This window comes from Collinsella sp. CLA-AA-H302 (assembly GCF_040093305.1).
Taxonomy (GTDB): Bacteria; Actinomycetota; Coriobacteriia; order Coriobacteriales; family Coriobacteriaceae; genus Collinsella.
In genome coordinates, this window is sequence record NZ_JBBNJW010000010.1 from 1 (window position 1) to 54549 (window position 54549).

Genomic DNA, 54549 nt, shown 5'->3' on the forward strand with positions numbered 1-54549 from the left:
GGGGCCAGCCCCCTCTCAGGGCTACGCCCTGATTCACCCCCGGCTACGGCCCGTAGCAGAAAGCCGGGAGACGAAGTCCCAAGTGGCCCAACCGGACCCGTTCCACGAGTACGCGAAACGAAGACCGGCAATCGAGCCGTCCCACAGGCCGCCGAGGAACCGAACCAGACGGATCGTGCCCTTGACTTTGCCGCCGGAGGTGTCGAAGTAGAAGTAGTCACCGACACCGGTCGTCGCCGAGCCGCCGAGCCCCTTTCCCAAGATGAGGCCGTTGACGAACTGGATGTCGAGCATGTAGCCATCTGCCGTCGGCATGCACGCCGCCGTCGGGGTCGCCCCGTCCGCCACGGCGTTCTTCTTCTCATTGCGTGTGTCGGGGTTCACGGCGATTCCGAAGCCCGTGCCGTCGGAGACGAAGAGCGTATCGCCCATGAACTCCCACGCGCCCAGCGCCAGCTCGACGCCGCCGACCTTGAACGGGTGCTTGCCGTCCTTCGCCACCTGGCCGTCGCCCACGAGGGAATCGGTGTTGCCCGTGCTCCACGGTGCGCTCTGCAGCCACGTGTTCACGGTCGTGTCGAACGCCTTGGCGACGTCCATGAGAAGCGCCACGTTGCCGTCTGCGAGCGTCTCCTTGCCGCCGACGACCGCGCCGTCGAACACGTCGTACGCCGCCGCAGCGCCTCGGTCGGGGCACGTGGTACCCGTATCCGTGCCGTACATCAGCGACGCACCCACAGGGATGCTCGCGGCCTGCGCTGCGGTCACGACGACGCGCGTGACGCCCGTCTCGGCGAGCGCCGGGTGAATCTGCACGTTGAAGTCGGTGCAGCCCGGGAAGTCCACCTGGGAGGACTTGCAGAGCGTCTTGGTGAGCTGGTGGAAGTTGACGTACCACTGGTCGTAGGCCGACATGCCCGAGTAGCCAGTGGTCGCCGTCTTGCACAGGTCGATGAGCGAGTCGTGCGAGGTCACTCGATTGGCGATCTTCGCGCCGGAGACGGAGCGCGGACGCCCGTCGGCGTCGATGCTCATCGGGTACGTCGGCGTCAGCATGTACGGGCGCAGCGTGCCGTCCGGCAGCAGCGCCTTGGGGTTCGGCTGCGAGCCCGTGAAGCTCGTGTCCGACCACGAGACGAGCAGGTTGCCGTTCGTCAGCACCTCGACCGCCTGCCAAACGACCGGCGCGATCTCGTAGACGTTGTTGCCGTGCCCGTTGTCCACGCGCGAGAAGCCGTAATCCACGCCGTCGATGGCCTCGACCCACGGCACGCCGTCGGCGTCGGCACCGGCGTTGGCGGACACGTGGAACCACGGGCCGCCCTCGGCGTCGAACGGGTCGACAGCCGCGCTCGTCGCCGTCGCGGGCACGAACTCGGTGGAGGCCACGCGCTTCGCGGCGGCGCTCATGGGCTGGATGTCGGTGGGGCTGCCCGCCGGGATGAGGAACGTGTACACCAGCCCCGTCTTGTGCTTGTCCACCATCGCGGCGACGCTCTCGTTCTTATAGCGCCCGGTCGAGGCGTCGCGCTCGAGCGTCTTCTGGTCGCCAAGGTTCTTCACCGCGCCGACCAGCGCCCACACCGCCTTATCCGATGCCAGCGGGTCCGCGTAATCGAACCCCTCGGTTGCCTGCTCGGTTGCCTGCGTATCGGCCATTTAGGCACCTACCTTTCGCATCTGGCAAATCTTGCCGTTTACCTTCTTGAGTCCCAAGGCCGTAACCGCAGCCGCCGAGTCGATAATCGACTGGTAGTTCAGGGCTGCCGCCTTGGCGTCCTTGAGCGCCGCCTGCGCGTCGTCGAGGGCCTTGGTCGAATCCTGCTCGCGCTTGGCCTCTGCGGTCTTGCGCCCCGCCTCCGCCTCCTTGCGCTTCGTCTCGGAGGTCTTGCGCTCCAACTCGGTCTGCTTACGCTCCGTCTCGGAGTCGGCGCGTCCCTTCTCAGCAGTTTCGACAGAAGCCTTGAGCTGCTTGAACTCGTTATTGACCTTGTTAACGCCAGCCGCCGCGTCCGTCGCGGGCTTCTTGAGCTCCGCGATCTGCTCGGCGGTGAGGTCGCTATATCTCAACGCGTCGCCCTTCGGCACGCCGACGACCAGCACGTTGTTCTCCATCGTCGCCGTTGCCTCCGAGCCCGAGGCGAGCGTCGTGGCTCGTGCCCCCTTGACCTCGGCGGCGACAGCCTTGTCGCGTGCGGCCTCCGCCGCCTTCTGCGCGGCCTTGGCCTCGTCTCGCGCCGTCTCTGCGTCCTTGATGGTGCGCTGGTCGCTCGGCTCGTAGATGTACTCGGCGGGCTTGGCTCGCCTCTTCACGTCCCAGAGCGCCTCGATGCGCGTGCGTCCGCCGTATGCCTCGTCCGTGATGTAGGCCCACGCGTACACGCGCCCAGCCGCCTGGAGCAGCTCGTCGGGAATCTTCGCCTTGCTGCCGGCCACCTCGACCGTGTAGCACGTCCCCGTGGTCGACTTGGCGAAATGCACCTGCTCGCAGCCGACAACCTCGACCTCGCGCCCGGTGTCCCACTGCCACAGCTCGCCGTCAAGCACCTGCAATGCCGCCATCACTCATCACCTTCCTCGTCGTTGTCGTCGTCCTCGTCGCCCTCCTGGGCACCCTTCACGTTCGCCGCCAGGGCGGGCGGCAGCGCCGCCATGCGCTCCTCCTGCTCCCGCTGCTTGCGCTCCAAAATCTTCGCCCTCTCGTCGGGCGTGATGTTCGGCAGCTTTCGCAGGATCGTCTCGTCGTCCAGATACTCGGCCTCCAGGCACACGGTCTCGACCTGCTCCTTGGTGTTGCTGATGCGGGTGTGCGTGAACACGGGCGTGTCCTCGATGCCCTGCAACGCAAGGATGTCCATGATACCCTCGCGGATGTGGCGCTCAAACTCGGCGGCCTCCTCGTCCATCGGCTGGTATGCCGCGTCGATATGGTCGTTGGTCGCCCCCGCCGCGATGGTGTGGACGTCCAGCGCGCCGAAGTCCTCGTAGATGTCGGCCTTGATCTGCGCCAGCGTCTCCTTGCGGCCCTCGACGGGCACCTCCTGCGTGTACGGCGTCACGGACTGCCCCTGCTCGGCGTCGACCTCGGCCACGTGCGTCAGCTTGAGCTTCGCCCGCCACAGGTCGAGGTCCCTGTCGTCCATGCCGCCGGCTCCGTTGATGAGCCAGTAGATCTGTGCGCAGTCGCGCGTGTCGTTCACCAGGCCGCTCTTGATGAGGTCGTAGGCGTCGATGCTCTCGCGCATGCCGACGAGCGTGCTCTGGTGCGCGTCGCTGCCCCAGACCGCCACGATTGGCAGGCGGGAGTAGTTCTCCGCATCGACGGCCAGCTTCATCCCGTCCGCCGGTATCTCCCGATACGTGACCTTGTAGGCGCGCTTGGCCTCGGCCACCTCGAAGTCGAAGCCGCTGCCGCCCGACACCATCTCCGTGTAGCCGTCCTGCTCGTAGAGGGTCGCGTGCCACGGGTGATCGGAGTCGAGCCGCCAGAACCTCACGCCGGCGTATAGCGCCCCCGAGTACTCGTCCCACACCGGGCAGAACTCGTCGGCGGTGAACACGTCGATGTGGTCGAGGTTCCAAAACGGGAATGACACACCGTGGATGAGCGCCTTGAGCCCCATCTCCATGACGTCGTCGTCGAAGCGGTCGCCAAGCCCCTCCTTGGTCGTGTCCTTGCCGCCCGCCGAGACGTCCACGAAGCTCACGCCCTTACCGAGCGAGTACGTGCAGCGCTGGACGTTTAGGCGCTTGAACAGGTTACTCGCCAGCCTTAGCTTCGAGGCCGTGAAGTCCTCGGCCTCGGCACCGGAGCACGAGTAGATCTTCTGCACGAAACGGTTGATCGTGACGTTGTGCTGGCGGTAGTAATCGTTCGCGGTGACGGCGTTGCGGTACATCTCGCTCGAAATGTGCCGCTCGATGGCATCTGCCGCGAACGCCGTCGCCGACGCCGCCGCCTTGAGGTCGCCATCGGTCACCAAAGGCCCCTTAGACAAGCCGCTACCTCCCTCCAAAGAATGGGTTTACCTGCTCTTTCGCAGGCTTGTACATGCGCAGTGTTGCCACGCCGTAACGGAGCGCGTCGCAGCTGTGGTCCTCGACCTTGACGGGCCTGTCGCCGTCCGCCTTGGCGTCCCAGCAGTAGCCGCCGAGCTCGCCTATCAGCCCCGCGCAGGCATCGGAGATGCGTACCGTGCCGTTGCCCAGGCACACCCCCGTCTCTCGTATGCCGTCGGCCACGTCGTTGCGCGCCTTCTTGGTCTTGAAGCGCGCCTGCCGCATCGCGGCGATGAAGCTCGTGGCGCTCGGGTCGATGATGAACGTGGACGGCCTGTCCAGCCCGCGCACGAAGTCGGCCATGTCGGCCACGTAGTCGGCGTCAGTCTTCTGGTGCCCCGTGTCGCGGCCAGAGTAGCGGTACTCGTCCACCACGTGCCACACCTCGCCGTCGTACGCCCACAGCAGCGCCGCGAAGGCATTCTGCGTGCCGTAGTCGCACGACACGACATATTTGACGGCGCGGCCGTCATAGCGGCTCTCGAGCGCCTTCTCCCAATCGGGGTAGACCAGCCCCTCGGCCAGCGTCCACTTTCCCAAGATGTAGCGGTCGTAGTACACGCCGCTGCCGTAGTCCTTGACGAGGGCTTCGATGACATCCGGTGCCAGCGCACCGTCCCAGATCGTATAGTCCTGCCTGTAGACGTCGCTGTCGCTATCGAGGAATGCCTTGAACCAGTGGTTCGGGCTGTCGGGGTTACAGGTACCGTCGAAGCAGCTGTGCTCGCAGCGCAGGCGGCTCTTGAGCATCTGGAACACGTCTTCGCTCCACGTGGCGACCTCGTCGCCGTAGACCCACTCGAACGTGGCGCCCTGAATCTTGGATACGCTCGTCTTCTTGTCCGCCCCGAGGCAGTAGACCTTTCGCCCGAATATCTGGGCCGTGTTGTCCCGCCCGATCTGGCTGACGACGTCCTCGCTGTAGAGCGAGCGCATCGGCTCGAGGATGTTGCGCTCGAGCGTCGAGCGGGTGTTCCCGATCATCACCGCCAGCCCCTCGCCCCTCATGGCGAGAAGCCTCTGCGGTATGGTCACGGCTATGTCGACGTAGCTCTTGCCCGAGCCCGTCGCCCCGCACTTCACGTTGTAACGGTGCGTGCAGTTGGCGAGGTACTCGCGCTGCATCCTCGTGAGCGGCATCGGCTACTCGTCCCCGCCGATTGAGGACGGCACGGACAGAACCAGCTCCTTGGCGGCCTTGAGCACCGCGGTGTCGGTGGTATCCATGATGCGCTGCGCCTTGGCGTACTCCTGCGGGTACTTGCGCTCCAAAAGCCACGCCGCCGCCTGCCAGCTGTCGCCGCTCGCGTCCATGATGCGGCCCACGAGCGTCGCCTTGCGCTCCACCTCGGCCTTTTTTAGAACGTGACACAGTTGACGCTGATTGTCTGTTCTGGGGTGGTTGATCCAGCGGCTGTATGTCTCGCGTGCGACCCCGAGATACGCGGCGATGTCCCTGTCGGTCATTCCGGCACGGCACAGGCGGACGGCATCCTCGATGCCCTCCTTGGTCAGTTTTTCACGCCCTTTTCCCGCCACAAAATCACATTTCCGCTGGTAGATAGTCATATGGAAACGCGAACGTTCCCACCTTTTTACGCACGTGGACAAGCGCGTGCGTTTGCCCACGAGCGTAAAAAGGGGGTAACGTGTAAAGAAAAGGCCCCGGTTTCCCGGGGCCTTTCGGCTACTCGACCTTGGTCGACTTGATTCTGATTACCTCGGCCAGCCTCTCAAACGTCTCCGTCCAGCTTCTGCCGTCTGTGCGCGGCCTGGCGGATACGGTTGCTCTCCGCCTCCTCCTCGAGCCGCCTCTTGCGTTCCTCCAGATAGCATCCCTTGCAGAGCCTCCACGCCTTAGCCTGCGCCGAGGTCGTGAATACGGGCCGCGCGTCGCATACGATGCACAGACCGTCCGTCCTCGGCGGGAAACGCCCGTAGCGCTGCCGCGCGTGCCTCACGGCGCTCGGCGTCACCCTCAGCTCCGCCGCGATCTCCGCCGCCGTCCGCTCCGGGTGCGCCTGCATGGCGCGAACCATCTCGTCCGACCAAAGCACATAGGAGGAGCGCCCCTTGCGGAGCGCCCACTCCCTCGCCAAAGGATGATGTGTTGACTTTGTAGATGGGCCTTTTGGCCCATCTCCTACAGGTGGCCTACACGCCATTCGCATACCCCCTCGCGCTCGGTTTGCTTCGGCTACCATACCAAGCGCCGGGGACTACCTCACGCACGGCGCTCGATTATCGCCCCGCACTTCGGGCAATGGACGGCTTCATACGCAAGCATGTCCCCGAAGCCGATATGCTCCCAGATCTGCCCATCCCATCCGCAGTCGGAGCAGTGGAAGTAGCCGTCGACCATCCGCTTGCCCGGGATAAACGGATCCTGCTTGTGCTCGACAAGGTCGAGGCGCGTCGGGCGGTCGATTAGGTCGGCAATTGCTCGGTATGTCTCCTGTGGATTGGCGAAGTCAACTTCGCCGGTCACTGTCTCCTGCAGGCGTTGCCACCACTCGCCAAGCGAGCCGCTGCTGTATGCCACCTGCCTGCGTAGCTCCTCGGCCACCTCATGGCGATCTTCGTCGCTAATCCTCATACAGAACCTCAAGCCCGTACGCTACGGCGGCATCATGTTCGATGCGGCATCCGCGTGCGTTCTCCCAGCCTTTGCAGAAGTAGGCCGCATGGCACAGGCTCATGTTCTCGAGCGACTTGGCGAGGTAGCACAGCGGGACCTGCACCACGCCGCGCCCCTCCATGGCCTCGTCGCTGTACCACTCGTCGGTGAACAGGGTGTTTACGAACTCGTAGCCCATCTCACGCAGCTTAGCGTGCGCCTTGTCCCTCGTCTCTGCGATCTCTTCGTCGGTCTTGCCAGCCATAGGCTGCGAAATCATCGCTCGCTTATTCATTTGTCATCATCCTCAAATTGGTAATCATTCGTCCATCTTCTCCAGCTTGCGGCCGCAGAACGGGCAGAAACTGATCGGGATGCTCCATGCGAACGGCGGGTCGACAGCAATGACGTACTCGCCGTCGTTTGGCTCGTTAATCCACATCTCGACGCCCTCTTCGTCATCACCGAAGTTGAAATGCGGCTTTCCGCAGTAGGGGCAGTCGTTAGGCATCGCCCTCACCCCTCAGCTTGCGGATACGCTCCTTTATGTCCTTGAGCGCCAGCGAGTCACCATGACATGGGCCGTCGCCGTCCAAGATGCATTTGAAACACACTCCGGACTGGTTGTGGTACGAACAAAGGCCGTCCGCCTCGATGCACCTGTCCAAGTCATCCTCCAATTTCTCCCATGTGTCGGGCTCGGGCGTGGTGAGGTACACGAGTGCTGGGTCGAGTGCAAATCCACGGTCGGTAATCGCACGCCATTTGTTCGACCATCCGTCACTCAAATCAAAGTCCGTGGTGAATGTCCAGCGCACGATGCTATATACGTTCCCGTCACGGTTGAACAGCGCCACGGTATCCAGCGGAATCTCGCGCCCTTCCGTATCTTTTGGTAGCTCGATGTTTGCCATTAGTCCTCACCTCTCAATTTGCGGATGCGGTCGGCGATGTCGCGCATGGCAATTCGAACGCAGCCGTCCTCGCCACCGGGGCACGATGTACAGCCATCTTCGTCTTTGTCTCTGTGGAAGTAGGCGCAAGCCTCGTCATACCGCGCGTCACCTGCCTCGCTCAAGTCATCAAGCAGCCTCTTCCAGCTGTCGGGCTGTGTGATGTGCATGTTCTTCGGCTTGAAGCTGTTGTAGTACAGGTTGCCTTCGTACTCGGCTTTAATCGTCCATTCGGTTTTCTGGCTCTCTACCAACGTTCTGGAGAGAAACTCCTTCACGCTCACCTTTATTCCGCATAGGTCGTACAGAACCTCGGTGTCCAGCGGAATCTCTCGCCCCTCGGCATCTTTTGGCAGCTCAATCATTTACCATCACCGCACAGACAGTGAACGCGTGCCGTGACGTCTTGCACCAAGGCGTCGACGCAGTAGAAATGGTCCTTGAACTTACAGCCATCGCAATCCCTTCTCTCTCGATTGAGATACGAGCAGACGGTCCCATTTTGGTTGCGGACAAACCTGTCCAGATCGTCTCTCAGCCTCTCTAAGCTGTCAGGCGAGACAAGATAGAGACTGCCTGGATTCGTCAATACGGGGCCGCTTCCTTCCTTGATGCAGTAGAGCTTCGATTTAGCGAGAGCTTGATGGTCGGGGACCCTGATACCGGTCACGCGATAACGGGTGCCCTTCTCGTCGTAATACGTCCCGCCAAGCTCGATGTCCGCGCCGTCGGCGGTCTTGATGTCGATATTCATAGCCCAAACTCCTCGTAGTCGCGACACTCGCCGCACTCGTCCTCGCAGTACAGCAGGTTCCCCATGAGCCACGTCACGGCCCACTTTGCCAGGCGCCAGAACCCTTCCTTGCGGTCAGGCGCCTCCATGTCGTAGGCGCGCTCGAACTCGAGGTGGCAGTAGCCGTAGTCGACGTGGATGTCGCTGCCGCAGAAGTGCCTGCAGTTCCCGCACATCCTAGGCTTGCAGTCCCCGCCGAAGTGGCGCTCGATAGCGGCGTCGCTCACCCCCATCGGGTAGCCGCCGATTCTCGAATCACTCATCGCAGTCCGCCCCCCCTACGCTCTCGTCGAGCAGGTCGATGGCATCCCCGACGGTCGCCTCGATGCTCGTCAGCTGGCGGCGCAGGTTCTGCACGAGGTTAGCGTCGGCGACCTCAGCCCTTCCCGCCTCGTAGGCGCGCTCGATCATGTCTACCACCGCGACCTGCATCGCCGTGTCGTTGTAGCCGCGCCTGACGCGGTACTTCCCCAGATAGGCGTGCGCCCTGTCCTGCGGCCTGCACTCGCGGTCGAAATGGAACACCTCGACCGCGTCTGCCTTGATCTGATCCAAAGTCTCCATCACAAACGTCCCCTCTCTCGGTTCCTCTCGTTGCAGCGCTCGATTGCCATGTCCACGTCCTCCTGCGTGAACCCCAAAGCAGTGAGCAGGTTGACGACCGCCTGGACCACGTCCATGCACTCGTTGAGCACGTGGGTGTCGCTGTTGAGCTGCCACGCACCGAACACCTCGGCCGCCTCCTCGAGCGGCTTGAGCGCCTGCGCCTTTGGCGCGTCCGGCTCGTCGAACGCGCCGAACTCGAACCTGTATCCGTCGCGCATCAGATTCGTCTCCCCTCAGCCAGCGCCGAGCGCATGGCGTTGACCTCTCGGCCCGACTCGCTCCTCGTTCCGAGGTACACGTCCACGGGCCGCTTACTCTCGTTCCTGTGAGCCACGTTCTCGCACCAGCCGCAGCAGTACCGCTGGCGGGCGCCCCTCGCACGGAACCGCCTGCCGCACTGGCGGCACACGAGCACGTTGCCCCCTCGCATGTCCAACGACTCATCCCTCATGGCGCGCCTCCCAGTAGTTGCACCTCGCGAGCCCCTGCGTGGTGTGCACGAAGTCGGGGCAGCGCATGCACGTGTAGCGCTTGCGCCCCTCGCCCGACGCCGCCATGGCCGTCTCGCTCGCGGCGCAGAACCCGCACGTCTCGCAGCGGGCGCTGCGCGGCCCGTCGTCGTAGATGCTCACAGACCCCTTCGGTCTGCCCATGTTCTCGCTCCTCTCGTCGTCCAAGCTCATGACGCCCTCCTCTCGCATGCGGCCCTCGCGTCCAGCAGACGCCGCGCGTCCTGGTACGCCTTGAGCGCCACCGGGTCGGCGGTCGTCCCCCTCGGGGCCTTCACCTTCGCCGGGTCGATGCCCGGATGTTCCTCGCGCCACCTGCGCTCGAGCTCCGCCCTCGTCTGCTCGGGCGTCCTCGTCGGCTTGAACGTGGCGGCTTGAATCTCGGCGTCGGTCGGCTTGCCTCGGGCGTGAGCCTCGGCGTCGAGCTGCTTCTGCTTGCTGTTCCACAGCATCGCCGCTGCCTTGAGCGAGGTCACGGGCATCCCGCTCGAGCGGATCCAGCCCTGCGACTCGTAGTGCGCCCAGAACTTGTCGGGGTCGCCGCTGATGCAGTTGGCGGCGAAGTACGTGCGGCACTCCTCGAGCGTCGGAGGCTCGAAACCCTCGGTGGTGGTGGCGCGCGTACCATCAACACAAGCTAGGCTAGGTAAAGCTAAGCTAGGACAGGTTAGGTTAGGGTTTTCGCTTTCGGAAACCTCGGTTTCGGGTTCGGTAAACCTAGGTTTCGGGTTTTTGCTCAGGCTCGGGTTCGGACTCCGGCTCGGCCTTGGCCTTGCGCGGCCTGCCGCCCTTCTTGGCCTGCTCGCGCTTGTTCTTGGAGTTGTCGATGGCGTTCTTGAGTCCCTTGAAGGCCCTTTTGACGCTCTTGGGCAGCTCGATCTCGACCCCGTGGAGGCCGTACATGAGCACCGCGTCCGCGAGCATCATGCGCTCCCTCATGTCCTCGGGGTCGTTCGGATCGTAATCGTCGTAGAGCTCGGCTATCGAGCTGGCGAAAACCGTGAAGTCGTTGGCCATCAGAACCACCCCCAGAGAAGCGAAGAGAAGAACAGGAAACCCGCGGAGAAGGAGGCGGCGAACAGGGCCGCCTCCCAGTGGTCGCGGATGATGTCGGGTACGTGCCTCATCAGAACGGCACGTCCTCGTCGTAGAACTCGGACTGCGGGACCGCGGCGTAGGCCTGCTGGGCGCTCCACTGCGGCGCGGCCTGCGCCTGTGGCTGCACGGGCACCGTGTCCGCGAGGCTCTGCTGCGGCTGGGCCTGCGTCTGCCCCTCACGGCGCACCATGACCTCGATCTCGTCGACGATAACCTCGAGCTTGGAGCGCTTTTGGCCGTCGCGCTCCCAAGAGCTGTAGCGCAGCTTGCCCTCGATCGCGACCTTCATCCCCTTGGCGAGGAAACGGCCAACGGCCTCGGCGCGGTTGCCGAACATCGTGCAGTCGACGAAGTTGGGGTAGTCCTCCCATTCACCCGTCTGCGCGTTGCGGCGGCGGTCGTTTACCGCCACGCCAAAGGACAGGACCTGCGTCCCGCCGGCGGTGGCGCGCAGCTCGGGGTCGCGGGTCAGGTTGCCGCTGATGTTCACTCGGTTGATGCTCACTGCCCGTCCTCCTTCGCGGTCATGTTGTTCTTGATAAACGCGACAAGGCGCGGCCCCTGCATGTAGCCCAGGCCGCTCACGCGGCGACCATCGGGGATGTCAAGCGCCTTGACGATCACCTTCGCCTTGACCGTGCCGATGCCCGGGAACGAGCGGGCGAACTCCTCGACCTTGAGCCTCTGCGCGATGGGCGCCTCGATGGCCGCCTCGGGCGGGATGTTGCCCGCCTTGCAGGCGGCCTTGAACGCGGCGCGCTCGCGGCGCGTGTGGACGGCCTTCGCCATCGCCTCCTTGCGCTGCTCCGGCGTTCGGAGCGGCGGCAGGTTCTTCTCCTCCATGTCCTACATCCTCTCGACGTATCCGTGGATGCCGTTGTCGACCATGACGGCCCTCACGCGACGCAGCTCGTCCGCCGTGGCGCACTCGATGACAACGCGGTAACCCCTCTGCGGTGCTGGGGCCGCATCCTCGGCCGCATCCGGCTCGGGGCGCGACGGGACCACCCGCACACACCTCGGCACGCCCAAGGGCGGCTCAGGTTCCTCGACGGGCATCGGCTCGAGCTCGGGGTCGGGCGGCAGCGGCTCGGGCTCCGGCTCGGGCTCCGGTGCGGACGCCGTCGCCTGCTCGTAGGTCGACACGAGCGCGGCGGCCTTGGCCGCCTCCTCGCGGTGCGCGGCGACCGCAGCCGCCACCTCGCCCGAGTCCGCCGGCAGGGTCCTCGTCCACCACGCCACGGCCCATGCCTCCTCGGACTCGTCCGCGTAGTCGAGGCCGTTGACGAACTTGAACTGGTGCAGCAGCTCGCCCACGCGGCGCTCGATGATGTTCTTGGCCTTGACCTCGCCGAAGCTCGCGTTGAGCCACTTGTCGTCGGCGATGCGCTCGTAGGGCACCAGCGGCCCCATCTCGCCCGCGAGGTCGTAGTAGTGGCCCTTGAGCGCGGTGAGGCGGCGGGCCCTGCACTCGCCGTCGTATCGGTCGATTTCGGCCTTGTACTCATCGGAGAGCCTGTCGATGGGCGCCGTGATCTCGCTGATGGTCTTGTCGAACGTCTTGAGCAGGTCGCTGTACTTCTTCTTCGCGGCCTTGCGCTGCGCCTCGATGGGCTTCTTCACGTCGTTGACCGCCGCGCGGTACTTCTTGGCGGCTTTGAAGTCCTCGTCCTTCTCGATGTGCTTGACGTCCATGTAGTCCGCCAGCTTCTCGTCCACGTTCTTCTTGAGCTTTGCCAGCTTGTCCTCGAGCGTGTCGTCGATGGCGAGAGACGCCACCAGCGTGTCGAAGTCCTCCTCGAGCGGCACGGCCTCGACTGCCAAAACCTCGTCTGCCATTAGAAGCCTCCCAGAAGGTCGTCGTCGGTCGCGTACTCGGCGGGCGCGGGCTCATAGACGGGCGCGGGGTCCGGCTCGGGTGCGGCGGGCTCGGGTTGCGCCTTGCGGGCCGCGATCTCCTCCTCCATCCACGAGGCCGCGCGGCGCGCCTGCATGAGCGTCATGTCGTGCATGGAGCCCGACGTGCAGCCCACGGCGGCGCAGATGGCAGCCATGGCACCGGCGCTGTCGAGCCCAGTCGCCGCCATGAACGGCTTGAACAGGTCGCGCACGGGCTGCAGGTCGACCACGGGCTCGACGCTCTCGGCCTCGACGGCCTGAGTGCCGGCGCGCATGTCCCGCTCGACCTTCTGGTCCATCTCCTCGCCCGTGTACATCCCGCCGAACTCGTCGGGGTAGGCAAGGCGCCACGCGCCGGCCTTGGCGCACTTCTCGATCATGACGCCCGGCATCTTCGCCCAGTTGCTCTTGCCGGTGCTGTAGTCGCTAAGCGCCAGCTCCACGTAGGCCGGCTCCTTGCCGTCCTTGAACTGCACCTCGGCCCAGCCGCCGAGCAGCTGCTCGCCAACCTGCTTGTAGACGGCGCTGCCGCGCTTCTTGACGATCTGTCCCTCGCGCATCACCACGACGCCGCTCTTGATGCCGCCGTAGCTCTCCTGACGGTTGGCGCGGCGGTTGAACACCTGATAGCTCGTGATGATGCTCGCCGGGGCGTCCCTGTACTTCACCAGGTAGACCTCCTTGGTGAAGGGGTTCAGGTGCTGGCGGTTGCACAGCTCGATGCACAGCGCCAGTTCGCTTTCGGTCGCGTTCGGGCACAGGCGCTCGCGGATGTCCTGCGAGGTGAACTTGACGGGCATGCCCGCATCGTCCTTGAACTCGATGACCTCGTTACTCATCGACGCTCACCTCGCATCCGTAGAGCTTGGAGATGGTGGCGACGGCGCCGTTCTCGGCGTAGATGTCCTCGCACTTCTTGCCGTACGCGATGATGACGGCAAGGAAGTCGCGGTCGAACTCGATGGGCTCCTCGTCCATCAGTACGGGCGCGACCGCCATGCCGTAGGCGACGCCGCGAAGCACCGCGGGGTCGACCTTCTCCTCGAGCGCCTCGGCGTTGAGCTCCGTGTTGATGAGGACGTTGCCCACGGCCTGCCTCATGAGCTCCTTGAATGCCTTTCGCTTCATTTCATTCTCCGTTTCTACTTCTTCTCTTCGGCTGGGTCTGTCCAGCCGCGATATACCTGTATGTCCATGTGCGGCTCGATGCCGCGCCGACGGGGCCACTTGACCACGTGGACCTCGGCCACCTGGCTGTCGTCGCCCCAGACCGCCCCGTTCATCCCGTCCATCACGAGCTTGGCGATGTTGTCCGCGTCCGGCTTGAACGTGTTCGGTTCCGACGTGACGCGCTTCGGCCTCGACACGGGCAGCGGCTCGTACACGTCGATGCGCACCGCGACGGGCACCCTGAACGGGAACAGCAGCCCCTCGATTCCCGGGTACGCCTCCCGCATGGCCCCGAGCGCCGCGTCGCGGATGGCGGCCTCGTTGCGGATGGTCTCGTCCGGCGTGTACATCCGGGCGTGCCTGCGGTCGAGCCTGTGGCGCTGCTTGCCCGCCACGAACGGGACGGTGAACGCGAATCGCCTACCGATCACAGTACCGACCCCATCCCGAGCGCCACGCGGATGCCATCCGCCGCGAGCAGCATCGCCCGCAGGACGTAGGGCATGAGCGCGTACACCGCGAACAGGAGCGCGATGTACGCAGCGCACCTAAGCAGCCTCGATACCATGCGTTCCCTCCTCGATCCACTGCTCCACCCATTCCGGGCGCACCATGCGCCCCACCTTGCGCCCCTCGGGCAGCTGCGAGCGCAGGCGACCCGCCTTGCACTCGATACGCAGCGTGTCGTAGGGCACACCCGTCACCCTCGACGCCTCGCGCAGCGTGTACATCAGCTTGTGCCTGATGCCAAGCTCGTCGGCCATCTGCTGGAACGTTTTGGCTCTGCTAGAATCCATGAGTGACCTCCTTTCAGGTCAGGGAGCCGTCCCCGCTTCCCAAACCGGGCGGCTCTTTTTTGCTTGCTTTCGGGGCCTCGCCCCCGGCACGGCACCGGTAGGGAACGTCCCCGCGGATGGTTATTGGAGAGCCGCGGGGCAACGGTGCCGCCCCGGGAGCGGGGCCCGCGGGTTGCCTGAGCGGCAATACCCGCGTGTCTGCGTTATGCACGCGGTAGGCTTCGGCCATGATTTTGAGACGCCCGACATACCGACCGAGGCACGCGAAGCCGGAGCCGCCCTATCGCAGGGCGGCGAGGTCGACGCTGCCGCGGCTCGCGGTATCACTCGTCGCCGCGCTCCTCCCGTTCCCGTTCTGCCAGCTCGTCGAGTTCGCGTTTGATTTCCTTCACACGCTCGTCGACGAGGTGGACCCGAAGCAGGATTCCGGTCGCTAGGCACGCCGTGAAGTTCACGGCCCACGGGAGCCAGTCGGGCATTTCCGTGCCCCCCATCACTGCTCGCCGCCCAGGTAGACTTCCTCCAGGCCGGGCATGTAGACGAGCGAGTTGCCCAGCGTGAAGTAGACTTGCCCGTACAGGGCGAACGTCACGGGCGAGGCGATGTAGTACTCGGTCGCGTCGAGCTTTCCCAGCTTCTCGGTGCCCTTCTCCAAAATCTTGATGTGCTTCTCGTTGGTGAAGCCGAACGTCTCCGAGATACGGAACGCGGCACTCTTGTCGGTCTCGACATAGGAGCCGTCGACAAGCTCGAAGTCGTAGCGGACCCGCTTACCCATCGCTACTCACGCCCCTTCTGCAGCTGATACATGACCCACTCGCCCGCAGCGAGGCCGACCTCAACCGGCTGGATGCCGGGGTCGATGGCGTCGGCGGTGTTCATGCAGACCGTGCGCTGGACGTAGGCCATGACCGCCTCGCCGCGCAGCAGCCCGTCCAGGCGCCCGCGGGCGTCGAGGAACGACTCGAAGGCCTCGTGGTGCCAGCCGCCGCCAGCGTCGCACCAGCAGACGATGGCCTCGATGCCCGAGAAGCCGCTCGGGCACTCGATCTCGAAGGACTTCCCGCGTGCCTCGTACCTGATGTTCTCGCGGCGCATCTTCACGTCTCCCATGTCGCCCTCCCCTACAGCTCGAAGTCGGAGAAGTCGCGGGCCTCGACGGGCTCGGCCTCGACCGTGATGGCCTCGGGGATGTTCCAGCCGCCCAGCTCGATGTCGATGTAGTTCTCGTTCATGGTTCTCTCCGTTTCGCTTTAGGGAACTTTAATTTCCCTTGATTGGTAAATAAAAATCTTCGACTTTGCAGCCGAGATAGTTGGCGAGCATGACAGCCGTGGGAAGTTTCATCTGGGACGGGTCTTTCTCATACGCTCGATACGTCTGAACCGTCACACCCAAAGCGGCAGCTATTGACTCCTGATTGAACTTCGCCGCCTCTTCAATAAACGGCTTCTGTCGGCTCTCTCGGATTGCCTTGAGCTCTTTCATCTGACCTCCTCCCTTTCGTTGACCTAATAGTACTTTATTTTCCCTTGCATGGCAATTACTTTTCTCTAGTTTGGGAAATTATTTTTCTGTAGCATGGAAAACTAAGGAGGTAGATGGTTATGGAGTTCTCTACCAGATTGAAGCGGATACGCTTAGATTCAGGCCTTACTCAGGCAGAACTTGCCGACAAGCTCGGAATAACAAACAGGGCTGTAGGTGCCTGGGAAAGCGGCAGATCAAAGCCGCGCCTCGACAAAATGAAGGAACTTGCAGTTCTGTTCGACACCACGGTAGCTGACCTCATGGGAGAGGACGCCACCGAGACCGCGATCAGCGGCACCTCGCGCATGGTCCCCCTGCTGGGCTTCGCCCACATGGGCGAGCCGTGCGACGAGGGGAGCCTCGCCGACGAGGTCGAGGTCCCCGCCTCCATCGCCGACGCCCACCCGCGCGGGTTCATGGTCCACGCGCAGGGCGGCTGCATGGACAACCGCTTCCCCCACGACGCGCTGCTGCTGGTCGACCCCGACATGGAGCCGGTCAACGGCCAGCCGGTGCTGGCCGAGACGTCCGACTACGGCGCCGTGGTGCGCAACTACACCCGGGGCCGCTCGACCGTGATGCTCACGGCGGACAGCCACTCCGGCGAGTACGACGACATCCTCGCCGGCCCGGGCGACGAGCCCGTGGTCTGCAAGGGCCGAGTCGTCTGGTACATGGGCGAGCGGGACGAGAGGTAGTAGGAACGGAAAAGAGGTGGGACGCATGAGGCCATTAGCTTTGGATGGCGTGCGGGCATATTACGAATCGGGAAACGGCGCCACGTTCGGCGGCGAGGAGTTTAATGTCTACTGCGACGAAAGCTGCCATCTCGAGCACGATCGCTTCAAGGCGATGTCGCTCGGGGCGGTATGGTGCCCCAAATCGAAAGTCAGGGAGATAAGCAAGCGCCTCGTGGAGATAAAGGCGAGGCATGGCGTCGGGATGGGCTCCGAGGTCAAGTGGACGAAGGTGTCGCCATGCAACTACGGCCTCTACGTCGACATCATCGACTATTTCTTCGATGACGACGACCTGCACTTCAGGGGTCTTGTAGTTCCCGATAAATCGAAGCTGGACCACGCCCGCTTCAACCAGGACCACGACCTCTGGTACTACAAGATGTACTTCACGATGCTGAAGACCATCTTCTCCCGCGACGCGCGGTATTACGTCTATATCGACATAAAGGACACCCATTCCGGGCGAAACGCCCAGAAACTCGAGAACGTGCTCGCGAACGACGCGTACGATTTCAACCATGAGATCGTGAGGAGGGTGCAGCCAATACGCTCCGACGAGGTCCAGCTGATGCAGCTCGTTGACATCCTTACCGGCGCCATCGCGTATCGCCACAACCACGACGCCATCATGCCATCGGATAGCGTCACGAAGATCAGGCTCATCAATAGAATTATCCAGAGGTCGGGCCTCTCCCTCGTCAAGACCTCGCTCCTCAGCGAAAAGAAGATGAACCTGCTGATCTGGCAGGCCGGGGGAATCACATCATGAACTGCTGTTGGATACCGCCCCTGCTCGAAAGGGACAGCTCGCGTCCCTGGAGCGAATACGACGCTCTTGTCTACAGCGTGTTCAGGCGTGATTTCATCGAGGGCAAGCCCGTCTACCACGGGAAACCGGTAAAGATACGGTACCAGCCCATGCTGGAGGGACGGGCCGAGGCCTTTTGGCACCTTACCTGCAGGGACTACGATCATAAGTCGGGTCTGCCAGAGGACCGTGTGCCAGATCTCGAAAGGTGCAGGCGCATCAGATGGCCGAAGGCGTTCATCGAGAATGCTGAGAGGTGCCCCAAAAGTCCCGGCTGCGGAGGCGTTATAGCCTGGAAGGCGGAGCATCGCGCAAGGAAGAGCCGCAATGGCACCCAGATAAGGGAACGGATTAAGTTTTACCTTGAGGAAGAGAGCTACATTGTCGTATTCGAGCCGAGAGAGCACTACTGCCTGCTGATAACCGCGTATTACGTCGACAACGACCACAGCAGGAAGATGATTGAGCGCGAGATGGCGAGAAACCACGCCGAAAAAGCAGGAGGCGCTGTTTGGGCGCCTCCAGAGGACTCCTTCACACACACGGTGGATGAGCTATCCCGATTATCGCCCCATCGCGGCGAAATGTAAACCGAACACGTTGTGGAGATTGGGGGCCGCGGCCGAACTAAGACAGAAAAGGCCGCCCCGTTCAGGCTCAAATCGACCGTCGAGGGCGAGATTCCATGCGTCTACATCTAGGGAGGTGATGCCCATGAAAGCAAAGAATCTCGGGACCGCAGGCTGATGCCGCGGCCCCGAGACAAAGGAGACGGCCCCTGCACTTTGGAACGTGAGACGGGGCCGGGGTCAGAACCGGGCGAAACGGAGAATAAGCCCGCGATCTGAACGGATCTGATTATATGACAAAGAAGCAGCGCCGCCGCGTCTGGGGCTCCGTGACCGAGATGAGGCGCGGCAAGAAGTACGTCCTGCGCTGGATGCAGAACACGCCGCAGGGCCGCAGGCGCAAGACCAAGACCGTGTACGGCACCTACCGCGAGGCGTGCGCGGAGCTGGACCGCATCCACGTCGAGCACGCCGACGACGCGCCCGTGCCCACCATAGCCAAGGCCTACGAGACGTGGCTCGTCCCCAAGATGGCCGCACAGGTCGAGGCGGGGACCCTCGCCCCCAACACCCGCGACCTCGTGCTGCGGTCGTGGAAGAACTACGTCGGACCCCGCTGGGGCGCAATGCCCGTCGACCAGCTGCGCGCCGTCGAGCTGCAGGACTGGCTGCTGACACTTCCCGCCGCCACCGCCGATACCGCCCTGCTCACCCTGCGCAAGGTCTACGCCTGCGTCTCGACCTTCATCCGCCTGCCGCTCGACCCGTTCGCCGCCAGCGTCAGGTACACCATGCCCACACGCAAGACCCGCGAGCGCTCAAAGCGCGTCTACACCCTCGACGAGGCCCTGGGCGTCCTCGACGTGCTGCGCGGCAACCCCCTGGAGCCCGCGTTCATCCTCGCGTGCTTCGGCTCCTGCCGCTCGGGCGAGTCGCTTGGCGTGCGCACCGAGGAGGTATTGCGCTGGGAGCGTAGCGGTACCGTCCTCGCCTCGGCCGACATCTGCCGCCAGATGCAGCAGTCCGGCACCGAGCCGGTTAGCGCCCTCAAGACCGCCAAGTCCGCCCGCACCGTCGTGATCTTGCCACAGGCCGCCGACCGACTCGTCGAGATAGCGGCGGCGCGGGCCGCCGAGGGCCGCGAGTGGCTGAGCGACCGAGGCGACGGCCTGCCCATGAACCGGAGCATTTGCAACGACCGCTGGCGGAAACTCTGCGCCGCCCGCGGCATCGAGCACATCCCGTGGTCGAACCTGCGCAACTCGTGGCGTACGATAGCGGAGGTCGAGCTTCGCCTGCCATGGGACCTCATAGAGATGCTCATGGGCCACGCCCTCCCCGGCGTGTCGGGCAGGCACTACATCCGCCCCACTGCCGAGCAGGTCGTCCGCGCCACCTTCGACGCGCTTGGGATAAGTTAGGATATTCCCCCGCAAAGCCGCAGGTAGATGGCACGCAGTTAGTTGTGGCAGTATTAAGATTCGCAGCCCAAAACCACCGCAAAGGGGACAGGCACCTTTTGCGGTGGTTCCCACAATTATCTCGATCTGTAACAGTTAGAGCCCATTTTTTGGCCCACCTGTTACAGATCAAGGCATTCAAATTCCACTGAGAAGATAATCTCGATCTGTAACAGTAACTCGGCAAAATCGACCCTAGATGTTACAGATCGAGACAAACAATCGATATCGACCTAAATAATCTCAATCTGTAACATCTAACCCGTTTTCGGCCTTAGAACTGTTACAGATCAGGACAAGCAAACGAAATAAGCCCCCCGCAAGGGGAACTTTTGTGGTGGCTTGGGGTCGCGTTACTCACCGAGCATCTCCTGGAGCTTGGCTGCCACGGCATGTCCCAGGCTCTCATGGCTTTCGGGCATCATATGCAGATAGTCGATATCGCCCGGCTCGGCAAACTCCGCCGCATTCAAAAAGTCGCAGCCAAACTGCTCAGCTACGTGCGCATAGTATTCAGCAAAATGCTCCGAGGCCTCGACGGAACGCTCGTCAAAATCGGTCATATATACATCGGCGATTTGCGGCTTGATCTTGATAGGTGCCATCAGCAGAATACGCGGGCAGGGTGCGGCATTGGTCCAGGGAAATGCACGCACCGCGCGAATCAGCGCCATGGTGCCACGGGCAATATCGGAGGCCGTCACACCAAAGACCGTCTTGCAATCGTTAGTTCCCAGCATAATAACGATCGCATCCAGCGGCTTATGAGCCTCGAGCAGCATCGGCAGCGCGCGGATGCCGTTAAGATTGGTGTCCAGATGGCACATATCGTCGCGTACCGTCGTGCGGCCGTTGAGGCCTTCTTCAATTACATGCCAGCCCTCGCCTAAATCACGTTGGGCCACGCCACACCAGCGCACATCCTGCGCATAGCGCACCGCAGTGCCATCGCGCATACCAGCCGGATCATAGCCATAGGTGTTGCTGTCACCAAAGCACAGAACGTTTTTCATCGTAAGCTCCCCACTCAATAAAAAGCCGACGGGAGCAGCCCCCGTCGGCTCGGCATGTCGCATCACGTGCACCGTTTACAGGTACTTGCGCCAGTCCTCGTCATCCTCATCGTCCTCGGCAGCGGCCTGAGCCTGCTCGGCGGCACGGGCGGCCGCGGCGCGGGCGGCAACCTGGGCATAGGACTCCTCGTTACGCTCGGGGAAGCTTGCCAACACGTGCTCGAACTTGGCGAAGTCCTCATCCCAGCGCGTAGAAGGCACGGCAAAGAACACCTGCTTGACCTTAAAGTCGCCCGATGCGAGCTCCTTACGGAAGAGCTCGGCTACCGCCTCAGCGTCAAAGCCGTTATTGTCGCAGCCCCAAGCACCCAGCACGAGCTTCTCGCGACCCAACTCGTCGCAGATGGCGAGCACAAAGCGGATGCGGTCGCGCAGGGCATCCAACAGGGCGTCGTCGTTCACGCGGTACTCCTGGCGGGCACGCTTGACGTTGGGCGCGGCGGCAACGATCACATCGGCGTATGCGTGCACGTGGTTGCGGTCGAAGCGCACGGCGGGCACCACTAGTGCACGATTGCGGTAAAGCTCGCAGTTGATGTTGCGGCGACGGTTCTCGCCGTACCACTTGCGCTGCTTGTCGAGCACGTTGTACAGGTACGAATCAGCGCAGAGCGTCGCCTCCTGGCCCAGGTAACCCTGAATATAGCCACCGCCCGGATTGGTAAACGAGGCAAAGGCAAGCACGGCCATATCGCAGAACTGCGCATAGCCACGACCGTTGTCCAAGATGACCTGCGTGGCGGAGGCATCGAGCACAGTGACCTCGGGCAGAACCGGAGCGGGCTCCTCAGCAGGCGCGGACTCAGCTTCGGCGATTTCCTCGGCAGGCTCCTCGACGGGCTCGGGCGCTGCCTCGGTCTCGGGCGCTGCCTCGACCTCGGCAGTCTCCGCGTCCTCGACGTCCTCGGCGACCTGCTCTTCGGGGGCCACAGCAGTCTGAACCTTGGCCTTCATCGCCGCGACAAAGCCGGCGGGCATGCCGTCAAACTCGCGAACACCGGCAAGCGAACGCTCGATATCCTTGGCGCACGCTTCGGACACAGTCGCCACATGGCGCTCGGCGGCCTTGGCACGCGCCTCACGCTTGGGATTGGGCTGTCCCGCGCGGTTGGGCCTGCGGTTACGGTTCCTGTTGTCGACGTCTGCCATAAGTGGTCACCTTTCCTGTCGCTGCCGCTGTCGGCTTTTTCCCATCCATGATACCCCGCCGTGCACAAAAAAGACGGCCCCGCAGGACCGCCTTTCACATCGTTTTACCGCGTCCGACAAGAAACGCTGCAATCCCCGCGCTAGTCGCGACGACCGAGGATGTTCAGGATGCGCAGGAACACGTTGATAATGTCCACGAACAGGTTGGACGCCATGAGCACCGCATTGGGCAGCGTGGGCGGCACCGTCGTGGCAACATAGGTATCGTAGCCAATAAAGCCGGCGAACACCACGATCACGATCAGGTCGGTGATGGTCTGCGAGACGCCCATGAACATCAGCACGATCTCGACCAGAATAGTGGCGAGCAGAATGCCAAAACCGATGCCATATACGCGCTGGAAAAACTTGGGGAACGTCACGCCCAAGGCGCCAAAGACAAAGGTGATGGCGGCGGTGGCGATAAAGGCGGTGTTGATGGTGGGCAGGTCGTAGTTGGCAAGGCCAAACGACGCGGTCAGGCCAAAGGTGCTCGCAAAGATCACGTAACCCGCGAGTGACAGCCCCACGGACTGCTTGCCCGCAGCAGCCGACATCATGACGATGCCGACGATGGTCAGAATAAACGAGCCAAAGACCAGCGGCAAAGCGGCGCCGCTCATCATCATGCGGGCAAACGCCATGGTGCTCGTAAAGTAGGCACCGGCACCCATGGCGCAAAAGCCCAAAAAGATCAGGGCAGACATGACAAGGTTGTACGCACGCGGCGACATCTCCTTGGCACGGCTTGTGCCGGTCTCGATGGGGCCGTTCTGATAGCCCTGGATATCGTTCATAGCTTCGTCCTTTCAAAAAGCGCCACAACAGCGCCGTAGGTGACAAGATTCCTGCCATTGTACCCGAATGCCGCGCGCTCTTACCTGCGGCGCTCGCCCTCGAGCGTACGATCAAAAGCCCAGACCCACCAACGCATCACGTGCGCCTGCAAGCCGTCCGCCCGCTCACGCGTTTGGTCCTCCAGATACAACTCGGTCGCATGTCCGCCAAAACGTACCTTATAGGTTGCCGTACGAATGCCGTGAACCGTCAGGCCAAACCCGGTGGTCGAGATAATTTCGTCGATCGTAAAACAACGGCCGTCAACCCAGCAGACGGTGACCGGCACGACTTGTCCGCCCGCAAGGATGCGGGCCACGACGTCCACATACTGCTTGTGCACGCGTCGAGTTTTGCCATCTGTCTGTCGGTATTCCATGGTCCCTATTATCGAACGCATGTTTGTATGTTGTAAAGCGAACAGACTGTGGTTTTGGGATGTTGGGACGCGCGCACGTGTCCTCATGGCGTGTTAGCAAAAAGAACACCCGCGGTCAACAGGGCTAATATTCAATGTTAGTGCCAAAAAATTCACTTCTCCCATCAGAACTCGGTAAAGAAACCCGCAGGAGGTGATACGATTTATCATGTTTTTGTAACGTGTCTGCAAACTTCGAGAAAGCCCATATATGGACGTAACGTTCTCAACCTTCCTCGGCCAGCTTGTGTCGAACCCAGTCCTTGCCGTCACCGTGATCCTCGCGCTCGGCGCCATCTTCGTCAACGGATGGACCGACGCGCCCAACGCCATCGCGACCTGCGTCACCACGCGTTGCATGCCCGCCCGCGCCGCCATCCTCATGAGCGCCGCATTCAACTTCTTGGGCGTGCTCATCATGACGCACTTTAACGCGAGCGTCGCCAACACCATCTCACATATCGTCGACTTTGGCGGAAACAGCACCATGGCACTCGCGTGCCTCTGCGCGGCGCTCTTCTCCATCGTCGTCTACGGCGCCACAGCGTCGCGTTTTGGCATCCCCACCTCGCAAAGCCACAGCCTTATCGCCGGCCTGACCGGTGCTGCCATCGCCCTCGGCGGCGCGAACAGCGTCAACGTCCACGAGTGGATGAAGGTCATCTACGGCCTGGCGCTCTCCATCGGTCTGGGCTTTGTCATGGGCTGGATCCTGTGCAAACTCGTCTCTATTCTGTTTGCCGCCGCCAATAGGCGACGTGCCAACGTCTTCTTTAAATACGCTCAGATCGCGAGTGCTGCGGCCATGAGTTTTATGCACGGCGCGCAGGATGGGCAGAAGTTCATCGGCGTGCTCTTTTTAGGTGTCGCCTTCGCCAACGGCCAGACGAGCGTCGGCGACGCCGGCATCCCCATCTGGATCATGCTGCTGTGCTCGGCCACCATGGGCATCGGCACCAGTGTAGGCGGCGAGCGCATCATCAAGTCCGTCGGCCAGAGCATGGTCAAGCTCGAGAAGTATCAGGGCTTCTCCGCCGACCTCGCAGGCGCCGCGAATCTGCTGCTTGCCACCCTTACCGGTATCCCTGTGTCCTCCACCCACATCAAGACCTGCGCCATCATGGGCGTCGGTGCCGTCAAGCGCCTCTCGGCCATCAACTTCGGCGTGGTCAAGGACATGATGTTCACCTGGTTCTTCACCTTCCCCGCCTGCGGACTCATCAGCTTTGTCATGGCCAAGCTGTTCATGATGTTCCTCTAGCCACACCGAGCGTCCATCCGGACTGCAATGCATCGCCCACCCGTCTTCGCCTCGAAAGGACCCACCCATGGCAAAGAAACCCGATTCGTTCTACTTCGATAACTACGTCGCCTGCGCCGACCTCGCCGTCCAGGCCGCAGAGCTGCTCATCAAGATTTTTGAGAACTTCAACCCGGCGCAGATCCACGACATGCTCGAGGAGATGCATGCGATTGAGCATGCGGCCGACATGAAGCACCATGAGCTCGAGGACGCCCTGCTCACGGCCTTTATCACCCCGCTTGAGCGCGAGGACCTGGACCTGATGAGCTGCTCGCTCGACACCGTGCTCGACCGTATCGAGGGCGTCGTGCAGCGCGTCTACTTCACCAACATCCAGAGCATCCATCCCGATGCCATCGTGATCGCCCACAAGGTGACCGACGCCTGCCGCGCCATGAAAGACCTGATGGTCGAGCTGCCCAACTACCGCAAGTCCAAAACGCTGCGCGAGCTCGTCATCCAGATCAACACCATCGAGTCCGAGGCCGACGAGCTCTATATCAACGCCATGCGCAACCTGCACGTTAACGGCAAGGACCCGCTCGAGGTCATCGCTTGGCGAGACGTGTACGCCTTCCTGGAGTACTGTGCTGACTGCTGCGAGAATGTGGCCGATGTCGTGGATTCGATTGTCATGAAGAACAGTTAATTGGGGGCACGTGTCCCGGCGGCGAAGGGCCGGCCACGGTTTGCTTTCTCACTCCGGCTGCTTTGCAGAGTCGTTCGAAAGTAAACCGTGGCCGGCCCTTCGCCTTACGTACCACCATTGGGAACTTTGGCTGATAGTTATAGCGCAATAGGGGTTTGGCTGATGGGACCTTTGGGTACCCGTTCGGACACTTTGGCCCTTGATGAGCGTTTGGCCGATTGCTGCTTTGGGTACTCTTTGGGTTACTTTGGGTTTGTTTGATTTTTCATTGTTGGAGGGCTTGTATGTCTTATTTGGATCTGACTCGTTCTCGGTATTCTTGTCGTGAGTTTAAGGACCGTCCTGTTGAGCAGGCTGTGGTGGATGCTGTTATTGAAGCTGGGCGGATTGCTCCTTCTGCTTGTAATAATCATCCAACCCGTGTGATGGTGTTGGATACGCCTGAGCTTCTAGAGAAGGCTGCTGCTTGTCAGCCTCGGTTTGCTCGTGATGGGTCTATCTTTGGGGCTCCGCTTGTCTTCCTTATTTGCAGCGTTACCGATGATGCTTGGGTGCGCCCGTATGACCAGATGAATTCCAGTGAAATCGATACGTCCATCGTGTGTGATCAGATGATGATGGAGGCCACCGAGCAGGGCCTGGGAACGTGCTGGGTATGCCATTTTAAGCCTGAGGTGGCACAGGAGCAGTTCAATCTGCCCAAGGGCGTCTATCCCTATCACATGCTCGTCTGTGGCTATCCCGCCGACCACATCGCCGATCCCGAGCATCGCGAGGCCCGCACCATTCCCCTCTCCAACTTCCTCCTCAAGTAGATTTTTGGAACATGCCTTAAAATCTACCTTCTACCGCTCACCCGTTCGCCGAGTTCTGCGTCATCGCACGCAGAGCTCGGCGTTTCGTTTCCCAACCCGTATACAGCCACAAAAAAAGGAGCCCGCAGGTGCGAGCTCCTCTTAAGGACACTAGATTGCAGATCTGGTGCTAGTCCAGGTCGTCAGCGGCGAAGTTGTCGATCGGGGCGAAAGGGTCGGCCACGGGGACAACCGGATCAGCGACGGGCAGCGGCTCGGCGGCAGGCACGGTCACGGCAGGAGAAGCGGCAGAACCGACCGGCGTGGAGGCCATGAGGTCGGCCGGGAAGGAATTCTGGGCATCGTCCATGAAGTGCTGGATGAGCTTGAGGTACTCGGCCTTGAACTCCTCGCGGGAAGCCTTCAGACGGTCGATCTCCTCGAGCTCGGCCTGCTTCTCGGTCAGGGCCTGACGGATGACCTCGCGGGCCTTGGCGTCGGCCTCGTTGCGGATACGGTCAGCGTTCTCGTTAGCGTCGTTGACAATTGCCTCGGCGGTCTGCTGGGCCGCAATGAGAGCGGCGGAAATCTGACGCTCCTGAGCGGAGAAGTCAGGGGCGGGAGCAGCCACGGGGGCGGCAGGAACGGCCTGAGCGGTGGTATCCTGGGCCTGGGCAAGCTGAGCCTGCGCGTCGGCAAGCTGCTGCTCGGTGGCGGTCAGGCGACCCTTAAGATCAACGATCTTGGCAAGCATGGCGTCAACCTCTGAGGACAGCGTCTCCAAAAAGACGTCGACCTCGGCGGGATCATAGCCGCGCTTGGCCTCAGAGAAAGTCTGAGCCTGGATGTCAGCAGGGGTAATAGCCATAACAAGTTCTCCTTTATCATCGCCTTGGCGCCGGGCGCCCGACGTAAGCTACTGAGACAGTTCTATACGAGTATACCTATAAGAAGCTGCAGAATCAGCCTCTGCACCAACTGCAACGCAATAATCGCAACGACCGGCGAAAAATCAACGCCGCCCATCGGCGGAATAAACCGACGAAAGAGGTTGAGCCACGGGCCGCAGACGCTATCGAGCACTGCAGCGATATCCTGCAGCAGGCCGCCCTGCTTCATGGGAATCCACGTCATAAAGCAATAGACCACGATGAGCGTGGAGTAGAAGTTGAACAGCGTGTTGACCAGCTGGACGATAGTGTAGATGTTGATGGGAATCTCCTCGTCTTGTCTTTACTTAAGGTAGCCGTCGGCGCGAAGCTTCTTGAGATCGGAATCTTTGACCTCGCAGCCGGCGGGCAGCACCATGAACACGCGGTCGCCCACCTCCTTGACCGTGGCACCCAGACCGCAGGCAAAGCCGTAAGAGAAGTCCAAGACGCGCTTAGCAACTTCGGTGCGTACGCCCACAAAAATCAGTGCGACTGGCTGCTTGGTGCGAACGCGGCGCACCACGGTCTCCACGTCGTCATAGCTCTCGGGGCGCAGAACATAGGCCGGCAGCTGCGGCGTGGCGTTGATGATATTGCTCGCATAGGCCGAGGCATCGCTCGGTGCAGGCGTGGGCGCAGCGGCGGCACGGGCGCGGGTGTTCTCGGCGTAGCTCGACGGCGTGTCATAGGCACCAGGACGATAACCGCTCGCAACGCTGTCCTGCGAGCGCGAAGGCGGGTTATACGTCGTGGCATGGCGGGAGTCATCGCCGACCAGCTGACCGGAGCGCGTATACACGGCAACCGACTCAGCTTCACCACGGCGCGTCTGACCAAGCAGGCCGTTGCTCGGCTCATCTTGGGTGTAGAAGCCCTCGCCCGAAGCACCGCTGTAGCCGTTGCCCTGATAACCATCGTCATAGCCGTCATCGTAGCCGTAGTCGTCGTCCTGGCCATAACCCTGGTCGTAACCCTGCTGGCCGCCCAGGTGCATCTTATTTTTAATCTCGTCAAGGAAGCCCATGGTTGTGTCCTCTCGCGGTTTAGTGCAGGCGCCCCGATAATCAGTGCGCACTTCAGAGCCTTATTTTACTGCAAACTCCGGGCTAAATACTACCCTGCCCAGGCGAACGAGCGTAGAGCCCTCCTCAAGGGCAGGCTCAAAGTCCTCGCTCATGCCGCAGGAAAGCTCAGGCAGGTTCAAATCGGGATGTGCCGCCTCCAGCTCATCCCTCAGCTCACGAAGCCCCGCAAAGGTGCGGCGTGCCACATCCTTATTCCCCCGGGGCGCCATAGTCATAAGCCCCTGCACGCAAATTCCCTCAAGCTCCGCAAGCTCACCCGCGGCGGCGCGAATCTCATCGGGCGAAAAGCCTCCCTTCGACTCCTCACCACTCACATTGACCTCAACGAGCACACGCTGGGGGCCGGCGAGCTCGCCTGCCTCAATCTTGCGGACAGCACGGCTCGAGATAGCCTGCGCCAGATGCAGCGAACCCACCGAGTGAATCAGCTCGGCTGAGCCCAGCACCGCATTGATCTTATTGGTCTGCAGGTTGCCGATCATATCGAAGCGCACCTCGGGCAACTCCGGATGCTCCGCCAGACCCGTGAGCTTGCGAACCAGCTCCTGCGGGCGGTTCTCGGCAAAATAGCGATACCCCGCCTGGATGGCGGCAACGGTCTCATCGACACCAACGGTCTTGGACACAGCGATCAAGCGTGCGGCATCGCGGGGCCTTCCGGCGCGATCGAGCGCGGCATAAAAGCGCTCGAGTATCTGCTCGCGGCGAGCACGCATCAAGTCCAAATAGTCATCCATTGCCAATCGCCTCCGCTGACAGCCAAACAAGTAGTCCCATGCTAACGCAAGAGCGCGGCCCCGCATGTGCAAGGCCGCGCTCACTTAGGTATTTACAATCTTTCGACGAACGGGGCTACTTACTCCTCGTCGTCCTCGCCATCGTCCTCGTCCTCAAGATGATCGAGCAGGTAGCGAAGACCCTCGCTGACCTCGTTTGCGGGCACCTTGGCAACGTAGTGCGCGTCGACGGCGGGCCTCATGATAACACCCTCGCCCGAAGGCACGCGCATGCTCTCGAGCTCATCCTCGTCCACACGGGCGATATCGCCGGCGTTCATACGCTGACCAGTCAACAGGAAGGTCAGACGGCAAGCGGCATCGATGGAAATCGAAGCGATGCGATCGAGGTAGCGCGAAACCATGATGGCGCGGCGCAGGTCGTCATAGTTGCTGTCGTCGTCCATAAAGTCGCCCGTATCCATACGGTTAAAGGTGCGGAAGAACTTCTCGTAGGCGGCGTGCACCGGCTCGTCCTCGACGGCCAGGTTGCAGATGATGGACATGTCATTGGTGACGAGCGCAGAAAGCGAAGAGCCCAGCACCTGGTAGACAGCCTCAGCCTCGGCCTCGACCGTGCCGACAAGCTCCTTAGGCAGCGAGATGTCGGCCTTGATCATATGACGCGTGGCACGGCAGATCTGACGGACCTTATCGGTCATGCGCTGCAGGTTAAAGTCGACGTAGATGATCGTCTGCAGCAGGCGGAAGTCGGAGGCCACCGGCGACTGCGTGGCGATCAGGTTGTAGCACACGGCCTCCAGATTGGCGCAACGAGCGTCAATAGAGAGCGTGCGCTTCTTGGTCTTGGTGGCGAGCTTGCGGTCATCGGTCACATAGGCCTTCACGGCATCGTGGAGAGCCAGATCGACGGCCTCATAGATGCTCAGCATCTCGTGACGGGCCTCGATGAGCTGACGGGAAAACAGTTTGCGCATGGTTCACTCCAATCAGTTGGGTGCGGTCATGCCGCCCGCACAGTGAATACGCACCGGACCAGGTCCGATCGGCTTGGGACTAGTCGCACCGATCAGCCAAAGCGGCCGGTGATATAGTCTTCCGTCCGCGAATCCACCGGGCTGGTAAAGATCGCGTCGGTTTGACCATACTCGATGAGCGTGGCGGGCTCGCCGGCAACTTCCTGCAGGAAAAATGCGGTGTAGTCGCTAATGCGGGCTGCCTGCTGCATAGAATGCGTGACGATGATGATCGTCATCTCGGGCGCCAGCTCGGCCATCAGATCCTCGACCTTAGAGACGGACGTGGGGTCGATGGCGGAGCAGGGCTCGTCCATCAGAAGGACATCGGGTTGCACCGCAAGCACGCGCGCGATGCACAGACGCTGCTGCTGACCGCCCGAGAGCGCCAAACCATCCTTGTTGAGCTGATTGGATACCTCTTTCCAGAGGTTGGCGCGCTTGAGCGATTCTTCCACGATGTCATCGAGGTCGCTTTTGCTAGTCACGCCCTGCAGACGAGGGCCAAAGGCGACATTCTCGTAGATGGATTTGGGAAACGGGTTGGGCTGCTGAAAGATCATGCCCACGCGACGACGGAGGTCGACCGGGTCGACGCCCTCGGCATAGATATCATTGCCGTCGAGCGTCATGGTGCCCTCGACGCGCGTACCCTCGATCAGATCATTCATGCGGTTGATGCAGCGCAAAAACGTCGACTTGCCGCAGCCCGAAGGGCCAATGAAGGCGGTGATGGCGTTTTTGGCGATGTTGAGGTCAAGCCCCGTCAGCGCATGAAAGTCACCGTACCAAAAGTTGAAATCCTTGGCCGTGATGGCCGCTTGCTCCAGCGTGGGAGCGGACTGATAAACGGACATGGGACTCCTTAACTAGCGACGCTTGCGCGACAGGAAGCGCGCAAACAGGTTGAAGGCCAGAATGATCACCATCAGCAAGAGCGCGGTGCCGTAGGCTGCGTTCATGTTGATGCCGTCGTTGGCAAGCAGGTACAGGTGAACCGTCATGGGGCGGCCGGAATCGAGCGGAGAAATAGGCAGGTTGATGGCTTGGCCCATGGTGTAGAGCACCACCGCGGTCTCGCCAATGGCGCGACCGATGGCGAGGACGATGCCCGTGGCAATACGGCCAAAGGCAGAAGGAAGCACAATCTTGGAAACAACCTGCCACTTGGTGGCGCCCAAGCCGTACGCGCCCCAACGGATATAGCGCGGGACGGCGCGAATGGCCTCTTCGGTGGTGCGCATGACGATGGGAAGCATCAAGAGCGCGAGCGCCAGAGCTGCCGAGACCATCGAAAGGCCCAAGCCCATGGCCTCGACAAACAAGGCGTAGCCAAACAGGCCCATAACGATGGAGGGCACCGAGGCCAAAGCGTCAGCAGCGTAGCGAATGAGCTCGACGACCTTGCCCTGCTTGGCGTACTCGGCCAGATAGACGGCTGCCAGCACAGCGATCGGCGTGCAGATAAGCATGGCGAGCGCCGTCACGTAGACGGTCGAGACGATCGTGGGCCAAATGCCGCCCTCGGCGTTGACGCCCTGGGGCCAACCGAAGATAAAGTCGAGCGAGATATGCGGCAGGCCGTTAATGACCACGTAGGCGATGATAGCGACCAGCACCAGCGTGGTGATGTATGCCGCGGCACGGAACACGCCAAGCATGATCTTGTTGGACAGGTCCTTGTTGATGCGGCCCTTCTTGCCGTGGGAAAGGGCACGCTTGATGCGCACGCGCGACGAGGTCGTATCGACCGTCGTGTCAACGGAATCGGACATAGCCTACCCCCTCTTCTTCTTGGAAATCAGACGGACGATTCCCACCAGCGCAGCGGAGATGATAAACAGGACCACGCCCATGCCGAACAGCGCCGAGCGGTGCAGACCCGAGGAATAGCTCATGTCGAGCGCGATCTGGCTCGTGAGCGTCGAGATGGGGCTCGCAATGCTGTCGGGAATAACCGGGGCGTTACCCACGACCATGAGCACGGCCATGGTCTCGCCGATGGCACGGCCCATACCCAGCACGATCGCATCCACGATACCCAGCTTGGCGGCAGGTAGCACGACCTTATAGATGGTCTGCCACTTAGTAGCACCCATGGCATACGATGCCTCGCGAATGCCCATGGGAATGGAATTGAGGGCATCGATGGTGAGCGTGGTGATGGTAGGGACGATCATGATGGCGAGCACGAACCACGCCGTCAGCGCGCCAAAGCCAAGACCACCGGTCAGTTGCGCGATAAACGGGCGGATGATGATCATGCCAAAGAAGCCATAGATGATAGAAGGGATGCCGGCCAACAGGTCAACGGCGGGGCTGATAAGCTTGCGCACGCGCTTGCCGGCGATCTCGACCAGATACACGGCCGTGCCCACGCCTAGGGGCACACCCATGGCGAGCGCACCGACGGTCACCAGGCCCGAGCCGGCCAGCAGCGACATAATGCCGTAGTGGCCCTCGGAGGGCGCCCACGTAAAGCTAAAGAAGTCCGCCAGACCAATGTCGGTAAAGACGGGCAGCGCCGAGTACGTGGTAAAGACAAAAATCAGGATGACGGTAACAACCGCCAAGAACGCGCAGGCAAAGAAAATCCACTGCAGCGCCTTCTCCTTGATATAGGTGCTGCGCGATACGAGCGCCAACTCGCGCTTCTTGGGCGCCTGAGCATTCTGCTCAGTCTGGGAGTTTTCCCGTGCTTCCATGCTACTCACTCCCCTTCTCGTCGTTGGTGACGGGAATAAAGCCCGCCTCGCGAATCTGCTTGTCCATCTTTTCGGACGTCACGTAGTCGATGTAATCCTGCGCCTGCTGCGAAGGCGCACCCTTCACAAAGAAGTAAAGGTCGCGCGAGATGGGATAGCCGCCACTCGCGACCGTCTTCTCGGACGCCTCAACATGATTGACCGAGACGGCCTTGACCGAGGTCTTGGCGTTGAGGCTCTCGACAAAACCCAGCGAGATGTAGCCAATAGCGCCACGCGAGCGGGACACGACATCGCGCACCTGGCCCGTGCCCGAAAGAACGGCCGAGCGACGATCGAACGGCGTGCCGTCCATCACGATGGTACGGAAGGCCTCGCGCGTACCGGAAGCCTCGTCGCGGTTGATAACCTGAATCTTCAGGTCTTCTCCGCCGACTTCCTTCCAGTTGGTGATCTTGCCGGCGTATATGTCGCGGAGCTGCTCGGTCGAGAGATTGTCGACCGGGTTGTCATCGTTCACGATAACCGCGATGCCGTCGTGCGCGATCACGATCGGGGTCAGGCCCAGATCCTGCTCATCGGCGTTGAGGCCGCGAGATGAGCTTGCAATGTCGGCCGTGCCGTTGCTGACGGCCTCGATGCCCGCAGAGGAGCCAAGACCAGAGACAAGGACATCGATGCCAGTCTCTTCCTTAAAGCCCTCGGCAGCAATCTCGGCGATAGGAAGGCAGGTCGTGGAGCCGGCCACGGTAATGGAAGAGGTAGAAGATCCCGAAGAACAGGCGCACAGCGTAAGCGTAAGCACAGCGGCGCTCAGGACCGATACGATCTTTCTCATAACATCACGCCGATCGCAGCATGGCGCCCACAGGTGCCGTCCTCGTTACGGTAGGAATAAAAGCGGTCATTCTGACGAATGGTGGAAAGATTGGTGTCCACAATGCCGTTCGCATCGACACCGACGTCCACCAGCGCCTCGCGAATGGCGGCGGAAAGATCGAGCATGCGAGAAGCGGTGGCATCGATGCACGCAAACTCGGCGGCAAAGCGATCCATGAGCTCCTGAGAGACCTCGTACTCGTCGCCCAGAATATGAGGCCCGATATAGGCAGAGACGTCATCCGGTTTGCAGCCAGCCGCCTCGCAGAGTGCCTGGCACGCCTTGGCACAAATACGCGCAATCGTGCCCTTCCAGCCAGAGTGCACCACGGCAAATCCGCCGGGGGCCACCAGCACCACGGGAACGCAGTCGGCAAAGCAGAGCAGCACAGGCACGTCATGGGCCGTACAGACGATGGCGTCGCAGCCCTCGGCAATCTGCTCGCGAACGTCCTCAAGGTCATCGGCGCCGTTCGAGGCCACCGCAACGATATGGTCACCATGGACCTGATTGGGCACGAGCAGGTTACGCTCGCACTCAGTGGCGCCCATAGCCTCGAGCGCGCGACGACGATTTTCTTGAACAGCAAAGGGGTCATCGCCAACATGCGAGCCCAAGTTGAGCGAGGAGTACGCATCTTCAGAAACGCCACCGGTGCGCTCGGTAAAGGCAAAGCGGACATCGGATGTCGCGCCCTCCACCAACGTAACTCCATCATGGTCGACACGCGAAACTTTGTCCGCACGTGCTGCCATACTAAAGCCTCCTAATAACACAAGTACCGCGGCATCGCCGCTACAGCCCGCGTTTATACGGCTGTCATACTTCCTTAAAAGGATACCCGCAGCGGTAGGGACCAAACGTAAAGGGAACGTAAGGAGATTGGAGGCTTTCGTTTACAAACGAGAAACAAAACGGGGTGCATCCAAATGGACACACCCCGTGCAGGTCGTTGAGAAAAACGAACTAGAAGCTACCGCGCTTCAGGAAGTCGGGAAGCTCGAACTGGTCGTTGCCAAAGTTGGGCAGCTCGGTACCACCGACGTTGCGGGTCGGAGCGGCCTGAGCCGGGCTGGCAGCCGGAGCGGTGCGCTGCGGCTCAGCGGAGGCAGCGGCCTTGCTCTGAGACTGCTGAGCAGCAAAGAGCTCGTCCTGACGGTTGACGTTGGAGTCGGAGAAGCCCGTAGCGATGACGGTGATACGCACCTGATCGCCCAGGGACTCGTCGACAACGGTACCGAAGATGATGTTGGCCTCGGGGTCGACGGCGTTGGCGACAACGTCGGCGGCGTCGCTGATCTCCTGGATGCCCAGGTCCTTGGAACCGGCGATGGAGAGCAGCACGCGCGTGGCACCATCGATGGAGCTCTCGAGCAGCGGGCTGGAGATGGCCTGCTGGGCAGCGTCGACGGCACGAGTATCCCCAGAAGAGGTACCGATACCCATCATGGCGGTACCGGCCTGCTTCATGATGGTCTTAACATCGGCGAAGTCCAGGTTGATGATACCGGGGACGGTGATGAGGTCGGTGATGCCCTGGGTGCCCTGGGAAAGGACGCCATCGGCAATCGCGAAGGCCTCGAGCATGGTGGTCTTCTTCTCGGCGATGTCGAGCAGCTTATCGTTAGGAATGACGATCATGGTGTCGACGCAATCGGAGAGGGTCTTGATGCCCTCCTCGGCGCTCTTCTTACGCTTGCGGCCCTCGAAGGTGAAGGGCTTGGTCACGACAGCGACGGTCAGTGCGCCGACCTCGTTCATCGCGATATCGGCAACGATGGGAGCAGCGCCGGTACCGGTGCCGCCGCCCTCGCCGCAGGTGATAAACACCATGTCGGCGCCAGCGAGCGCCTCGGCGATGTCGTCACGGGACTCATCGGCAGCCTTGCGGCCAACCTCGGGATTGGCGCCGGCGCCCAGGCCGCGGGTAAGGTCGGTGCCGATGTGCACCTTGATATCGGCATCAGAGATCGCGAGTGCCTGAGCATCGGTGTTGATGGCAACAAACTCGACGCCGCGGATGCCCTCTTCGATCATTCGATTGACCGCGTTGGTACCGCCGCCGCCGACGCCGACCACCTTAATGACGGCAAGGTAGTTGTTGATCTCTGTCTCGTGCATGTCGGTCCTCCGAACAAAGGTTATAGCCATAGCATGGGTCGACCCCTGCGCACATTAACCTTCAGGTTGAAAGTAAATGCAAAGGTAAACCGTATTATGTTTGCACATTATGAACGTATCAGTCAAATAATTGACCGTGAAAACCAAACAAACCAGATAAACGGCGTGGTATGGCCCCTCAACAAAGCATCAACCAGCGCTACGAGGTCGGAGCATTCCTAAATGTGTAGTTGCCCGGAGAGCGCACATTGATATACGTTACGCCCTCTACCTGCGAAAGCAACTTGGTGACTACGCGTTCCTTCTTGGCGATATCGTCCGAATCGCCCAGCGACACCTCAATGCCGTTATTGAGGTTTGCCGAGATGGCTTCGACCGAAGGCGTGGAAATATCCTTGACTTGTCCCAAGAACTCGCTCGAAAAACCACGCACATAATCCAGGCCGGCCTTAACGGCTTTGGAGTTCACCGCCTGGCCGGAAACCGGAGCGACATCCGCCGAGACATCAGTCAACAACACCGCGCCATAATGCTTGGCGAGCGCCAGCGCGGCATCGATTCCGGTCAAGGTATTTGAGCCCTGCCCTGTCGTGATGACGTTGCCCTGGTCGTCCACTTCGACCGACGTCGACAGCGGGGCGATCCAGGTGTCATCGTCTCCGATAGCCCAGGCAAGGTCGTCGGAGCTGATATACGCAATGGCGATAACTTTACGCTCCGTCGGCGTGATGATAAGCGTATGGGGAAACTGGCGCTGGACATCCACGCCCGAAACCCACGGGTTCTGCTTGAGATCCTCGGTAATCTGGTCGGGATCGACGTTAAAAAGCGACGTTCCCTCGGGCAAGTCGATCAGCTGGATAGCATCGTGCTTCGTCACATGCTCGCTGCCTTGAATCTGAATATCAGTGGCAGTAAACAGTCCAGAGTTGATCACCACGATGGCAACGACGACGAGCACGGCCAAGACGGCCAGAACGCCGCCCACGATTTTGCCTTTGCCTGTAACGACAGAAGCGGCGTCTGATGTTTTATTTGCCATCGCTCCAAGTGAAGATAACGGGTTGAAACCTTTTTTACTCGAAGGCTTCTTGGCGGTAGCCGGCACCGATGTCAGCGAGCGCGGTTTCGATGCGCCCAGCGTGCGACCTGGACGCGCCGCTTTAGTTCCCGTCGAGGGCTTGGGAGCCGCCATGGGACGGGCAGGCTTGGCGCCCATAACAGGCTTTGACGTCATCGAGGGACGCGAGGACTTTTTTGCGGCCGGACGATTACCGAGCTGCGAGCCGACGACCGGACGACTGGTCTGTCGAGCATACCCGACAGACTTAGAGTGCGCGACGGTATTGCGTTGAGGTTTGGCAGGCGCGCCGGAACGCCCTCCGGCGCGGCGGAAGGTGGGTTTCGATGCTCTAGAAGCCGAGGAATTTAACTTCCGGTCTGAGCTCGATGCCATACGCCTCCCTCACCTTTCCGTGCACATGTCTAATAACCGCGGCAACGTCATCGGCCGAGGCAGTTCCGTTATTAACGATAAAATTAGCGTGAACGGGCGAAACTTCCGCGCCGCCAATCGAAAAACCCTTTAATCCACAATCCTCGATAAGCTTGCCCACACTCGCATCGGGCGGGTTGCGAAAGACAGACCCGCAGGATGCGCGACCCATGGGCTGCGTACGCTTGCGCCTTGTAAGGTACCGCTCCATGCGCTCGCGAATGTCGGCCTTGGGCGCCGGTTTAAGCTTGAACACGCACTCGAGGATGATCTCATTGCGGGGAAGGCTACATTCGCGGTAGTCCCAAGTGATCTCGGACCCCGCATAATGCTTGATACCGGATGCCGGGTCAAACGTTACGACATCCTCAACCAGCGAGCCAATCCACTCGGTCCGTGTGCCGGCATTCATGGATATCGCACCGCCGACCGAACCAGGAATGCCAACGGCAAACTCAAGGCCCGAGAGGCTACGCGACAGGGCATCGTTGACCAGGCGCGCAAACATCACGCCCGCACCGACCGTCAGCGTACAACCGTCATCGGCAACAACCGTGCGCTGAAACTCACGTCCGAGCGAAATGACGGCACCGCGATAACCGCCATCGGCAACCAGCAGATTGGAGCCCTTGCCGATGATGACCCACGGCACCTGCTCGCGATCGAGCACCGCCACGGCGCGGCGGAGGGCATGATAGCTATGGCACGTCACAAAGAGGTCGGCCTTGCCGCCGATACGATAGCTCGTATGACGCGCAAGGCGCTCGTCCTCGATCACATCCGTGTCGATCATGCCCGAGAGCGCCATGACGGCGTTAAACAGACCCATTAGACTTAAGCGTCTTTCTTGGCAGTCAGATACTCAATGAACTCGGGACCGACGGTCGTAACGTCGCCGGCACCCATGGTGAGCAGCAGGTCGCCCTCGCCCACCATCTGCTCGAGCTCCTGATTGAGCTCAAGACGGCTGGAGCAGTACACGACCTCCTTGCCAGGATGCTTGGCGCGCACGGTATCGGCGAGCATCTTAGAGGTGACACCCGGAATGGGCATCTCGCCAGCCGAGAACACATCAATCAGCAGCAGTTTATCGGCATTGGCAAATGCATCGGCAAAGTCGTCGCACAGGGCCTGCAGGCGCGAATAGCGGTGCGGCTGGAACACGACATCGACGTGCTTGTAGCCCAGCGAGGAAGCGGCAGCAAGCGTCGCCTTGATCTCGGTGGGGTGATGGCCGTAATCATCGACCACGGTGATGCCATCGATATCGCCCACGTGGGTAAAGCGACGGCGGACGCCCTCAAAGCTCGAGAGCGCCTTGGCGGCGGCGTCGATGTCAAGGCCCAGGACATGGGCGACGGTGAGCACCGCCGTGGCGTTGAGCATGTTGTGGCGACCGGGGTTGCTCTTAATCTCGACAGCGTGCTCGGTGCCGTCCTCAAAGCGAACGATAAAGTCACTCTGGATGCCCTTGACATCCGGGTGCACGCAGACGATGTCGTTGCTCTCGGCAAAGCCGTAGGAAAGCACGTGACGGCCCGTCGACTTGGCAAGCTCGACCAGATGCGGGTCCTCGCCGCAGACGATGACGGTGCCGTCCTCGCCCACCAGGCTCATGAATTTGGCGAAAGTTGCCTCGATCTCCTCGATACCCGAGTAGTGATCGAGGTGGTCGGCCTCGACGTTGGTCACAATGACTACGTTGGGGTTCAGGAACAGGAAGGAGCTGTCGGACTCGTCGGCCTCGGCGACAAAGTAGTCGCCCGAGCCGTTCTTGCCGTTCGTGTCATAGCCCTCGACGATGCCGCCGATCAAGAAGCTCGGATCCAGACCCATGCGGTCGAGCATGGTGGCGCACATCGAAGACGTGGTGGTCTTGCCATGCGTGCCGGCAACAGCGACGGTAGTGTAGCCGTGGCCCAAAGCAGAGAGCATCTTGGCACGGGGCCACACGGGAATGCCCAGCTCGCGAGCGCGCACGAGCTCAGGGTTGGACTCCGGAATAGCGGTGGAGACAACAACCACGTCGGGCTTGACCTCGTCGATCGTGGCTGCCTCATGGCCCACATGCACCTTCACACCAGCGCGTGTAAGCTGGCGGATATAACGTGATGTCTTAAGGTCGGAGCCGGTAACGGCATAACCGCGCTCGTGCAGAACGAGGGCGATGCCGCTCATGCCGGCGCCGCCGATACCGATAAAGTGGGCGCTCTTAAACTCGGGCGCGGAGGTTGCAGTCTGGGAATCAGCCATGTGCTCGTGTACTCCTTGCGTAAACACTGCCTGTAACCCGTTAACTGTACCGCACCTACCGCATCAGCGCGAGGGCGACCGACGATATCCCGTCTAACTAACGCAAACCCTCTACCGCATCGGCCAGAAGAGCGGCGGCCCTATCCTGAGCCAGACCACGCGCCGCCTGACGCATGACGTCGCGCTCTGCCGCGTCATCGACCAGGTGCAGCAGCTCATCGGCAAAGGCAGAACCGTCGATATCGGCATCGGCACAGAGCACGCCGGCCCCGGCGTCGACCAGATAACGGGCATTGGTGGTTTGGTGGTCGGCCGTCGCATGCGGATACGGCACGAGTATCGAGGGCACGGCGAGCGCAGCGATCTCGGCCACGCTCGATGCACCCGAACGCGAGAGCACCAAATCGGCAGCAGCCAGCATATCGCCCATGTTGTCGATGTAAGGCTGGACGCGGTAACGCTTCGCCTCCTCGGGCGTCAGCGCCAAAGCGCGCTCGGTCTCCCCAAAGCCGTCGGCACCCGTCGAATGCAACACATAGAGGTTCTTGCGCGAAAGCAGCTCGTTTTTGAGCGAAGCCACGCGCTCGTTGAGGTGCTGGGCGCCAAGTGAACCGCCAAAGACGAGCAGCAGCGTAGCGTCCTCGGGAACGCCAAGTGCCTTGCGGCCGCGAGCGCGATCGCCCTCGATCACCGAGCGACGTACGGGGTTGCCGGTCATGAGCACGTGGTCAGGGTCACCTTCGCGCTCAAAGACCGAGCGCGCTGCCGGCACCGAGATGCACACGCGAGCGGCGTGGGAGTTCATCATCTTGTTGGCCAGGCCCGGAACAGAGTTCTGCTCATGTAGCAGATACGGAACGCCTGCGCCCTTGCACCACCCCAGCAGCGGAACCTCGACATAGGCACCAAAACCGATGGCAGCATCGGGCTTGCCGACCTTTGAGAAATGACTGGCGAGCGCACGCTTGGCCTTGTTGACACGCCACAGCGAGGTCAGCGCCGTCCAGGGACGGGAGCGGTCGAAGCCCGTGACCGTAATGGGCACAAAATCAAACCCAGCCTCGGGGACCAGACGACCCTCGAGCTTGCGCGACTGGCCCACGAACACAACGTGGTGGCCACGGTCATGCAGCTCCTCGGCCAAAGCGAGCGCGGGGTTAATGTGTCCTGCCGTGCCGCCGGCTGCAATAGCAACGGTCATCTTATCGGTCATGGTAGTCCCTTCGTACACGCGGTCCCTGGTCGTCGGTGCGCAAACGCGCCGACGGGTCCGAGTTCAAATCGATTCGATTATATCCGCCGCCCGCGCTGCGAGGGCTGGGGCGCTGCGGACGACCTTGCGGCGCCGTCCGCGGACGTGGACGAGCTGCCGGCTCGGTCGCAGAGCCATCCAGAACGGTAAAGCCGTTACGCGAAGATCGCTCGCCGCGTACGTGGGGCACGCCGGCGGTACTCTCATCCATAACGGCAAAGCTCTCGCGGCGACGGTCGTACTCATCGCGACGGGCGCTCTCGTACGAAACGCGCAGGATCAGACCGGCAAGCATAAGCGACACAATAATCGACGAACCGCCATAGCTAATAAACGGCAACGGTTTGCCCGTCATGGGAAACACGTTGAGGATGCCCAGCGCATTGATCAAAAACTGCACCGCGAGAATGACCGCAGAGCCAGACGCCATGAGCGCGCCCCGACGATCGGTCGCCTGCTCGGCAATGCGAAACGCCGAGTAGATCAGCATCGCAAACACCAAGAAGAACAGGACGGTTCCGACAAAACCGACTTCCTCGCCAATGATGGCCAGGATGTAGTCATTGTGCGCCTCGGGCAGATACGAGTACTTCATGGTTGAGTTGCCGATGCCACGGCCGAACAGACCGCCCGAGGCAAAGGCCATGATGGCAAGCGTGGCCTGATAGCCGTCACCATACTCGTCGGCCCAAGGGTTCAAGGCAACCTGAATACGCACCATACGGTATGGCTCTGCGACAAGCGCAATCACGATCACGAGAATGCCGAAGATTAGCACGCCGATGATAAATCTGGGGTCGAGACCCGCAAACAACGCCATGCACATGAGGGTCAGCAGGATGATCAGGACGGTACCGAAATCGGGCTGGATAAAGATCAGAAAGAGCGAAATGCCCAGGTAGATGCCCATCTTGCGAAGGAATTCGTTGATGTTGCCACCGGGCGAAAAGAAGCGATCAAGCATGATGGCCGAATACGCAATGGCAAATGGCTTTAAAAACTCGGAAGGCTGGAACTGAATGCCGGCGATGTTGAGCCAGCGCGTGGCGCCACGGCTGCCGCTGCCCACCAAGAACACCAGAAACAGTAGCCCTATCATGCCTATGAGGAAGATCCTGAGCACATCCTCCCCAAACCAGCTGTCCGGCAAAACGCGCACGATGGCAATCAGCGCCAGAACACCGACCACGGCAAACGCAGCCTGTCGACCCAGAAAAAACGTCGCTGAGCCATTCTCGTGCAGTGCCTCGACCGAAGACGCCGAGTACACCATCAGCAGGCCAAAACACACCAAGATAAACAGACAGGCCATGAATATCAGACGGGGGCGCATGATGCGGGCGGGAACGCCGGCAATATAGCGTTCGCTAAACGACTGCCCGCCGCGACCGGAACGCGGTGTGCTACGCCGCGAGGAAGCACGGTCCGAGTCGGGCCTCCTCATACCTTGTCGGGGGCTCTCCTCTCTCACCGGCAACCCCTATTCCATTTGCGATTTCGCTGCAGCGGCAAGCTGGGCCACATAGTCCTTAAACACGCGGCCGCGCTCCTCATAGCCCGAGAACTCATCGAACGAAGAGCAGGCAGGAGAAAGTAAGATCACGTCGCCACGGCTCGACAGCGAACGGGCAACGTCCACGGCATCGCGTAGGTCATCCGCCTGGGCGATATCCACATCGCCATCGACATCGGCCTCGTCCATAGCGGCGGTGAAGCGCTCGCGCGCATCGCCAAAGCAGACGACCGAGCGCACGTTATCCATAACGACGCGCGCGAAGTCCGTGAGCGGCGTGCCCTTATCGTGGCCGCCGAGCAGCAAGATCACGTTGTCGTCGGGAAATGCCGTCAGTGCCTTCTCGACCGCGTCGGTGTTGGTCGCCTTGGAATCGTTGACGTAGCGCACTCCGTCAATCTCGCCGCACGGCTCCACGCGGTGCTCGAGCGGCTGGAACGAGGCCAGACCGCGGCAGACGCCATCGACATCGGCACCGACTGCCAGGGCAGCCGTGGCAGCGCACAGGGCATTGATAACATTGTGATGGCCCGAGATCTTGAGTTCGGACGTGGCGACAAGCTGAGTCTCGACGCCCTTCAGGCGCACGACCATTTTGCCGTCGCGCACAAAGGCGGCGTCTGCACCCTCGGGCTCGTCAAAAGCGACCTTGCAGATGCGGCGACCCGGCGTATAGATGTACTCATCGAACTCGTGAATGCCGGCGTCTTCGACGTCGACGACCACCAGATCGTCATCGACCATATTGTCAAACAGTTTGATCTTGGCAAGCGCATAGTTCTTATGGCTCTTATGCCAGCCCAAGTGGTCGGGAGTGATGTTGAGCAGCACCGCCACGCGAGGGTGGAGCTCGGTGGTCGTAGCAATCTGATAGCTCGAGAGCTCAGCCACAAACCACTCGTTGTGGGCTCGGCCGTCAATCTCGTTGATAGGCGGCTCGCCGATGTTGCCGACAGCTACACTGGCCTCACCGGAAGCCTTGAGCAGATAATCGGTCAGCGACGTGGTGGTCGTCTTGCCGTTGGTGCCCGTGATGGCAATCCAGTTATCGGGCGACAGGCGATAGGCAAACTCGGGCTCACCCATAATCTGGGCGGCATGCTCGCGCCCGGCCTTAAAGAAGCCCGAGAACTCCGAGATGCCCGGGCACGTCACGCATACGTCATAGGCGCCCTCGACCTGTTCGGTCCCATAGACAAACGACGCACTGGCAGCCTCGAGCGCACGCGTGGCGTCATTGGGCTCAGAGGTGCCGCCGCCATACACGGTAACGGCGCTTACGCGCTCTGGATGTGCCAGCGCCCAGCGGGCGACATCGAGACCGGATTTGCCCTGACCCAAAACGAGCAGGCTAAAGACATCAGCAAGAGGCATGAAAGACCACTATCCCAACTGGAAGAACAGGGCAAGGCCAACGGCACCAAATGCCGCAGCGATAATCCAAAAACGGATGACGACCTTGGTCTCGGCCCAACCCTTCTTTTCGAAATGATGATGGATGGGCGCCATAAGGAAGACGCGCTTGTGCGTAAAATGGAAGTAGACAACCTGAATCATGACCGACAGGGTCTCAACGATAAACAGGCCACCGATGATGAGGGAGACGACCTCGGTGTTAGTCATGATGGACGTACAGGCAAACGCGGCGCCCAGAGCAAGCGAGCCGGTATCACCCATAAAGATGCTCGCCGGATAGCAGTTGAACCACAGAAAGCCCAGGCAGGCACCGGCACACGCGGTGCAGAAGATGGACAGGTTCACGTCTCCGTGCAAAAACGCCATGGCAGCCATGGCGAGCATGGCGATCATGGAGGTGCCGCCAGCAAGACCGTCAAGGCCATCGGTCAAGTTCACGGCATTAGAAAGACCGGCAATCATCAGCCAGCAAAAGACAATATAGAGCCACGGGAACGAATAGCCGCAGATGGTAGTCGAAAGCACGCCAAGGTCAATCGTCAACCCACCGGGAAAACGAATCTCGGGGGCGACGCCGCACCAGTTGACGGCAAGCACCGTAAAGGTGACACAGATAATGGTTAGGCCGATCATCTTGGCATGCGGCGTCAGACCGAGCGAGCGCCCATGCGTAACGGAGGTCAGATCGTCGATCAGGCCCAGCACGCCGGTCGCCAGCGTGGCGAGCAGCACGAGCACGAGCTCGGTGGTGAGCTTGCCCATCAGCAGGCAGGTCAGCGAGATCGCGACGAGGATGACAACGCCACCCATGGTGGGCGTTCCCTGCTTAACCAAATGACGCTTGGGGCCGTCGGCACGAACCTGCTGGCCGATACCCTCGACCTTGAGCAGCTTAATCCACCACGGCATGAGCAGCAGCGCAATGGCTGCGGCGATGCCAAGCCCCAAAAAAGCCTGATACGTTGGATACGAGGGATTGCCGAACATGGGCTAGCACACACCTTCCACAAAGCGGTCGAGCTCAACAAAGCGGGAACCCTTGACCAGTACAACATCATGTTTTTCAAGCGCGCCGCCCATGCGGTCGAGCACCTGCTGATAATCGGAGAACACCTGGATGCGGTCCTCGTCCATGCCCATCATGCGCGCGGCATCGGCCATAAGCTGGGCCAGCTCACCACCCACGCACGCCAGCATGTCGAGCTTCTTGGCGGCGGCATAGGCGCCCACGAGCTCATGCATGCGAGGAGCCTCATCGCCCATCTCGCCCATCTCGCCCAGGATCGCCATGCGAGACCCCGTGCATGAAAGCGAGCACAGCAGATCGAGGCCGGCTGCCATCGATTCGGCGCTGGCGTTATAGGAATCGTCGATGATGCGTGCACCGCTCTTGGCGCGCTTGATCTCCTGGCGGTGCCCGGTGATCGTAAGACCCCTAAAGGCAGCATCGATCTGCTCGGGCGTCACGCCCAGGCGATAGGCAACCGCGGCGGCCTTAACGGCATTAGGAACGGACTGCACGCCGGGGATGGCAAGCATGGTATCGATTGTCTCGCCCTGACCAAAATCGAGCGTAAAGACCGGACGGCCCTCGTCATCAACGCGAACGTCGCGGGCGCGGACCTCATCATCGTCAGAGACACCGGCCAGCATCACGTCGATACCAGCAGGCTGGGCGAACGTATCGCGAATGAACGGCGTAAAATCGTCCTCGCCGCCCAAAACCAGCAGCGGCAAATAGTCGCCGGCGGCGCACATGCCCTGGACAATCTCGGCCTTAGCGCGGGCGATGTTCTCGCGACTGCCCAAAATGCCGATATGAGAGGTGCCGATCTTGCTCACGATGGCAAGGTTGGGATTGGCGGACTGGGACAGGCGCTCGATCTCGTGGAAATGGTTCATGCCCATCTCGAGCACCAGGACCTCGGTATCGGCCGGAGCGGAAAGCACCGTGAGCGGCATGCCGATCAGGTTATTGAAATTGCCCTTGGTGGCCCAGACACGATAGCGCTTGGCGAGCACAGCGGCGAGAACGTCCTTGGTCGTCGTCTTGCCGATGGAACCGGTAATGCCAACGACCAGGCAGCCAAGCTCCAGGCGATACGCGTGCGCCAAACGCAGCAGAAACTCCTCGGGATCATCGGTCAGCAAGATGGCACAGCCCTTGTCCTGCGCCAGCGAGACCAGCTCGGCCTCGGGCTCACGCGTCATCACGACGGCGCCGGCACCCGACTGGACGGCACGGGAAGCAAAATCATTGCCGTCGACGTTTTCACCGGGAAAGGCGACGAAAATCGTCCCTTCCTCGACCTGGCGCGAGTCGATAACGCACCCGCGGCATACCCGATCGACTTCTCCCGTCACGGTTCGGGCCCCTGTTGCGGCCGCGAGGTTGTTGACGGCGATCTCTATCATTGCAGCTCCCCTGTAAACCTAAATAATGCTATCGGCGTATTGTATCCCAGCGCCGCGCATGCGTGGTGCAGGGCATGTGAACACCCCTCATATGGGACAACAAACCACGCCCCAAAGATTGTAACCCCCTACTTCGTGTGTGGGATACCCAGCACGTCGAGCGCGTTGGCCATAATGGACTGGAACGGCACCGCAGCGGCATCTGAGCCGCTCGGCGTTCCGTCGAGCGTGATATAGCACAGCACCTTGGGCGATTGTGCCGGTGCAAAGCCCATAAAGGACGACATGTAGTTCTCCTTGAGGTAGCCGCCGTTCTCGTCGGCACGTTCGGCCGTACCGGTCTTACCCGCCACGTCATAGCCGTCAACCGCGCCGCCAACGCCCGTTCCCTCCGACACGACCGTCTGCATGCACGATGTCACCTGGGATGCGGCGTCCTCCGAAATCGCGCGCTCGCCTTCGCCCCAGTCCTTCTCGTCGCCTTTGCTGGACTTATAGAAGTGCGGGGTCATCATCACGCCGCCGTTGGCGATGCCGCCCACGGCACGTGCGATCTCAATCGGTGAGACAGACAGCGCCTGTCCAAAGCTCATCGAACCCAGCGTGGCGCCGTCATACTGGTCACGCTCCTTGACGATGCCCAGGCTCTCGCCCGGAAAATCGACACCAGAGCTGTGACCGATGCCCCACTTGTCCACATAGGCAGCAAAGTCGTCGGCACCGATCTTGCGCCCCACCAGGACAAATCCCACGTTGGACGAACGGCGCATCATCTCGCGCACATCCATGGTCATGGCGTAATCGCGCTTGTCGGCATCGGTGACGGTATCGTCGCCCACCTTGATGCTCGCCGGCACCTCAAACGACGTACTCGACCGCACGACACCCAAGTCGAAGCCGGCGCCCGCCACGAGCGTCTTAAAGACCGAGCCGGGCTCGTAGGCGTCGGTAACCAGGCGCAAGTTCATATCCTCGGTCTTGGCGTTTTCCAAATTGGTCTGGTCGTAGGTCGGATACGAGCAGGCTGCCAAGATCTCGCCTGTCGTAGGATCGGTGACCAGCGCCGAGCCGTTCTTGGCCTTTGTCTTCTCGACAGCCTCTGCCAGGGCATCCTCGGCCGCACGCTGGATATTGACGTCGAGCGTCGTCACGATATCAACGCCGTCGACCGCAGCCACCTTTTTATAGGCACCGCCCGCGATATAGCTGCCGTCCCTCGCGCGCTCGCGTACGAGAGAACCGTTCGTGCCGGTCAGAAGCTTGTTGTATTGCTTTTCGAGACCCGTCAAGCCGTCGTTGTCTACATTCACTACACCCAGCACCTGCGATGCCAGATTGCCGTATGGATATACGCGCTTCATGGCCTGCTCAAAAAGCACGCCGGGCAGGTTCTTCTTCTCCAGCGCCGCAGCGTCGTCTTCGTCCACCTGACGCTTGATATACACCCAGGTTCCATCGGACTCAACGAGCTTGCGGCAGGTCTTTTTATCGATTCCAGTTGCCTTGACCAGCGCCGACACCGTCTTGTCAACATCCTCGACAAGCTGGGGGTTCACGGCGATGTTGCGACATTCGACCGACGACGCCAGCACGTTACCGTTGCGGTCGTAGATGGTGCCACGTTTGGCATAGAGGGTCTGCGCAAGCAGGCGGCGCGCATCGGCACGCTCGCGCAGTTTATCGGCTTCGACAATTTGATAGTCGGCAAGGCGAAAGACGCCCAAGCCCAAGCCAAGCCCAATGAAGCCCATGACGGCTTTGCGGCGAGGCAGAGGCGTGCCCGTGAGCCATTCGGTCGACGAACTCTTGCGCGACCTGGTGTTATGCACTTGAGGGCCGCCCGAGCCGCGAAGTCGCGACGCCGGGTCGTTGCCACGGGACTGCCCGGCGTTGTAAGATTGCCGACCCGTTCCTTGATAACCAGAACGCCCCCGCGACGAGGGACGTCCAGAACCGCGGCCCCCATCGGAACCGCGGCGATAGTCATTTGTCATACTCAGCTACCGTCTTGCTACTGAGCGGTCGCGGTCGCGTTGGCGCCCGCGGCTGCATCCTGCGAAAAGTCAAGTGTAACGCTCTCGCTGGGCTCCACCATGCCGTAAGCGCCCGCAAGGTCGCGAATGCGCGTGTCGGCGCCATAGACCGAATGCATGACCTCCAGGTCGGAGCTCTCATCGGTCGCCTTTTCGAGCGTGTTGGTAAGCTCGGCGTTGCTGTTGAGCACCTGGGCCGTAACGCCGGCGAGCGCCACGCGGGCGACGCCGATCGTCATGAAGATGGCCGCAATGATGCAAAACGTTTTAAGAACGCTCATGAAAACCGGGCTTACCGCCTGGTTTGCCTGACGGCCCGCGCCCGTGTAGACATCAAAGCGCGGCGTGCGCTGCTCACGGGGAGCAACGGGGGCCTGCGGCGTCTCACGATAGGCGGGCATGGCGTTCATATCATAGGCGAGTGCTGCGCTTGAAGTGTTGTAGCCCATGATATGCCGCCTCCCATCCCGAGTACGTTGGTAGTGTGTTTAAGCTTCGTTTATGGTGCGAGCGGGAGGTCCAATATCGCGCGGTCGTGCCTACAGACGCTGCGCCACGCGGATTTTGGCTGATCTCGCCCGAGGGTTGCGCTCAACCTCATCAGGCTGGGCAACCAAGGGTTTGCGGGTGATGACCTTGAGTATCGGCACGTTGCCGCACACGCACACCGGAATCTCCGGCGGACACGTGCACCCCTGGCTCATCTCCTTAAAGTGGTTCTTTACGATACGGTCCTCGAGCGAGTGATACGAGATGACGCAGATACGTCCGCCCGGGTTGAGCCACCTGGTGGCGGCATCAAGCCCTCGTTCGAGCACATCGAGCTCGTGATTGACCTCGATGCGAATGGCCTGGAAACTTTTCTTGGCCGGGTGTCCGCCATGCCGACGAGCGGCAGCCGGGATACCCGCCTTGATGATCTCGACAAATTGGCCGGTGGTTTCGATCGGTTCTTGCTCGCGGCGGCGCACGATCTCGCGCGCGATCTGCGAGGCGAACTTCTCTTCGCCGTAGACGCGTAGAATCCGGGCGAGGTCGTGTTCGTTATAGGTGTTGATGACCTCAGCTGCGTTTAAGGTGTTATTACCCGGATCCATCCGCATGTCCAATGGGGCGTCCTCGTTATACGAAAAGCCCCTGCCAGGGATATCGAGTTGCGGCGACGAAACGCCCAAATCGAACAGGAAGCCATCGACCCCGGGCACCTCGGCCGAGCAAAGCAGCTCGTCCAAGTCGCCGAAGTTGCCCTTCAGCAGCTGGTGCGGAACGCCGGGAACCTCGCGGTCCAGACGGGCGCCAGCGGCCTCGAGGGCCATGTCGTCCTGGTCGACGCCGAGCAAAAGGCCCGTCTCCCCCACCTGCGCGGCCATCTTTACCGAATGGCCGGCACCGCCAAGGGTGCAATCGCAGACAACGGAGCCGCTCTTTAGCCGCAGCGACTCAAGCACTTCGCCGAGCATGACAGGTTCATGCCGATATTCTTGTGTCAAGATCCCACGCTCCATCCGTTACCCGTGCCTTGCCCTTACGAGAAGAAGAGGTCCAGCAGGGCCTCATCGTCATCGTCCTCATCGGCCGCGGCGCGATCCCAAACCTCAAGGTGGTCGTAGTTGCCCACAACCGTGACCTCGCGGTCGAGGTTCGCCTGCTTGCGGAGAGACTCAGAAAGACCGATACGACCGGCGCTGTCCACGTCCATCGACGTGGTGCGCTTGTTGATCGCCCTCATGAGCTTCTGGTCATTAATGTCACGCGGGTTAAAACCCTCATGGCCCTCACGACCCGCGAAGAGTCCTTCGACCCACTTATCGAAGGCCTCGGCAGAGAACACGTACAGAGCATCGACATCCAGGGCTTTAAACACGCGAACGTGCTCTCCAAGCTCCTCACGAAGGGGTGCAGGCAGGGACAGACGACCTTTTGCATCGAGATTGCGCTCGTATGCACCCGTCATTCCCATGTGCGCCCTCCCCTCGGTTACTCAGATGGCACGTACGCGGGGAACCACCCCGCCTGTCGACGTCATCAATAATATGGGGAACCGCCCCATTTTTCAACACCTTTCCCCACCCCTTCCCCCACGCCACCCCAGCACTCCACCCTCAATATGTTGTAAAACACCCCCGAGCATATGTTCGAAAACACAATATGTTGTGTTTGCAGCAAAGGCGGGATGCCACCTGTAGAACCACGCCCGCGAACCTCAACCTTCAAGTTGACCTTGAGGCGATTTTTACGTCCCTTTACACACCGTTCACATCGCCCCCAAACTCCCCCACCCACGGCACACACGGCCCACCACCGCGTCGGTGTCTGGCAAAAAATGGGACGGACCCCAGATTGCCCATGCACGCAAAAGTGCGTCTCGGCAATCTGGGGCCCGTCCCCCTTACTATGTATAAATATGCAGGTCAGCGGGGTACTAGCGATGTGCCAGCGGATGCGCCGCCAGATAGACCTCGGTCAGTTGCGTGCGGTCGACATGCGTGTAGACCTGCGTGGTCGAAATATCGGCATGGCCCAAAATCTCCTGCAGCACACGCAGGTCGGCACCGCCCGCGAGCATGTGGGTGGCAAAGGAGTGGCGCAGGGTGTGGGGATGGAGCCCCACCAGCCCCACCTGGCGCCCATACCGCTCGCATATCGCATGCACGGCCTGGCGCGACAGGCGACGTCCGTTCTTATTTAAAAAGACCGCCGAGGTCTCCGTCCCGTGAGCATGGGCGGCCAGGAGCGTGCGCCCGTCACCTATATAGTGTGTCAAGGCGCGAGCCGCGCTTCCCACCAACGGGGCCAGACGCTCCTTGGAGCCCTTACCGCGCACCAGGACAAACCCGTCATCGATATGGATATCGCCCACATCGAGCCCAACCAGTTCACTCACGCGCAAGCCGCAACCGTAAAGCACTTCCAAGATGGCATGGTCGCGCAGACCCATCTCGCCCTCGGGAAAGTCTTGATCGAGCAGCGCCGAGACATCCTCCACCGAAAGGTATTCCGGCAGGCGATCTGCCTTTTTGGGCAGGCGCAACGCCGCCGTCGGGTTTTGGGCCACGGCCCCATCGCGCACCAAAAAGGCATGCAGGCCCTTCACGGCAGCAAGCGCGCGCTCCACCGAGGCGTCGGAATAGCCTCCGTCGCGGCGATCGGCAACAAAGCCCTCCACGACCTGACGGCTCACATCTTCAAAAGACGCAATGTCAGCCCGCTCCAGATAGGCGCAGTACGTCGTCAGGTCACGACGGTAGGCCGCAATCGTATTGCGCGCCAAACCCCGCTCGACCGCAAGGTAATCGAGATACTCCCCCGCCACCACAGCGAGCGACGAGGGAGTAGCTTCGGTATGTTCTTGGTTCGCCGGCACCCTTAGTCCGTAGCGAGGTTCATGGGCGTCACCTGCAGGCGATCGACACCCTCGTGCTGACCGATCGAGGCACGCACGAACTCTCGGAACAGCGGCTGCGGGTTGGTCGGACGGCTCTTGAACTCGGGGTGAGCCTGGGTTGCCACATACCACGGATGCACGTCGCGCGGCAGCTCGACCATCTCGACCAGGCGCTCGTCGGGCGAGAGGCCAGAGATAACCAGACCGGCGTCCTCGAGCTGGTCGCGGAAGGCGTTGTTAAACTCAAAGCGGTGACGGTGACGCTCGTAGACGAGATCCTCGCCATAGGCCTCGCGCGCGAGGGAATCGGCAGCAAGCTTGCACGGATAGGCGCCCAGGCGCATGGTGCCGCCCTTCTCGGTCACGTCCTCCTGCGAGCTCATCAGGTCGATGACACTATACGGGCCATCCGGATCGAACTCGGAAGAGCTGGCGCCGGCAAGGCCGACGACGTTGCGGGCAAATTCGCACACGGCCACCTGCATACCCAGGCAAATGCCCAGATACGGAATCTTGTGCTCGCGGGCGAACTCGGCCGCGAGGATCTTGCCCTCCAGGGCACGCTTGCCAAAGCCGCCAGGGACCAAGATGCCCGAGGCGTCACCCAGGACCTCGGAGACGTTCTGCTCGTCGAGGCTCTCGCCATCGACCAGCTGCACGTCAACGTGGCGATCGTAGAACACGCCCGCGTGGTGCAGGGCCTCGATAACCGACAGGTAGGCATCAGGCAGCTGCGTATACTTGCCCACGACGGCGATCTTCACCTTGTCGGCGTGCTGGTTGGCATGGTTCTGCTTGCGCAGGAATTCGTTCCACGCACTCATGTCGCGCTCACGCGGGTCCAGACCCAGACGCTCGCAAATGCGCAGGTCAAAGTCCTGCTCGGCAAGCAGCTGCGGAACATCGTAGATGCTCGCGCAGTCCTCGTTGGTAAAGACACAGTCGGTGTCGACGTCGCAGAAGCTTGCGATCTTGCCGCGGATGGCATCGTCGATATGGTGGTCGGAACGCAAAACGATAATATCGGGCTGGATACCAAAGCTGCGGAGCTCCTTGACGGAGTGCTGCGTCGGCTTGGTCTTGACCTCGTGGGCGGCGGCGATATAGGGAACGAGCGACACGTGGATGTAGCAGACGTTCTCGGGGCCGGCCTCCTTGCGGTACTGACGAATGGCCTCGACAAACGGTTGGGACTCGATGTCGCCGATCGTGCCGCCCAGCTCGGTGATGACTACATCGGAGCCGGTCTGCTCCTCGATGCGGCGGAACTTATCCTTAATGGCATTGGTGACGTGAGGAATCACCTGCACGGTACCGCCTAAAAAGTCACCGCGACGCTCGCGGGCGATTAGGCTTTTGTAGATGGCACCGGTCGTAAAGTTGGAATCGCGGGTCAGGTTCTCATCAATAAAGCGCTCGTAATGACCCAGGTCCAGGTCGGACTCGTAACCATCCTCGGTTACAAAGACCTCACCATGCTGGAACGGGCTCATGGTACCGGGGTCGACGTTCAGATACGGGTCGGCCTTCTGCATCGTTACTTTGTAGCCACGCGACTTGAGCAGACGGCCCAGCGAGGCCGCGGTGATACCCTTGCCCAGGGACGAAACCACGCCGCCGGTTACGAACACATGCTTGGTCATATTGAGTTACCTGCGCTTCCCGTAGAAGTTGTTTATCCACATCTTACGGGTCTTCATTGTAATACTCGCGCCGCGGACCGTCCGCAATTTTTCTCGCGTGCGATTGCATTTCTCAATCTTGAAACAAAACGCCGCCCGGTTTCCCAGGCGGCGTCGCTATGGCAAGGGTTACATGCTGCTATCGATCAGCAACCTCGTCCTCAAGCATTTCTTGAACGAGCATGCCGGTACGGACGCCCTCAAGATACCACTCACCACGTTCGGTGAGGCAAATGCCATTTGCAAGCTGACCGCCGTCGTCGCTATAACGCGAGACGACATCAATCATGCCTTCGGAATCCAAGCGATCGATTGCGGCGCGGGCACGATACGGCGAAACCCCCACGCGCTCGGCAAGCGTTTTGCGCGAGAAACCATACGGCCCGCCATTGTCTTCGGTTTGCTGGTCGATCTCCATCAACACCAGCACCTCGACACGCTTCATATCGTTGACACTCGCACGACCCTTGCCCGCCATAGCAGCCTCCTCAAACCGAGCACGAGCATCTAACGCGCCGTGCGCGACCGACACACCTCACGATGGCAGGTAATATCCATCATGCGGCATCCCGCTAAGGATGAAACAGTTACGGTTATTGTATACCGCTCAAATTGTTTCTAGGCAGGTAAACAGCTATTTTTCGCCGAAATAGGCGCTTTATTGATCAAAAAGCCGTACCGGGCGCTAACCCGATACGGCCAAAATGCAATGCAATTACCGCGGTGCTTCAAACTTAGCGATGGAAGAAACCGCGGCGCTCAAACTTGGGCTCGCAGCACACGTTGATGCCCAACTTGCGTAGTACCGTCTCGTCCGTCGGCGAGATAATCACGCTAAAGAAGGCATCGCAACCGCGCAGCTGCTCCAGGCCCGAAAGGACACGAGCGGCCGTCTCGCTCGTAGCCGAGGTGATCGACAGCGCCATAAGCGTCTCGTCGGTGTGGAGGCGCGGGTTTTTGCTGCCCAGGAAATGCGTCTTGAGCTTGCTGATGGGCTCGATCGCCTCGTCGCTGATGACCTCGAGCTCAAGGTCGACGCCCGAGACATGCTTGAGGGCGTTCATGATCAGCGAACTCGCAGCGCCCAAACGCGTTGAGGTTTTACCGGTCACAACGGAACCGTCCGGCATGACCATGGCGCCCACGGGACCGCCCGTCAGCTGCTCCCTAGTAAGGGCGGCCGAGCGTGCCGGCGAATAGTTCTTATCGATGCCGGCCTTCTTCATAATAATCTTGAGACGATCGACTTGCTCATCGCCCACGCCGGTACGGCGCACATTTTCGACCGCGGTAAAGTAGCGGCGGACGATCTCCATCTTGGAAGCGTCGCGGCAGGCATCGTCATCGGTGATGGCAAAGCCGACCATATTGACGCCCATGTCCGTGGGGCTCTGGTAGGGGCTCTTGCCCAGGATCTTTTCCATCAGGGCACGGACCACCGGGAAGGCCTCGACGTCGCGGTTGTAGTTGACCGTGGTCTTGTTGTAGGCCTCAAGGTGGAAGGAATCGATGATGTTGGCATCGTCGAGGTCCGCCGTGGCGGCCTCGTAGGCAATATTGACCGGATGCGTCAGAGGAAGATTCCAGACCGGGAAGGTCTCAAACTTGGCATAGCCGGCGGCAGTGCCGTGCTTATGCTCGTGATACAGCTGCGAGAGGCAAGTGGCGAGCTTGCCCGAGCCAGGGCCGGGCGCCGTCACGACAACGAGCGGACGCGTGGTCTCGACGAACTCGTTCTTGCCGTAGCCTTCGTCAGAAA

66 protein-coding genes (1 of these 66 only partly in view) are annotated in these 54549 nt (G+C 61.2%); 7 read left to right on the forward strand and 59 right to left on the reverse strand.

Annotation, left to right across the window (positions count from 1 at the left end):
- Positions 1–33: 33 nt before the first annotated feature.
- The 28 genes from AAAV21_RS07960 to AAAV21_RS08095 form a co-directional block, all read right to left on the reverse strand.
- A complete protein-coding gene (locus AAAV21_RS07960) occupies positions 34–1659 on the reverse strand; it encodes a hypothetical protein (RefSeq protein WP_349108686.1) in 1626 nt (541 codons plus the stop codon).
- Complete coding sequence (locus AAAV21_RS07965; RefSeq protein ID WP_349108688.1) at positions 1660–2562, reverse strand: hypothetical protein; 903 nt, start codon at positions 2560–2562, stop codon at positions 1660–1662.
- The gene (locus tag AAAV21_RS07970; protein WP_349108691.1) at positions 2562–3998 is read right to left on the reverse strand and encodes a phage portal protein; all 1437 of its coding nucleotides are present in this window, start codon (positions 3996–3998) and stop codon (positions 2562–2564) included. Before AAAV21_RS07970 ends, AAAV21_RS07965 begins: the two co-directional genes overlap by 1 nt.
- A gap of 4 nt (positions 3999–4002) precedes the next feature.
- A complete protein-coding gene (locus AAAV21_RS07975; protein ID WP_349108693.1) occupies positions 4003–5199 on the reverse strand; it encodes a phage terminase large subunit in 1197 nt (398 codons plus the stop codon).
- A 3-nt stretch (positions 5200–5202) separates the two neighbouring features.
- Positions 5203–5598 carry a helix-turn-helix domain-containing protein gene (locus tag AAAV21_RS07980; protein ID WP_040358550.1) on the reverse strand — a complete coding sequence of 132 codons (396 nt, stop codon included), beginning with the start codon at positions 5596–5598 and terminating at the stop codon, positions 5203–5205.
- 685 nt (positions 5599–6283) lie between these two features.
- Positions 6284–6655 (reverse strand): hypothetical protein, encoded by a 372-nt coding sequence (locus AAAV21_RS07985; RefSeq protein WP_349108694.1) that lies wholly within the window; start codon positions 6653–6655, stop codon positions 6284–6286.
- Positions 6645–6971 (reverse strand): DUF4406 domain-containing protein, encoded by a 327-nt coding sequence (locus AAAV21_RS07990; RefSeq protein ID WP_349108696.1) that lies wholly within the window; start codon positions 6969–6971, stop codon positions 6645–6647. Before AAAV21_RS07990 ends, AAAV21_RS07985 begins: the two co-directional genes overlap by 11 nt.
- A gap of 24 nt (positions 6972–6995) precedes the next feature.
- On the reverse strand, positions 6996–7187 hold the full coding sequence (locus AAAV21_RS07995; RefSeq protein WP_349108699.1) for a hypothetical protein: 192 nt from the start codon (positions 7185–7187) through the stop codon (positions 6996–6998).
- A complete protein-coding gene (locus tag AAAV21_RS08000) occupies positions 7180–7590 on the reverse strand; it encodes a hypothetical protein (RefSeq protein ID WP_349108702.1) in 411 nt (136 codons plus the stop codon). The genes AAAV21_RS07995 and AAAV21_RS08000 overlap by 8 nt, the downstream gene beginning before the upstream one ends.
- Complete coding sequence (locus tag AAAV21_RS08005) at positions 7590–7994, reverse strand: hypothetical protein (protein ID WP_349108704.1); 405 nt, start codon at positions 7992–7994, stop codon at positions 7590–7592. The genes AAAV21_RS08000 and AAAV21_RS08005 overlap by 1 nt, the downstream gene beginning before the upstream one ends.
- A complete protein-coding gene (locus AAAV21_RS08010) occupies positions 7991–8383 on the reverse strand; it encodes a hypothetical protein (protein WP_349108706.1) in 393 nt (130 codons plus the stop codon). The genes AAAV21_RS08005 and AAAV21_RS08010 overlap by 4 nt, the downstream gene beginning before the upstream one ends.
- Positions 8380–8685, reverse strand: coding sequence for a hypothetical protein (locus tag AAAV21_RS08015; RefSeq protein ID WP_349108708.1), 306 nt, complete (start codon positions 8683–8685; stop codon positions 8380–8382). Before AAAV21_RS08015 ends, AAAV21_RS08010 begins: the two co-directional genes overlap by 4 nt.
- Positions 8678–8977: a hypothetical protein gene (locus AAAV21_RS08020; RefSeq protein WP_349108709.1), complete on the reverse strand. Its 300-nt coding sequence runs from the start codon at positions 8975–8977 to the stop codon at positions 8678–8680. The genes AAAV21_RS08015 and AAAV21_RS08020 overlap by 8 nt, the downstream gene beginning before the upstream one ends.
- A gap of 8 nt (positions 8978–8985) precedes the next feature.
- On the reverse strand, positions 8986–9246 hold the full coding sequence (locus tag AAAV21_RS08025) for a hypothetical protein (RefSeq protein ID WP_349108710.1): 261 nt from the start codon (positions 9244–9246) through the stop codon (positions 8986–8988).
- A 222-nt stretch (positions 9247–9468) separates the two neighbouring features.
- Positions 9469–9711: a hypothetical protein gene (locus tag AAAV21_RS08030; protein ID WP_349108713.1), complete on the reverse strand. Its 243-nt coding sequence runs from the start codon at positions 9709–9711 to the stop codon at positions 9469–9471.
- The gene (locus AAAV21_RS08035; RefSeq protein WP_349108716.1) at positions 9708–9989 is read right to left on the reverse strand and encodes a hypothetical protein; all 282 of its coding nucleotides are present in this window, start codon (positions 9987–9989) and stop codon (positions 9708–9710) included. The genes AAAV21_RS08030 and AAAV21_RS08035 overlap by 4 nt, the downstream gene beginning before the upstream one ends.
- Positions 9990–10254: 265 nt before the next feature.
- Positions 10255–10554: a DUF6291 domain-containing protein gene (locus tag AAAV21_RS08040; protein WP_349108718.1), complete on the reverse strand. Its 300-nt coding sequence runs from the start codon at positions 10552–10554 to the stop codon at positions 10255–10257.
- Between the two features lie 109 nt (positions 10555–10663).
- A complete protein-coding gene (gene ssb / locus AAAV21_RS08045; protein WP_349108721.1) occupies positions 10664–11140 on the reverse strand; it encodes a single-stranded DNA-binding protein in 477 nt (158 codons plus the stop codon).
- Positions 11137–11478, reverse strand: coding sequence for an integration host factor, actinobacterial type (mihF, locus tag AAAV21_RS08050; protein ID WP_349108724.1), 342 nt, complete (start codon positions 11476–11478; stop codon positions 11137–11139). Before mihF ends, ssb begins: the two co-directional genes overlap by 4 nt.
- Positions 11479–11481: 3 nt before the next feature.
- Positions 11482–12474, reverse strand: a complete 993-nt coding sequence (locus AAAV21_RS08055; protein ID WP_349108726.1) for a DUF1351 domain-containing protein — start codon at positions 12472–12474, stop codon at positions 11482–11484.
- Positions 12474–13373 (reverse strand): phage recombination protein Bet, encoded by a 900-nt coding sequence (gene bet / locus AAAV21_RS08060; RefSeq protein ID WP_349108729.1) that lies wholly within the window; start codon positions 13371–13373, stop codon positions 12474–12476. The genes AAAV21_RS08055 and bet overlap by 1 nt, the downstream gene beginning before the upstream one ends.
- Positions 13366–13662 carry a hypothetical protein gene (locus AAAV21_RS08065; protein WP_349108732.1) on the reverse strand — a complete coding sequence of 99 codons (297 nt, stop codon included), beginning with the start codon at positions 13660–13662 and terminating at the stop codon, positions 13366–13368. Before AAAV21_RS08065 ends, bet begins: the two co-directional genes overlap by 8 nt.
- A gap of 14 nt (positions 13663–13676) precedes the next feature.
- Positions 13677–14135 carry a RusA family crossover junction endodeoxyribonuclease gene (locus tag AAAV21_RS08070; RefSeq protein ID WP_349108735.1) on the reverse strand — a complete coding sequence of 153 codons (459 nt, stop codon included), beginning with the start codon at positions 14133–14135 and terminating at the stop codon, positions 13677–13679.
- A 117-nt stretch (positions 14136–14252) separates the two neighbouring features.
- The gene (locus AAAV21_RS08075; protein ID WP_006234222.1) at positions 14253–14501 is read right to left on the reverse strand and encodes a hypothetical protein; all 249 of its coding nucleotides are present in this window, start codon (positions 14499–14501) and stop codon (positions 14253–14255) included.
- 323 nt (positions 14502–14824) lie between these two features.
- On the reverse strand, positions 14825–14980 hold the full coding sequence (locus AAAV21_RS08080; RefSeq protein WP_349108737.1) for a hypothetical protein: 156 nt from the start codon (positions 14978–14980) through the stop codon (positions 14825–14827).
- A 14-nt stretch (positions 14981–14994) separates the two neighbouring features.
- On the reverse strand, positions 14995–15279 hold the full coding sequence (locus AAAV21_RS08085) for a hypothetical protein (protein WP_349108738.1): 285 nt from the start codon (positions 15277–15279) through the stop codon (positions 14995–14997).
- 2 nt (positions 15280–15281) lie between these two features.
- Complete coding sequence (locus AAAV21_RS08090; protein WP_349108740.1) at positions 15282–15614, reverse strand: hypothetical protein; 333 nt, start codon at positions 15612–15614, stop codon at positions 15282–15284.
- A gap of 150 nt (positions 15615–15764) precedes the next feature.
- Positions 15765–15989, reverse strand: coding sequence for a helix-turn-helix transcriptional regulator (locus AAAV21_RS08095; RefSeq protein ID WP_055309831.1), 225 nt, complete (start codon positions 15987–15989; stop codon positions 15765–15767).
- A 119-nt stretch (positions 15990–16108) separates the two neighbouring features.
- Here AAAV21_RS08095 and AAAV21_RS08100 point away from each other — a divergent pair, with 119 nt between their 5' ends.
- The 4 genes from AAAV21_RS08100 to AAAV21_RS08115 all read left to right on the forward strand — a co-directional run bounded on the left by AAAV21_RS08100 (position 16109) and on the right by AAAV21_RS08115 (position 19569).
- Positions 16109–16729: a helix-turn-helix domain-containing protein gene (locus AAAV21_RS08100; protein ID WP_301280534.1), complete on the forward strand. Its 621-nt coding sequence runs from the start codon at positions 16109–16111 to the stop codon at positions 16727–16729.
- Between the two features lie 25 nt (positions 16730–16754).
- On the forward strand, positions 16755–17540 hold the full coding sequence (locus AAAV21_RS08105) for a DUF3800 domain-containing protein (protein WP_349108744.1): 786 nt from the start codon (positions 16755–16757) through the stop codon (positions 17538–17540).
- Entirely contained in the window at positions 17537–18169 is a 633-nt protein-coding gene (locus AAAV21_RS08110) for a hypothetical protein (protein ID WP_349108746.1), read from the forward strand. The genes AAAV21_RS08105 and AAAV21_RS08110 overlap by 4 nt, the downstream gene beginning before the upstream one ends.
- 272 nt (positions 18170–18441) lie before the next feature.
- Positions 18442–19569, forward strand: coding sequence for a hypothetical protein (locus AAAV21_RS08115; RefSeq protein WP_349108748.1), 1128 nt, complete (start codon positions 18442–18444; stop codon positions 19567–19569).
- A gap of 392 nt (positions 19570–19961) precedes the next feature.
- Here the strand turns inward: AAAV21_RS08115 and AAAV21_RS08120 are convergent, their stop codons facing one another.
- From AAAV21_RS08120 to AAAV21_RS08135, 4 genes are all read right to left on the reverse strand, one after another.
- Positions 19962–20621 carry an SGNH/GDSL hydrolase family protein gene (locus tag AAAV21_RS08120; protein WP_349108750.1) on the reverse strand — a complete coding sequence of 220 codons (660 nt, stop codon included), beginning with the start codon at positions 20619–20621 and terminating at the stop codon, positions 19962–19964.
- 75 nt (positions 20622–20696) lie between these two features.
- On the reverse strand, positions 20697–21830 hold the full coding sequence (locus AAAV21_RS08125; protein WP_349108753.1) for a TIGR02452 family protein: 1134 nt from the start codon (positions 21828–21830) through the stop codon (positions 20697–20699).
- Between the two features lie 140 nt (positions 21831–21970).
- Positions 21971–22666, reverse strand: a complete 696-nt coding sequence (locus tag AAAV21_RS08130) for a Bax inhibitor-1 family protein (protein ID WP_349108756.1) — start codon at positions 22664–22666, stop codon at positions 21971–21973.
- A gap of 80 nt (positions 22667–22746) precedes the next feature.
- Positions 22747–23085 (reverse strand): hypothetical protein, encoded by a 339-nt coding sequence (locus tag AAAV21_RS08135; protein ID WP_349108758.1) that lies wholly within the window; start codon positions 23083–23085, stop codon positions 22747–22749.
- Between the two features lie 250 nt (positions 23086–23335).
- Between AAAV21_RS08135 and AAAV21_RS08140 the strand changes: the two genes are divergently transcribed.
- The 3 genes from AAAV21_RS08140 to AAAV21_RS08150 all read left to right on the forward strand — a co-directional run bounded on the left by AAAV21_RS08140 (position 23336) and on the right by AAAV21_RS08150 (position 25891).
- Positions 23336–24385, forward strand: a complete 1050-nt coding sequence (locus AAAV21_RS08140) for an inorganic phosphate transporter (protein WP_117786663.1) — start codon at positions 23336–23338, stop codon at positions 24383–24385.
- Positions 24386–24452: 67 nt separating this feature from the next.
- On the forward strand, positions 24453–25076 hold the full coding sequence (locus tag AAAV21_RS08145) for a DUF47 family protein (RefSeq protein ID WP_349108760.1): 624 nt from the start codon (positions 24453–24455) through the stop codon (positions 25074–25076).
- 284 nt (positions 25077–25360) lie between these two features.
- Positions 25361–25891 carry a nitroreductase family protein gene (locus AAAV21_RS08150; RefSeq protein WP_349108761.1) on the forward strand — a complete coding sequence of 177 codons (531 nt, stop codon included), beginning with the start codon at positions 25361–25363 and terminating at the stop codon, positions 25889–25891.
- A 169-nt stretch (positions 25892–26060) separates the two neighbouring features.
- Here the strand turns inward: AAAV21_RS08150 and AAAV21_RS08155 are convergent, their stop codons facing one another.
- The 27 genes from AAAV21_RS08155 to AAAV21_RS08285 all read right to left on the reverse strand — a co-directional run.
- Positions 26061–26738 (reverse strand): DivIVA domain-containing protein, encoded by a 678-nt coding sequence (locus AAAV21_RS08155; protein ID WP_349108763.1) that lies wholly within the window; start codon positions 26736–26738, stop codon positions 26061–26063.
- A gap of 62 nt (positions 26739–26800) precedes the next feature.
- Positions 26801–27088, reverse strand: coding sequence for a YggT family protein (locus AAAV21_RS08160; RefSeq protein WP_035137972.1), 288 nt, complete (start codon positions 27086–27088; stop codon positions 26801–26803).
- Positions 27089–27103: 15 nt separating this feature from the next.
- Positions 27104–27826 carry a cell division protein SepF gene (locus AAAV21_RS08165; RefSeq protein ID WP_349108765.1) on the reverse strand — a complete coding sequence of 241 codons (723 nt, stop codon included), beginning with the start codon at positions 27824–27826 and terminating at the stop codon, positions 27104–27106.
- A gap of 60 nt (positions 27827–27886) precedes the next feature.
- On the reverse strand, positions 27887–28624 hold the full coding sequence (locus tag AAAV21_RS08170) for a YggS family pyridoxal phosphate-dependent enzyme (RefSeq protein ID WP_349108766.1): 738 nt from the start codon (positions 28622–28624) through the stop codon (positions 27887–27889).
- Positions 28625–28743: 119 nt separating this feature from the next.
- The gene (locus AAAV21_RS08175) at positions 28744–29601 is read right to left on the reverse strand and encodes a PhoU domain-containing protein (RefSeq protein ID WP_349108768.1); all 858 of its coding nucleotides are present in this window, start codon (positions 29599–29601) and stop codon (positions 28744–28746) included.
- A gap of 92 nt (positions 29602–29693) precedes the next feature.
- On the reverse strand, positions 29694–30497 hold the full coding sequence (gene pstB / locus AAAV21_RS08180) for a phosphate ABC transporter ATP-binding protein PstB (RefSeq protein ID WP_117776691.1): 804 nt from the start codon (positions 30495–30497) through the stop codon (positions 29694–29696).
- Between the two features lie 12 nt (positions 30498–30509).
- A complete protein-coding gene (gene pstA / locus AAAV21_RS08185) occupies positions 30510–31415 on the reverse strand; it encodes a phosphate ABC transporter permease PstA (RefSeq protein WP_349108771.1) in 906 nt (301 codons plus the stop codon).
- A 3-nt stretch (positions 31416–31418) separates the two neighbouring features.
- Positions 31419–32345 carry a phosphate ABC transporter permease subunit PstC gene (gene pstC, locus AAAV21_RS08190; RefSeq protein WP_349108774.1) on the reverse strand — a complete coding sequence of 309 codons (927 nt, stop codon included), beginning with the start codon at positions 32343–32345 and terminating at the stop codon, positions 31419–31421.
- Between the two features lies 1 nt (position 32346).
- Positions 32347–33183, reverse strand: coding sequence for a phosphate ABC transporter substrate-binding protein (locus tag AAAV21_RS08195; protein ID WP_349108775.1), 837 nt, complete (start codon positions 33181–33183; stop codon positions 32347–32349).
- Positions 33180–33980 carry a polyphenol oxidase family protein gene (locus tag AAAV21_RS08200; protein WP_349108776.1) on the reverse strand — a complete coding sequence of 267 codons (801 nt, stop codon included), beginning with the start codon at positions 33978–33980 and terminating at the stop codon, positions 33180–33182. The genes AAAV21_RS08195 and AAAV21_RS08200 overlap by 4 nt, the downstream gene beginning before the upstream one ends.
- Before the next feature lie 211 nt (positions 33981–34191).
- Entirely contained in the window at positions 34192–35346 is a 1155-nt protein-coding gene (gene ftsZ / locus AAAV21_RS08205; RefSeq protein WP_055251674.1) for a cell division protein FtsZ, read from the reverse strand.
- 199 nt (positions 35347–35545) lie between these two features.
- Positions 35546–36334 carry an FtsQ-type POTRA domain-containing protein gene (locus AAAV21_RS08210; protein WP_231501570.1) on the reverse strand — a complete coding sequence of 263 codons (789 nt, stop codon included), beginning with the start codon at positions 36332–36334 and terminating at the stop codon, positions 35546–35548.
- Between the two features lie 424 nt (positions 36335–36758).
- Positions 36759–37670 carry a UDP-N-acetylmuramate dehydrogenase gene (gene murB, locus AAAV21_RS08215; protein WP_117640323.1) on the reverse strand — a complete coding sequence of 304 codons (912 nt, stop codon included), beginning with the start codon at positions 37668–37670 and terminating at the stop codon, positions 36759–36761.
- 5 nt (positions 37671–37675) lie between these two features.
- On the reverse strand, positions 37676–39094 hold the full coding sequence (gene murC / locus AAAV21_RS08220; protein ID WP_099431529.1) for a UDP-N-acetylmuramate--L-alanine ligase: 1419 nt from the start codon (positions 39092–39094) through the stop codon (positions 37676–37678).
- Positions 39095–39191: 97 nt separating this feature from the next.
- A complete protein-coding gene (murG, locus tag AAAV21_RS08225; protein WP_349108778.1) occupies positions 39192–40307 on the reverse strand; it encodes an undecaprenyldiphospho-muramoylpentapeptide beta-N-acetylglucosaminyltransferase in 1116 nt (371 codons plus the stop codon).
- Positions 40297–41790: a putative lipid II flippase FtsW gene (gene ftsW, locus AAAV21_RS08230; protein ID WP_349108780.1), complete on the reverse strand. Its 1494-nt coding sequence runs from the start codon at positions 41788–41790 to the stop codon at positions 40297–40299. The genes murG and ftsW overlap by 11 nt, the downstream gene beginning before the upstream one ends.
- Positions 41791–41826: 36 nt before the next feature.
- Positions 41827–43233: a UDP-N-acetylmuramoyl-L-alanine--D-glutamate ligase gene (murD, locus tag AAAV21_RS08235; protein ID WP_349108782.1), complete on the reverse strand. Its 1407-nt coding sequence runs from the start codon at positions 43231–43233 to the stop codon at positions 41827–41829.
- Between the two features lie 9 nt (positions 43234–43242).
- Positions 43243–44262, reverse strand: a complete 1020-nt coding sequence (gene mraY, locus AAAV21_RS08240; protein ID WP_089571579.1) for a phospho-N-acetylmuramoyl-pentapeptide-transferase — start codon at positions 44260–44262, stop codon at positions 43243–43245.
- A 3-nt stretch (positions 44263–44265) separates the two neighbouring features.
- Positions 44266–45690 carry a UDP-N-acetylmuramoyl-tripeptide--D-alanyl-D-alanine ligase gene (gene murF / locus AAAV21_RS08245; protein WP_117584228.1) on the reverse strand — a complete coding sequence of 475 codons (1425 nt, stop codon included), beginning with the start codon at positions 45688–45690 and terminating at the stop codon, positions 44266–44268.
- A gap of 128 nt (positions 45691–45818) precedes the next feature.
- The gene (locus AAAV21_RS08250) at positions 45819–47519 is read right to left on the reverse strand and encodes a penicillin-binding protein 2 (RefSeq protein WP_332068160.1); all 1701 of its coding nucleotides are present in this window, start codon (positions 47517–47519) and stop codon (positions 45819–45821) included.
- Positions 47520–47701: 182 nt separating this feature from the next.
- The gene (locus AAAV21_RS08255) at positions 47702–48172 is read right to left on the reverse strand and encodes a hypothetical protein (protein ID WP_022094483.1); all 471 of its coding nucleotides are present in this window, start codon (positions 48170–48172) and stop codon (positions 47702–47704) included.
- 90 nt (positions 48173–48262) lie between these two features.
- Positions 48263–49228, reverse strand: coding sequence for a 16S rRNA (cytosine(1402)-N(4))-methyltransferase RsmH (gene rsmH / locus AAAV21_RS08260; protein ID WP_006234266.1), 966 nt, complete (start codon positions 49226–49228; stop codon positions 48263–48265).
- Between the two features lie 20 nt (positions 49229–49248).
- Positions 49249–49683 carry a division/cell wall cluster transcriptional repressor MraZ gene (locus tag AAAV21_RS08265; RefSeq protein ID WP_006234269.1) on the reverse strand — a complete coding sequence of 145 codons (435 nt, stop codon included), beginning with the start codon at positions 49681–49683 and terminating at the stop codon, positions 49249–49251.
- Positions 49684–50145: 462 nt separating this feature from the next.
- On the reverse strand, positions 50146–51087 hold the full coding sequence (gene xerD, locus AAAV21_RS08270) for a site-specific tyrosine recombinase XerD (RefSeq protein WP_349108783.1): 942 nt from the start codon (positions 51085–51087) through the stop codon (positions 50146–50148).
- Between the two features lie 2 nt (positions 51088–51089).
- On the reverse strand, positions 51090–52751 hold the full coding sequence (locus tag AAAV21_RS08275; protein WP_349108784.1) for a CTP synthase: 1662 nt from the start codon (positions 52749–52751) through the stop codon (positions 51090–51092).
- Between the two features lie 178 nt (positions 52752–52929).
- A complete protein-coding gene (locus AAAV21_RS08280; protein ID WP_040358312.1) occupies positions 52930–53268 on the reverse strand; it encodes a hypothetical protein in 339 nt (112 codons plus the stop codon).
- A gap of 256 nt (positions 53269–53524) precedes the next feature.
- On the reverse strand, positions 53525–54549 hold the 3' portion of the coding sequence (locus AAAV21_RS08285; RefSeq protein ID WP_022094206.1) for a DUF1846 domain-containing protein. Its footprint extends 457 nt past the window's final position; 1025 of the gene's 1482 nt are visible here — the last part of the coding sequence; the start codon falls outside the window, past its right edge; it ends in the stop codon at positions 53525–53527.

Coding starts and splice junctions, on each gene's coding strand:
- AAAV21_RS07960 (WP_349108686.1), bottom strand. CDS start 1,659: ATGGCCGATACGCAGGCAACCGAGCAGGCAACCGAGGGGTTCGATTAC.
- AAAV21_RS07965 (WP_349108688.1), bottom strand. CDS start 2,562: ATGGCGGCATTGCAGGTGCTTGACGGCGAGCTGTGGCAGTGGGACACC.
- AAAV21_RS07975 (WP_349108693.1), bottom strand. CDS start 5,199: ATGCCGCTCACGAGGATGCAGCGCGAGTACCTCGCCAACTGCACGCAC.
- AAAV21_RS07985 (WP_349108694.1), bottom strand. CDS start 6,655: ATGAGGATTAGCGACGAAGATCGCCATGAGGTGGCCGAGGAGCTACGC.
- AAAV21_RS07990 (WP_349108696.1), bottom strand. CDS start 6,971: ATGAATAAGCGAGCGATGATTTCGCAGCCTATGGCTGGCAAGACCGAC.
- AAAV21_RS07995 (WP_349108699.1), bottom strand. CDS start 7,187: ATGCCTAACGACTGCCCCTACTGCGGAAAGCCGCATTTCAACTTCGGT.
- AAAV21_RS08000 (WP_349108702.1), bottom strand. CDS start 7,590: ATGGCAAACATCGAGCTACCAAAAGATACGGAAGGGCGCGAGATTCCG.
- AAAV21_RS08005 (WP_349108704.1), bottom strand. CDS start 7,994: ATGATTGAGCTGCCAAAAGATGCCGAGGGGCGAGAGATTCCGCTGGAC.
- AAAV21_RS08010 (WP_349108706.1), bottom strand. CDS start 8,383: ATGAATATCGACATCAAGACCGCCGACGGCGCGGACATCGAGCTTGGC.
- AAAV21_RS08015 (WP_349108708.1), bottom strand. CDS start 8,685: ATGAGTGATTCGAGAATCGGCGGCTACCCGATGGGGGTGAGCGACGCC.
- AAAV21_RS08025 (WP_349108710.1), bottom strand. CDS start 9,246: ATGCGCGACGGATACAGGTTCGAGTTCGGCGCGTTCGACGAGCCGGAC.
- AAAV21_RS08030 (WP_349108713.1), bottom strand. CDS start 9,711: ATGAGCTTGGACGACGAGAGGAGCGAGAACATGGGCAGACCGAAGGGG.
- AAAV21_RS08035 (WP_349108716.1), bottom strand. CDS start 9,989: ATGCTGTGGAACAGCAAGCAGAAGCAGCTCGACGCCGAGGCTCACGCC.
- AAAV21_RS08040 (WP_349108718.1), bottom strand. CDS start 10,554: ATGGCCAACGACTTCACGGTTTTCGCCAGCTCGATAGCCGAGCTCTAC.
- mihF (WP_349108724.1), bottom strand. CDS start 11,478: ATGGAGGAGAAGAACCTGCCGCCGCTCCGAACGCCGGAGCAGCGCAAG.
- AAAV21_RS08055 (WP_349108726.1), bottom strand. CDS start 12,474: ATGGCAGACGAGGTTTTGGCAGTCGAGGCCGTGCCGCTCGAGGAGGAC.
- bet (WP_349108729.1), bottom strand. CDS start 13,373: ATGAGTAACGAGGTCATCGAGTTCAAGGACGATGCGGGCATGCCCGTC.
- AAAV21_RS08065 (WP_349108732.1), bottom strand. CDS start 13,662: ATGAAGCGAAAGGCATTCAAGGAGCTCATGAGGCAGGCCGTGGGCAAC.
- AAAV21_RS08075 (WP_006234222.1), bottom strand. CDS start 14,501: ATGGATTCTAGCAGAGCCAAAACGTTCCAGCAGATGGCCGACGAGCTT.
- AAAV21_RS08080 (WP_349108737.1), bottom strand. CDS start 14,980: ATGCCCGACTGGCTCCCGTGGGCCGTGAACTTCACGGCGTGCCTAGCG.
- AAAV21_RS08085 (WP_349108738.1), bottom strand. CDS start 15,279: ATGGGTAAGCGGGTCCGCTACGACTTCGAGCTTGTCGACGGCTCCTAT.
- AAAV21_RS08090 (WP_349108740.1), bottom strand. CDS start 15,614: ATGGGAGACGTGAAGATGCGCCGCGAGAACATCAGGTACGAGGCACGC.
- AAAV21_RS08095 (WP_055309831.1), bottom strand. CDS start 15,989: ATGAAAGAGCTCAAGGCAATCCGAGAGAGCCGACAGAAGCCGTTTATT.
- AAAV21_RS08100 (WP_301280534.1), top strand. CDS start 16,109: ATGGAGTTCTCTACCAGATTGAAGCGGATACGCTTAGATTCAGGCCTT.
- AAAV21_RS08105 (WP_349108744.1), top strand. CDS start 16,755: ATGAGGCCATTAGCTTTGGATGGCGTGCGGGCATATTACGAATCGGGA.
- AAAV21_RS08110 (WP_349108746.1), top strand. CDS start 17,537: ATGAACTGCTGTTGGATACCGCCCCTGCTCGAAAGGGACAGCTCGCGT.
- AAAV21_RS08115 (WP_349108748.1), top strand. CDS start 18,442: ATGACAAAGAAGCAGCGCCGCCGCGTCTGGGGCTCCGTGACCGAGATG.
- AAAV21_RS08120 (WP_349108750.1), bottom strand. CDS start 20,621: ATGAAAAACGTTCTGTGCTTTGGTGACAGCAACACCTATGGCTATGAT.
- AAAV21_RS08125 (WP_349108753.1), bottom strand. CDS start 21,830: ATGGCAGACGTCGACAACAGGAACCGTAACCGCAGGCCCAACCGCGCG.
- AAAV21_RS08130 (WP_349108756.1), bottom strand. CDS start 22,666: ATGAACGATATCCAGGGCTATCAGAACGGCCCCATCGAGACCGGCACA.
- AAAV21_RS08135 (WP_349108758.1), bottom strand. CDS start 23,085: ATGGAATACCGACAGACAGATGGCAAAACTCGACGCGTGCACAAGCAG.
- AAAV21_RS08140 (WP_117786663.1), top strand. CDS start 23,336: ATGGACGTAACGTTCTCAACCTTCCTCGGCCAGCTTGTGTCGAACCCA.
- AAAV21_RS08145 (WP_349108760.1), top strand. CDS start 24,453: ATGGCAAAGAAACCCGATTCGTTCTACTTCGATAACTACGTCGCCTGC.
- AAAV21_RS08150 (WP_349108761.1), top strand. CDS start 25,361: ATGTCTTATTTGGATCTGACTCGTTCTCGGTATTCTTGTCGTGAGTTT.
- AAAV21_RS08155 (WP_349108763.1), bottom strand. CDS start 26,738: ATGGCTATTACCCCTGCTGACATCCAGGCTCAGACTTTCTCTGAGGCC.
- AAAV21_RS08165 (WP_349108765.1), bottom strand. CDS start 27,826: ATGGGCTTCCTTGACGAGATTAAAAATAAGATGCACCTGGGCGGCCAG.
- AAAV21_RS08170 (WP_349108766.1), bottom strand. CDS start 28,624: ATGGATGACTATTTGGACTTGATGCGTGCTCGCCGCGAGCAGATACTC.
- AAAV21_RS08175 (WP_349108768.1), bottom strand. CDS start 29,601: ATGCGCAAACTGTTTTCCCGTCAGCTCATCGAGGCCCGTCACGAGATG.
- pstB (WP_117776691.1), bottom strand. CDS start 30,497: ATGTCCGTTTATCAGTCCGCTCCCACGCTGGAGCAAGCGGCCATCACG.
- pstA (WP_349108771.1), bottom strand. CDS start 31,415: ATGTCCGATTCCGTTGACACGACGGTCGATACGACCTCGTCGCGCGTG.
- pstC (WP_349108774.1), bottom strand. CDS start 32,345: ATGGAAGCACGGGAAAACTCCCAGACTGAGCAGAATGCTCAGGCGCCC.
- AAAV21_RS08195 (WP_349108775.1), bottom strand. CDS start 33,183: ATGAGAAAGATCGTATCGGTCCTGAGCGCCGCTGTGCTTACGCTTACG.
- AAAV21_RS08200 (WP_349108776.1), bottom strand. CDS start 33,980: ATGGCAGCACGTGCGGACAAAGTTTCGCGTGTCGACCATGATGGAGTT.
- ftsZ (WP_055251674.1), bottom strand. CDS start 35,346: ATGCACGAGACAGAGATCAACAACTACCTTGCCGTCATTAAGGTGGTC.
- murB (WP_117640323.1), bottom strand. CDS start 37,670: ATGGGTCTGTTTAACGCCGTCATGGCGCTCTCGGGCATGATCGACACG.
- murC (WP_099431529.1), bottom strand. CDS start 39,094: ATGGCTGATTCCCAGACTGCAACCTCCGCGCCCGAGTTTAAGAGCGCC.
- murG (WP_349108778.1), bottom strand. CDS start 40,307: ATGACCGATAAGATGACCGTTGCTATTGCAGCCGGCGGCACGGCAGGA.
- ftsW (WP_349108780.1), bottom strand. CDS start 41,790: ATGAGGAGGCCCGACTCGGACCGTGCTTCCTCGCGGCGTAGCACACCG.
- murD (WP_349108782.1), bottom strand. CDS start 43,233: ATGCCTCTTGCTGATGTCTTTAGCCTGCTCGTTTTGGGTCAGGGCAAA.
- mraY (WP_089571579.1), bottom strand. CDS start 44,262: ATGTTCGGCAATCCCTCGTATCCAACGTATCAGGCTTTTTTGGGGCTT.
- murF (WP_117584228.1), bottom strand. CDS start 45,690: ATGATAGAGATCGCCGTCAACAACCTCGCGGCCGCAACAGGGGCCCGA.
- AAAV21_RS08255 (WP_022094483.1), bottom strand. CDS start 48,172: ATGGGCTACAACACTTCAAGCGCAGCACTCGCCTATGATATGAACGCC.
- rsmH (WP_006234266.1), bottom strand. CDS start 49,228: ATGGAGCGTGGGATCTTGACACAAGAATATCGGCATGAACCTGTCATG.
- AAAV21_RS08265 (WP_006234269.1), bottom strand. CDS start 49,683: ATGGGAATGACGGGTGCATACGAGCGCAATCTCGATGCAAAAGGTCGT.
- AAAV21_RS08275 (WP_349108784.1), bottom strand. CDS start 52,751: ATGACCAAGCATGTGTTCGTAACCGGCGGCGTGGTTTCGTCCCTGGGC.
- AAAV21_RS08280 (WP_040358312.1), bottom strand. CDS start 53,268: ATGGCGGGCAAGGGTCGTGCGAGTGTCAACGATATGAAGCGTGTCGAG.